This window comes from Metabacillus mangrovi (genome assembly GCF_009711125.1).
Lineage (GTDB): Bacteria > Bacillota > Bacilli > Bacillales > Bacillaceae > Metabacillus_B > Metabacillus_B mangrovi.
This window is the reverse complement of record NZ_WMIB01000014.1, coordinates 57,475-105,472: the sequence shown is the minus strand read 5'-3', so window position 1 is coordinate 105,472 and position 47,998 is coordinate 57,475. Positions and strand designations below refer to the sequence as shown.

At 47.5% G+C, this 47,998-nt stretch carries 51 protein-coding genes, 1 riboswitch and 1 other annotated feature (1 of these 53 cut by a window edge); of the genes, 17 read left to right on the top strand and 34 right to left on the bottom strand.

Features of this window, described 5'->3' with window-relative positions:
• The coding region (locus GKZ89_RS13920; protein WP_155111715.1) for a helix-turn-helix domain-containing protein at positions 1 to 105 on the bottom strand (105 nt) is incomplete at its 3' end.
• A gap of 210 nt (positions 106 to 315) precedes the next feature.
• On the opposite strand from GKZ89_RS13920, the gene GKZ89_RS21500 reads away from it, so the two are divergent.
• Positions 316 to 438, top strand: a complete 123-nt coding sequence (locus GKZ89_RS21500) for an ABC transporter ATP-binding protein (protein WP_338324933.1) — start codon at positions 316 to 318, stop codon at positions 436 to 438.
• Between the two features lie 38 nt (positions 439 to 476).
• On the opposite strand, the gene GKZ89_RS13910 is transcribed toward GKZ89_RS21500, so the two are convergent.
• From GKZ89_RS13910 to GKZ89_RS13860, 11 genes are all read right to left on the bottom strand, one after another.
• Positions 477 to 686, bottom strand: a complete 210-nt coding sequence (locus GKZ89_RS13910) for a hypothetical protein (RefSeq protein WP_155113003.1) — start codon at positions 684 to 686, stop codon at positions 477 to 479.
• 135 nt (positions 687 to 821) lie between these two features.
• Positions 822 to 3,236 carry a leucine--tRNA ligase gene (leuS, locus tag GKZ89_RS13905; protein ID WP_155113002.1) on the bottom strand — a complete coding sequence of 805 codons (2,415 nt, stop codon included), beginning with the start codon at positions 3,234 to 3,236 and terminating at the stop codon, positions 822 to 824.
• Positions 3,237 to 3,314: 78 nt separating this feature from the next.
• Positions 3,315 to 3,528, bottom strand: a binding site (T-box leader).
• 111 nt (positions 3,529 to 3,639) lie between these two features.
• Positions 3,640 to 3,945 (bottom strand): DUF4257 domain-containing protein, encoded by a 306-nt coding sequence (locus GKZ89_RS13900; protein WP_430697336.1) that lies wholly within the window; start codon positions 3,943 to 3,945, stop codon positions 3,640 to 3,642.
• A 1,029-nt stretch (positions 3,946 to 4,974) separates the two neighbouring features.
• The gene (locus GKZ89_RS13895; protein ID WP_155113000.1) at positions 4,975 to 6,165 is read right to left on the bottom strand and encodes an MDR family MFS transporter; all 1,191 of its coding nucleotides are present in this window, start codon (positions 6,163 to 6,165) and stop codon (positions 4,975 to 4,977) included.
• A 238-nt stretch (positions 6,166 to 6,403) separates the two neighbouring features.
• Positions 6,404 to 7,711, bottom strand: a complete 1,308-nt coding sequence (locus tag GKZ89_RS13890; protein ID WP_155112999.1) for an ABC transporter permease — start codon at positions 7,709 to 7,711, stop codon at positions 6,404 to 6,406.
• The gene (locus GKZ89_RS13885) at positions 7,701 to 8,399 is read right to left on the bottom strand and encodes an ABC transporter ATP-binding protein (protein WP_155112998.1); all 699 of its coding nucleotides are present in this window, start codon (positions 8,397 to 8,399) and stop codon (positions 7,701 to 7,703) included. Before GKZ89_RS13885 ends, GKZ89_RS13890 begins: the two co-directional genes overlap by 11 nt.
• Positions 8,400 to 8,410: 11 nt before the next feature.
• Positions 8,411 to 9,355, bottom strand: coding sequence for an ABC transporter permease subunit (locus GKZ89_RS13880; RefSeq protein WP_155112997.1), 945 nt, complete (start codon positions 9,353 to 9,355; stop codon positions 8,411 to 8,413).
• Entirely contained in the window at positions 9,349 to 10,227 is an 879-nt protein-coding gene (locus tag GKZ89_RS13875) for an ATP-binding cassette domain-containing protein (RefSeq protein ID WP_155112996.1), read from the bottom strand. The genes GKZ89_RS13880 and GKZ89_RS13875 overlap by 7 nt, the downstream gene beginning before the upstream one ends.
• Positions 10,220 to 10,609, bottom strand: coding sequence for a GntR family transcriptional regulator (locus GKZ89_RS13870; protein WP_155112995.1), 390 nt, complete (start codon positions 10,607 to 10,609; stop codon positions 10,220 to 10,222). The genes GKZ89_RS13875 and GKZ89_RS13870 overlap by 8 nt, the downstream gene beginning before the upstream one ends.
• A 379-nt stretch (positions 10,610 to 10,988) precedes the next feature.
• Positions 10,989 to 11,129 (bottom strand): glycogen biosynthesis protein GlgD, encoded by a 141-nt coding sequence (locus tag GKZ89_RS13865; RefSeq protein WP_155112994.1) that lies wholly within the window; start codon positions 11,127 to 11,129, stop codon positions 10,989 to 10,991.
• Between the two features lie 14 nt (positions 11,130 to 11,143).
• A complete protein-coding gene (locus GKZ89_RS13860) occupies positions 11,144 to 11,407 on the bottom strand; it encodes a YtzC family protein (protein WP_155112993.1) in 264 nt (87 codons plus the stop codon).
• A 139-nt stretch (positions 11,408 to 11,546) separates the two neighbouring features.
• Here GKZ89_RS13860 and mnmL point away from each other — a divergent pair, with 139 nt between their 5' ends.
• The 6 genes from mnmL (at position 11,547) to GKZ89_RS13830 (ending at position 16,581) form a co-directional block, all read left to right on the top strand.
• On the top strand, positions 11,547 to 12,512 hold the full coding sequence (gene mnmL, locus GKZ89_RS13855; protein WP_155112992.1) for a tRNA modification radical SAM protein MnmL/YtqA: 966 nt from the start codon (positions 11,547 to 11,549) through the stop codon (positions 12,510 to 12,512).
• Entirely contained in the window at positions 12,509 to 13,081 is a 573-nt protein-coding gene (gene mnmM, locus GKZ89_RS13850) for a tRNA 5-(aminomethyl)-2-thiouridylate-methyltransferase MnmM (protein WP_155112991.1), read from the top strand. The genes mnmL and mnmM overlap by 4 nt, the downstream gene beginning before the upstream one ends.
• Positions 13,082 to 13,292: 211 nt before the next feature.
• Positions 13,293 to 14,201 carry a hypothetical protein gene (locus tag GKZ89_RS13845; RefSeq protein ID WP_155112990.1) on the top strand — a complete coding sequence of 303 codons (909 nt, stop codon included), beginning with the start codon at positions 13,293 to 13,295 and terminating at the stop codon, positions 14,199 to 14,201.
• A 126-nt stretch (positions 14,202 to 14,327) separates the two neighbouring features.
• Positions 14,328 to 15,119, top strand: a complete 792-nt coding sequence (locus GKZ89_RS13840; RefSeq protein WP_155112989.1) for an amino acid ABC transporter substrate-binding protein — start codon at positions 14,328 to 14,330, stop codon at positions 15,117 to 15,119.
• Positions 15,120 to 15,134: 15 nt separating this feature from the next.
• Positions 15,135 to 15,818 carry an amino acid ABC transporter permease gene (locus GKZ89_RS13835; protein WP_155112988.1) on the top strand — a complete coding sequence of 228 codons (684 nt, stop codon included), beginning with the start codon at positions 15,135 to 15,137 and terminating at the stop codon, positions 15,816 to 15,818.
• Between the two features lie 13 nt (positions 15,819 to 15,831).
• On the top strand, positions 15,832 to 16,581 hold the full coding sequence (locus GKZ89_RS13830; RefSeq protein WP_155112987.1) for an amino acid ABC transporter ATP-binding protein: 750 nt from the start codon (positions 15,832 to 15,834) through the stop codon (positions 16,579 to 16,581).
• A 38-nt stretch (positions 16,582 to 16,619) separates the two neighbouring features.
• Here GKZ89_RS13830 and GKZ89_RS13825 read toward each other — a convergent pair whose 3' ends face one another.
• Positions 16,620 to 17,690 (bottom strand): tetraprenyl-beta-curcumene synthase family protein, encoded by a 1,071-nt coding sequence (locus GKZ89_RS13825; RefSeq protein ID WP_155112986.1) that lies wholly within the window; start codon positions 17,688 to 17,690, stop codon positions 16,620 to 16,622.
• Positions 17,687 to 18,499: an alpha/beta hydrolase gene (locus tag GKZ89_RS13820; protein WP_155112985.1), complete on the bottom strand. Its 813-nt coding sequence runs from the start codon at positions 18,497 to 18,499 to the stop codon at positions 17,687 to 17,689. The genes GKZ89_RS13825 and GKZ89_RS13820 overlap by 4 nt, the downstream gene beginning before the upstream one ends.
• Before the next feature lie 104 nt (positions 18,500 to 18,603).
• Between GKZ89_RS13820 and GKZ89_RS13815 the strand changes: the two genes are divergently transcribed.
• The 3 genes from GKZ89_RS13815 (at position 18,604) to GKZ89_RS13805 (ending at position 21,039) form a co-directional block, all read left to right on the top strand.
• Positions 18,604 to 19,119 carry a gamma carbonic anhydrase gene (locus GKZ89_RS13815; RefSeq protein WP_155112984.1) on the top strand — a complete coding sequence of 172 codons (516 nt, stop codon included), beginning with the start codon at positions 18,604 to 18,606 and terminating at the stop codon, positions 19,117 to 19,119.
• Positions 19,120 to 19,300: 181 nt separating this feature from the next.
• Positions 19,301 to 19,861, top strand: coding sequence for a phosphatase PAP2 family protein (locus tag GKZ89_RS13810; protein WP_155112983.1), 561 nt, complete (start codon positions 19,301 to 19,303; stop codon positions 19,859 to 19,861).
• Between the two features lie 35 nt (positions 19,862 to 19,896).
• Complete coding sequence (locus tag GKZ89_RS13805) at positions 19,897 to 21,039, top strand: glycosyltransferase family 4 protein (protein ID WP_155112982.1); 1,143 nt, start codon at positions 19,897 to 19,899, stop codon at positions 21,037 to 21,039.
• A gap of 128 nt (positions 21,040 to 21,167) precedes the next feature.
• On the opposite strand, the gene GKZ89_RS13800 is transcribed toward GKZ89_RS13805, so the two are convergent.
• The 9 genes from GKZ89_RS13800 to metK all read right to left on the bottom strand — a co-directional run bounded on the left by GKZ89_RS13800 (position 21,168) and on the right by metK (position 32,197).
• Positions 21,168 to 22,580, bottom strand: a complete 1,413-nt coding sequence (locus GKZ89_RS13800) for a dihydrolipoyl dehydrogenase family protein (protein WP_155112981.1) — start codon at positions 22,578 to 22,580, stop codon at positions 21,168 to 21,170.
• 15 nt (positions 22,581 to 22,595) lie between these two features.
• Positions 22,596 to 23,177, bottom strand: a complete 582-nt coding sequence (locus GKZ89_RS13795) for a CDP-alcohol phosphatidyltransferase family protein (RefSeq protein ID WP_155112980.1) — start codon at positions 23,175 to 23,177, stop codon at positions 22,596 to 22,598.
• The gene (locus GKZ89_RS13790) at positions 23,170 to 23,829 is read right to left on the bottom strand and encodes a VTT domain-containing protein (RefSeq protein ID WP_162356876.1); all 660 of its coding nucleotides are present in this window, start codon (positions 23,827 to 23,829) and stop codon (positions 23,170 to 23,172) included. Before GKZ89_RS13790 ends, GKZ89_RS13795 begins: the two co-directional genes overlap by 8 nt.
• Positions 23,826 to 24,749, bottom strand: a complete 924-nt coding sequence (locus GKZ89_RS13785; RefSeq protein ID WP_155112979.1) for an ABC transporter ATP-binding protein — start codon at positions 24,747 to 24,749, stop codon at positions 23,826 to 23,828. Before GKZ89_RS13785 ends, GKZ89_RS13790 begins: the two co-directional genes overlap by 4 nt.
• 5 nt (positions 24,750 to 24,754) lie before the next feature.
• A complete protein-coding gene (locus GKZ89_RS21265) occupies positions 24,755 to 26,404 on the bottom strand; it encodes an ABC transporter permease subunit (RefSeq protein ID WP_241680254.1) in 1,650 nt (549 codons plus the stop codon).
• Complete coding sequence (locus GKZ89_RS13775; RefSeq protein WP_155112978.1) at positions 26,385 to 27,617, bottom strand: ABC transporter substrate-binding protein; 1,233 nt, start codon at positions 27,615 to 27,617, stop codon at positions 26,385 to 26,387. Before GKZ89_RS13775 ends, GKZ89_RS21265 begins: the two co-directional genes overlap by 20 nt.
• A 63-nt stretch (positions 27,618 to 27,680) precedes the next feature.
• Positions 27,681 to 28,823 (bottom strand): peptide-methionine (R)-S-oxide reductase MsrB, encoded by a 1,143-nt coding sequence (msrB, locus tag GKZ89_RS13770; protein WP_155112977.1) that lies wholly within the window; start codon positions 28,821 to 28,823, stop codon positions 27,681 to 27,683.
• Between the two features lie 181 nt (positions 28,824 to 29,004).
• Positions 29,005 to 30,891, bottom strand: coding sequence for a Xaa-Pro dipeptidyl-peptidase (locus tag GKZ89_RS13765; protein WP_430697334.1), 1,887 nt, complete (start codon positions 30,889 to 30,891; stop codon positions 29,005 to 29,007).
• A 112-nt stretch (positions 30,892 to 31,003) separates the two neighbouring features.
• Positions 31,004 to 32,197 carry a methionine adenosyltransferase gene (metK, locus tag GKZ89_RS13760; RefSeq protein WP_155112976.1) on the bottom strand — a complete coding sequence of 398 codons (1,194 nt, stop codon included), beginning with the start codon at positions 32,195 to 32,197 and terminating at the stop codon, positions 31,004 to 31,006.
• Positions 32,198 to 32,400: 203 nt separating this feature from the next.
• A riboswitch (SAM riboswitch) is annotated at positions 32,401 to 32,529 on the bottom strand.
• 168 nt (positions 32,530 to 32,697) lie between these two features.
• On the opposite strand from metK, the gene GKZ89_RS20945 reads away from it, so the two are divergent.
• From GKZ89_RS20945 to GKZ89_RS13745, 3 genes are all read left to right on the top strand, one after another.
• Positions 32,698 to 33,453, top strand: coding sequence for a hypothetical protein (locus tag GKZ89_RS20945; RefSeq protein WP_155112975.1), 756 nt, complete (start codon positions 32,698 to 32,700; stop codon positions 33,451 to 33,453).
• Between the two features lie 64 nt (positions 33,454 to 33,517).
• Positions 33,518 to 35,104, top strand: coding sequence for a phosphoenolpyruvate carboxykinase (ATP) (gene pckA / locus GKZ89_RS13750; RefSeq protein ID WP_155112974.1), 1,587 nt, complete (start codon positions 33,518 to 33,520; stop codon positions 35,102 to 35,104).
• A 163-nt stretch (positions 35,105 to 35,267) separates the two neighbouring features.
• On the top strand, positions 35,268 to 36,461 hold the full coding sequence (locus tag GKZ89_RS13745) for a dicarboxylate/amino acid:cation symporter (RefSeq protein ID WP_155112973.1): 1,194 nt from the start codon (positions 35,268 to 35,270) through the stop codon (positions 36,459 to 36,461).
• A 37-nt stretch (positions 36,462 to 36,498) separates the two neighbouring features.
• On the opposite strand, the gene GKZ89_RS13740 is transcribed toward GKZ89_RS13745, so the two are convergent.
• The 3 genes from GKZ89_RS13740 to GKZ89_RS13730 all read right to left on the bottom strand — a co-directional run bounded on the left by GKZ89_RS13740 (position 36,499) and on the right by GKZ89_RS13730 (position 40,253).
• Entirely contained in the window at positions 36,499 to 38,721 is a 2,223-nt protein-coding gene (locus GKZ89_RS13740; protein ID WP_155112972.1) for a heparinase II/III domain-containing protein, read from the bottom strand.
• 457 nt (positions 38,722 to 39,178) lie between these two features.
• On the bottom strand, positions 39,179 to 39,421 hold the full coding sequence (locus GKZ89_RS13735) for a DUF2584 domain-containing protein (RefSeq protein WP_155112971.1): 243 nt from the start codon (positions 39,419 to 39,421) through the stop codon (positions 39,179 to 39,181).
• 40 nt (positions 39,422 to 39,461) lie between these two features.
• Positions 39,462 to 40,253, bottom strand: coding sequence for an alpha/beta hydrolase family protein (locus GKZ89_RS13730; RefSeq protein ID WP_155112970.1), 792 nt, complete (start codon positions 40,251 to 40,253; stop codon positions 39,462 to 39,464).
• Between the two features lie 86 nt (positions 40,254 to 40,339).
• Between GKZ89_RS13730 and GKZ89_RS13725 the strand changes: the two genes are divergently transcribed.
• The 3 genes from GKZ89_RS13725 to GKZ89_RS13715 are packed head-to-tail and all read left to right on the top strand — an operon-like array spanning position 40,340 to position 42,911.
• Positions 40,340 to 41,329 carry an ABC transporter substrate-binding protein gene (locus GKZ89_RS13725; protein ID WP_155112969.1) on the top strand — a complete coding sequence of 330 codons (990 nt, stop codon included), beginning with the start codon at positions 40,340 to 40,342 and terminating at the stop codon, positions 41,327 to 41,329.
• A 12-nt stretch (positions 41,330 to 41,341) separates the two neighbouring features.
• On the top strand, positions 41,342 to 42,112 hold the full coding sequence (locus tag GKZ89_RS13720; protein WP_155112968.1) for an ABC transporter ATP-binding protein: 771 nt from the start codon (positions 41,342 to 41,344) through the stop codon (positions 42,110 to 42,112).
• Between the two features lies 1 nt (position 42,113).
• A complete protein-coding gene (locus tag GKZ89_RS13715; RefSeq protein ID WP_155113008.1) occupies positions 42,114 to 42,911 on the top strand; it encodes an ABC transporter permease in 798 nt (265 codons plus the stop codon).
• Positions 42,912 to 42,943: 32 nt separating this feature from the next.
• Here the strand turns inward: GKZ89_RS13715 and ytkD are convergent, their stop codons facing one another.
• From ytkD to GKZ89_RS13700, 3 genes are all read right to left on the bottom strand, one after another.
• The gene (gene ytkD / locus GKZ89_RS13710; protein WP_155112967.1) at positions 42,944 to 43,417 is read right to left on the bottom strand and encodes an RNA deprotection pyrophosphohydrolase; all 474 of its coding nucleotides are present in this window, start codon (positions 43,415 to 43,417) and stop codon (positions 42,944 to 42,946) included.
• Positions 43,418 to 43,485: 68 nt separating this feature from the next.
• Positions 43,486 to 43,815: a hydrolase gene (locus tag GKZ89_RS13705; RefSeq protein WP_162356874.1), complete on the bottom strand. Its 330-nt coding sequence runs from the start codon at positions 43,813 to 43,815 to the stop codon at positions 43,486 to 43,488.
• Between the two features lie 62 nt (positions 43,816 to 43,877).
• The gene (locus GKZ89_RS13700; protein ID WP_155112965.1) at positions 43,878 to 44,276 is read right to left on the bottom strand and encodes a phage holin family protein; all 399 of its coding nucleotides are present in this window, start codon (positions 44,274 to 44,276) and stop codon (positions 43,878 to 43,880) included.
• Between the two features lie 119 nt (positions 44,277 to 44,395).
• On the opposite strand from GKZ89_RS13700, the gene GKZ89_RS13695 reads away from it, so the two are divergent.
• Positions 44,396 to 44,599, top strand: a complete 204-nt coding sequence (locus tag GKZ89_RS13695) for a hypothetical protein (protein WP_155112964.1) — start codon at positions 44,396 to 44,398, stop codon at positions 44,597 to 44,599.
• Positions 44,600 to 44,693: 94 nt separating this feature from the next.
• Here GKZ89_RS13695 and GKZ89_RS13690 read toward each other — a convergent pair whose 3' ends face one another.
• The 5 genes in view from GKZ89_RS13690 to GKZ89_RS13670 are tightly spaced (at most 38 nt apart) and all read right to left on the bottom strand, a layout consistent with a single transcriptional unit that may run on beyond the window.
• Entirely contained in the window at positions 44,694 to 45,128 is a 435-nt protein-coding gene (locus GKZ89_RS13690) for a MarR family winged helix-turn-helix transcriptional regulator (RefSeq protein WP_155112963.1), read from the bottom strand.
• Between the two features lie 28 nt (positions 45,129 to 45,156).
• Positions 45,157 to 45,465 (bottom strand): hypothetical protein, encoded by a 309-nt coding sequence (locus GKZ89_RS13685; protein WP_155112962.1) that lies wholly within the window; start codon positions 45,463 to 45,465, stop codon positions 45,157 to 45,159.
• A 7-nt stretch (positions 45,466 to 45,472) separates the two neighbouring features.
• Complete coding sequence (locus GKZ89_RS13680; protein ID WP_155112961.1) at positions 45,473 to 46,006, bottom strand: NAD(P)H-dependent oxidoreductase; 534 nt, start codon at positions 46,004 to 46,006, stop codon at positions 45,473 to 45,475.
• An 18-nt stretch (positions 46,007 to 46,024) separates the two neighbouring features.
• Positions 46,025 to 47,641, bottom strand: coding sequence for a DHA2 family efflux MFS transporter permease subunit (locus GKZ89_RS13675; protein ID WP_155112960.1), 1,617 nt, complete (start codon positions 47,639 to 47,641; stop codon positions 46,025 to 46,027).
• A gap of 38 nt (positions 47,642 to 47,679) precedes the next feature.
• Positions 47,680 to 47,998, bottom strand: partial view of a biotin/lipoyl-containing protein gene (locus GKZ89_RS13670; RefSeq protein WP_155112959.1) — the 3' portion only. It continues 320 nt past the right edge of the window; 319 of the gene's 639 nt are visible here — the last part of the coding sequence; the start codon falls outside the window, past its right edge; it ends in the stop codon at positions 47,680 to 47,682.

Genomic DNA, 47,998 nt, shown 5'->3' with positions numbered 1-47,998 from the left:
GAAATGATTGAACACAAACCGCGAGCAGCCGATTGTTTTGTTGATGAGAATTTCCTGTTCTTTGTTTGGGTAGATTCGGAATTTGTAGGCTTTGTGTGTTTTCAAACGTTTTCACCTCCTATATCTATTATAGGGAACTGATGTTCTTTTATTCAAGTGAAAAGCGATTCATCCCCCACTTTACACTTCGCAAGAAGTGGGGGTCTTCTCGCCGGAGATGATAAAAGAAACCGGCTGGACGAACAGCCCTTCAGTTTTCAAATCGCAAAAAACCAATCTGTTTTTCTCTTCTTTAAAGGGAAGCAGATTAAAATTATGAAAGGCAAAGAAGCGGAAAAACTTGTGTCCCGCCTTCATGCAGCAAAGGATGAAAAAGAAATACAGCTGCTTCTCGCAAAGGCGACCGGGAACTTTAAGCACGGAAACGAACGCAAATAATAAAAAATGCCAGTTCCACTTAAGGAATTGGCATTTGGTTATCGTGACGTTTTCGGCGGCTGGCATGCATCACATTTTCGCTGGTGGTTATTCTTAAATTTCGTAAACGTCTTCTCGAAACGGCTGCCGCACGCACACTGGAATTCCAGTTTTTGCGAAAAACCGTGATATTCCGTTGAAAGAAGCTTGCTTTCGGAGTTCTTTTCAACGAAGTCATTAATTTTATGAATGGTCCATCTTTTGTTCATTTCATACACCTCCATACGCTATCAGATTGCAGATTTCGGACAATCTTCCAAGCGATTTATTATAACATGGGCTGTGCATCAATTGAACCGGGAATAAAAAGAAAGCTTGCAGAGAAATCCTCTGCAAGCTTCTTATCAGTTCGCCACAATATTAATCAATTTACCAGGTACCGCAATTACCTTGCGGATTGTTTTGCCTTCGAGCTGTTCTTTCACTTTCTCATCTTCGAGCGCGATTTTTTCCATTTCTTCACGGGTTGCTTCTGCTGGAACGAGCAGTTTTGCTTTTACTTTTCCGTTCAGCTGAACAACGACTTCCACTTCGTCCTCTACAAGCTTCGCTTCATCGTATTCAGGCCATGCAGTATACGCGATCGTATCTGTGTGGCCAAGCTTTTCCCACAGCTCTTCCGCAAGATGCGGCGCGATCGGAGAAAGAAGCTTTACGAAGCCTTCCATGTATTCTTTCGGAAGCTCAGTTGCTTTGTAGGCGTCGTTTGTAAACACCATCAGCTGGGAAATCGCCGTGTTAAAGCGGAGCCCTTCGATGTTTTCGGTTACCTTTTTCACGGTTTCGTGATAAACCTTTTCCAGTGACGCATTGCCGCTGTCCGCGATTTTCGGCGTAAGGCTTCCGTTGTCTTCCACCATGAGTCTCCATACACGATCCAGGAAGCGCCTCGCTCCGTCCAGTCCTTTTTCAGACCAGGCAATTGAAGCTTCCAGCGGCCCCATGAACATTTCGTAAAGACGGAGTGTGTCGGCACCGTGGCTTTCGACCACTTCATCCGGGTTGACGACATTCCCCTTTGATTTACTCATTTTCTCGTTGTTCTCCCCAAGGATCATCCCCTGGTTGAACAGCTTCTGGAATGGCTCCTTCGTCGGAACAACTCCGATGTCATAAAGGAACTTATGCCAGAAACGTGCATACAGAAGGTGAAGAACCGCGTGTTCTGCACCGCCGATATACGTATCAACCGGCAGCCACTGCTTGATTTTTTCCGGATCCGCAAGCGCCTCGCTGTTGTTCGGGTCGATATAGCGCAGGTAATACCAGCAGCTTCCCGCCCACTGAGGCATTGTGTTCGTTTCGCGGCGCCCTTTTTTGCCGGTTTCCGGATCGGTGACGTTCACCCACTCTGCGATGTTGGCAAGCGGAGATTCACCAGTACCGGATGGCTTGATCTCCTTCGTTTTTGGCAGGGTCAGCGGCAGCTGGTCCTCTGGAACGGCCGACATTGTGCCGTCCTCCCAATGAATGATTGGAATCGGCTCACCCCAGTAGCGCTGGCGGCTGAACAGCCAGTCACGGAGACGGTACGTGACTTTCTTTTCACCCTTGCTGTTCTCTTCAAGCCAGGTGATCATTTTTTCAATCGCCTCTTCTTTTCCAAGACCGTTCAAGAATTCGGAATTGACGTGCTCTCCGTCTCCTGTGTAGGCTTCTTTGGAAAGATCTCCGCCTGCTACAACTTCCTTGATTGGCAGATCAAATTTCTTAGCAAACTCATAGTCGCGCTCGTCATGCCCAGGTACAGCCATGATCGCGCCCGTTCCATAACTGATCAGGACATAGTCCGCGATCCAGATCGGCATTTTGCCGCCGCTTACCGGATTGATGGCGTAAGCACCTGTAAAGACACCGGTTTTATCTTTTGCCAGATCGGTTCTTTCAAGATCCGATTTGGATTTGACCTGATCGATGTAGGATTCAACAGCCTGCCTTTGATCCTCGGTAACCATTTTTGAAACAAGGGCATGCTCTGGAGCAAGGACCGCATACGTCGCTCCGAAAAGCGTATCCGGACGTGTTGTGAAAGTCGTGAAGCTCTCGTTATGTCCATCAATGGCAAATTGAACATGAGCGCCTTCCGAACGCCCGATCCAGTTGCGCTGCATATCTTTGATGCTTTCCGGCCAGTCGACTTCTTCAAGATCTTCGATAAGGCGGTCCGCATACGCCGTGATTTTCAGCATCCACTGCTTCATCGGCCGGCGCTCAACCGGATGACCGCCGCGCTCGCTTTTCCCGTCGATGACTTCTTCGTTGGCAAGCACCGTTCCAAGTGCCGGGCACCAGTTCACTGCGACTTCATCAATATAAGCAAGGCCTTTTTCATAAAGCTTCAGGAAAATCCACTGTGTCCATTTATAGTACTCCGGATCCGTCGTATTCACTTCACGGTCCCAGTCATAGGAGAACCCGAGTGCCTGGATCTGGCGTCTGAAGTTATTGATGTTTTGTTCCGTGAACTCTGCAGGATCATTTCCCGTATCAAGAGCAAACTGCTCTGCCGGAAGACCGAAAGCATCCCAGCCCATCGGGTGAAGGACGTTGTAGCCCTGCATTCTTTTCATTCTGGATAGGATATCGGTTGCCGTGAATCCTTCCGGATGTCCAACATGCAGTCCGGCGCCTGATGGATACGGGAACATATCCAGCGCGTAAAATTTCGGGTTCTCCGGATTTTCCCCGGTTTTAAACGTTTTGTTCTGCACCCAGTGATCCTGCCACTTTTTTTCAATCTGCTTATGATTAAAGCTCATCCTGCTTCCTCCTCGGGTTTATCTGAACGGCTGCTCTGAGCGGCGGGACCGCGAAAATAAAAAAAGCTCCGTCCCTGCAAAAGGGACGAGAGCTTTCTCCCGCGGTACCACCCAAATTAGTGTAAAAAATACACTCGCTTGACATTCGTAACGTGAATGGACGGCAGACACTACTTGTTTTCGCATCTGCAAACTCAAAGGCGAGTTCATGGACATTTGCTGCTGGCTTGCACCATCCGCCAGCTCTCTATTGTGCTTCCTGTCCACTACTGCTCCTTGTCACCGTTCAAACTATTGCAATGTAAGGCTATTTTATAAAAAATTTGAGGAAGATGCAAGCTGCTTTGGCGAACTAAGGGAAATTAGGCTGAGAGAAGAGCTCGATATGGAAATACGGCTCCGGTTAATTTTTGGAAGAGGGAAGATCCGGCTTTTCTGGGTCACTGGAGATTTCAAAGCTTCGCAGGACCGCTTCCCCGCTGTAACCAGCGATAATGGAAAGCAAAACGAGCTGAAAAGAGGTTTGCGGTTCTGAGGAGAGGACGAGCATGATGGCTGCGATCGTGCCGACAGCAAAATCTTCATAGAAGCCGAGGTAAATAAACCGTTTTGTCATTCTAGGCTTTTCCAAACGCCCCCTTTTTTTCATATGGCTCACAATCCCCATTATTCCTCCAATGATACTGGCAATCAAAATTTGAACTGTCAACTGCACCACCATTCCTTCTTTTTTATTCTGGCAAAACGGAAGAATAAAAAATACAGACCGGCAGTCCCACGGGGAAGGGAAAGACTTTTCTTTTCATTGTACAACATATGTTCCCCCCTGGCTTGATTATTTAGAATTATTTTCCATACCTGTCTAAGGTACTGGTTTCATGCAGTTTCCGGGCGGAGAGAGCTGTTTTTAAGGGACTTACCGGGTGGAGCGGTCTCAGAAGACGTTATTTCGACGAAAACTGGCCGTTTTTCGCTGTTTCGGTCTGAGGGGACACTATTTACCGGGAATTCGCGGGTTTGGGGCGGAATCACCGCAAATAGCTGCCGCTGAGACCGTTATTCGGGAAAACAGGCTTTTTTTGGGCAAATAGCGGCCCTGGAGACCGGTAACTCCTGTTTCGGTCTCAGAAGACGTTATTTCGACAAAAACCGGCCTTTTATTGCTGTTTCGGTCTGAGGGGACACTATTTACCGGGAATTCGCGGGTTTGGGCCGTAATCACCGCAAATAGCTGCCGCTGAGACCGTTATTCCGAAAATCAGGCTTTTTTGGTGCAAATAGCGGCTCTGGAGACCGGTATTTCCTGTTTCGGTCTCAGAAGACGTTATTTCGACGAAAACCGGCCTTTTTTTGCTGATTCGGTCTGAGGGGACACTATTTACCGGGAATTGGCGGGTTTGGGCCGGAATCACCGCAAATAGCTGCCGCTGAGACCGTTATTCCGAAAATCAGGGTTTTTTGGTGCAAATAGCGGCTCTGGAGACCGGTATTTCCTGTTTCGGTCTCAGGAGACGTTATTTCGTGGAAAACCGGCCTTTTTTGCTGTTTCGGTCTGAGGGGACACTATTTGCCGGGAATTCGCGGGTTTGGGCCGGAATCACCGCAAATAGCTGCCGCTGAGACCGTTATTCCGAATATCAGGCTTTTTTTGGGCAAATAGCGGCTCTGGAGACCGGTCGTTCCTGAAGCGATCCCAGGGATCAGCGCCCAGCCTATAAAAAAAGCCCGAGTCTCTGACTCAGGCTACGTGTTCTGCGGTTTCTTTGTCTGTACCATATTTCAGGCCTCTGTCATAAACCATCGTGATGAAGAAGCTGACGACGAGCAATCCGAGGAGGACTGCGAACATGACTGGCATATTGAATACATCGACCAGGATTCCGCCAAGCAGCGGTCCAACCATTCTTCCGGCTGTAGCGGTGCTGTTGACAAATCCCTGGTAGAAGCCTTCTCTGCCTTTCGGCGCCAGGTCGTTGGCGATGGTCGGCACTGCCGGCCAGACAAGCATTTCTCCAACTGTCAGGATGATCATGGCAGCAAGGAAGCCTGTAAACTCACCGGCTGATGCGGCAATTCCGTAGGAGACCATAAAAATCCCCATTCCGATCAGCATTTGTGTTTTCAGTGTTTTTGCAAACCGCTTCACAAATGCAGACAGCAGCGGCTGTCCCAGTACAATCATCAGTCCGTTAATGGTCCATAGCAGACTGTACTGCTTTAAATCGATGTTCAGCGTCTGGGTGTGTGCAGCAATCGTTGACTGCCACTGTACGTAAGCTGCCCAGCATAGAAAGTAGGCAACGCTCAGTACGGCCAGGGCCGTGAACTTCGTCCGGTCTTTTACCGCCGGCTTTTGGGTGACCAAAGCAACGGAGTGAACGGTTGCCTGGATATTTCGGTAGCCGAAAAATGCTACCAAAAAAAAGATGGCATACAAAAGGCCGTTGGCCAGAAAAATCCACTGAAAGGATATGGATGCGACAAGTCCGCCCAGGGCAGAACCGATTGCCACCCCTGCATTTTGCGCTACATAAATGGCATTGAAGGACCTTCTTCCGCCTTCTGGCCAGACACTTCCCGCCATTGCATACGTTGCAGGAAAAACAATACCTGAACCGAACCCGACAATCGCCAGCAAAATGACATAATACGGCCATCCGTGGAAAAAGACCATCAGTGACAATGCAGTCAATGTGATGATAATTCCGAGCAGAATGGAGCGGTATCCGCCGATTTTATCAAACAGCACTCCTCCGGCCAGGTTTCCGATCACACTCGCACCTGCGTTGAGCATGAGGACAATCCCAGCCACTGTCAGCGATTTGCCCAGTTCGTCATGAATATATATGGTATTCAGAGGCCATAAAAAAGAAGCCCCGGTAACATTTATGATCATCCCGATTACGAGAAGCCACAGGGAACGCGGCATAAAGCTCCCCTCCCTTTTGAATTAAATTCCATAGAGTATTGTATGGCGTTTCCCCCACTTTTTCAATGAAAGAATGCTGGATTTACAAAGAAAAAATATTGCAAAAAATCCCCCTGCCAGAGACGGGGGGATTGAATACTTGGAGATCACTCCAAGAACAGCAGCATGCTTGAAGTTTTTTCTGTAAAACCTCTTCTGATGCCGTTTTTTAAAAAGCTGATTGGTAGACTCGGTTACACTACATTTCCCTTCTCAAAGCCGAAAGTACATTAATATTCGTCGCTTTAACAGCCGGACGCAGCCCGGACAGGATGGCTACCCCAATGCTAATCGCAGAAGCGATTAGTACGAGCGATACCGGGATATAGGAAATCTGCATATCGATTGATTCGCCCCCGGCAGCGGACTCAAGAATCATCGGGATGATTTGGTTTGCTGCAAAGCTTATCCCGTATGAAAGGAGGACACCGATTGCTGCACCCGCCACTCCGATCCATGCGCACTCCATCAGGAACAGTCTGCGGATCATCTTGGGCTGTGCGCCGATCGCCTTCATGATGCCAATCTGCTGGGTGCGTTCCGTTACAGCCATCGTCATTGTATTGAAGATTCCAATAGAGGCGATCAGAACTGCCACTGTCCCTACAAAAATCAGCCCGGCTTTAAATGCATTAAAGAACAGATTCATGCTTTCCAGCTCTTCTGTGATGGAGTAAACCAGGTAGCCTTTCTCTTTGAGTGCTTTCGTAAGACCGTCCACTTGGCCGATGGATTCAGCATAAGCATTCACAGTTGAATAGGTGATCTGATCCGGATTGAATTCCGGATCAATCAGGGGAGCAAGCTCTTTAAGCATCCGGTCATCAATCATGACGTTGGTGTCTTGGAGATAATCACGTGCGGGCTTTTTTGCCACGCCTGCAATCGTAAACGTATAGGTCTTATCTTTGCCGTCTGCGTCCGTATAAATGAAGACTACTTCTTTATTCAAAAGCTCGTCCGTATAGCCTGCCGGCTGCTTTGCTTCCCCCTCCGGATTGTTCTCAAAGGCCTGAAGCTGCTTCCGTTCCTCGTCAGTTAACAGCATGTTGCCGAAATGATAGCCGACAACGATCTCGTCCGCCTTCTCAGGCATTCTGCCGCGGTCCAGTGTCAGGTTTGCTTTTTTCTCCTGATCCATGTCGGTAATAATAGATGAAAAGTTTTCTCCCGACCGTTCTTTGAGTTTTGCCGTTACAGGCAAGTCAATCTGGTTGCGTTTTACAACCGCCTTAATTCCTTCTGTTTTCTCAATATCTTCAATCATCCCGCTTGATACGGGCAGGGCCCCTTTTTCTTTATCCTCTTTTCCTTCTACTTTGACTTCCGTAAGGAGCTGCTGCTTTTGGATTTCATCTGTGGCCGTTTTTTGAAAGCCGAATCCAATAGATGCCAGCACGATGAGAAACGCACATCCCATTGTGGTGGCCAGAATCGTCATAAAGACCCGAAGCCGGTTTTTTTTCATATTCTGCCTAACAAATGCAACCTGATCTTTAAACTTCAATTGAGACACCCCCGTTCACTAATGCACCGTCATGCAGATAAAATCGTTTATCACTGATTTCTGCCACTTCTTCGTCATGGGTGATGATAAAAAAGGTGATGCCCTGCTGGCGGTTCAGCTCCCGGATTAAATTCAAAATCTCTTTCTCGGTCTCAGAATCGAGACTGCCAGTCGGTTCATCCGCTAAAATAATCTGCGGATTCAAGATAAGCGCTCTTGCAATGCTGACCCGCTGCTGCTGGCCGCCTGACAGTTCATTCGGAAAATGATTCGCCTGTTCCAAAAGACCGACACGCTGGAGAATTTCCTGCACCCTGAGCTTCCGCTGTGAAGCATGGACTCCTTCAAGCACAAGCGGCAAAGCTACATTATCAAACGTGGAGAGGCTCGGGATTAGCTGAAAATTTTGAAAAATAAACCCGAAATTTTGCAGTCTGAAGGCTGCCCACTGCTTCTCGCTGAAAGAAGTGACATCTTCTCCGTTTATTAAAATTCTCCCTGAGCCTGGTTTCATAAACCCTGATATTAAATTCAGCAAAGTCGATTTTCCAGAACCGCTCTTGCCGAAAATCGAAGCAATTTCCCCTTGGCTGATTTCGAGGGAAATCCCGTTCAAAACCGGGATCTCCCTTTCCTTCCCTTTTTTCCCGACATAAAAGGAATGGGAAAGGTTTTTTATTTCAATCATAAATGCTCCTCCTAGCTTACCTTTGTTTTTTTATAAATAAGGATATAGCCAAGGGTTCCCCCTATTGCTGCTCCAATGAGTAAACCGGTAAAATACCCTGTAAGGGTTCCGGTCATCCCATGGATTGCACCGCCAAAACCAAACGTCCCTAGAATGATGACGTATACGAAAACCGGAAGTTCGAGCTGCTTCCACAGAAAGAAAGAGCCGTTGCGTTCAGCAGGGTGTTTCAGAAAAGCAGCATATCCGATTACAAGGAAAAGCACCGTAAGGAAAACAGGAATGAGAAGCTGCTGATAGGTCATGTTTACATCGTAAATAAGGTAGGCTGGCGCTGAAAAATAAGCGATCGTCTCGACTGTTTCCATCGGAATTTGTGTAGAAATCAAGTAAAATGGCTCAAGATTCATGGCTGCTGCACCTATAGTCAGCACCGGCAAAAGCGCCGTACTAACCGCAACAATCGCCTGAGCAAATGGGGTCCCAGTAAGACACCCTGCCGAAAATACAAGTGTGAAGATCATGATTAGCGCCGCACCGGCAAAGCAGTAATAGTGCAGCAAATCCACATCAGTCCCCAACGCCGCAAGCTCGATTGAAGAAATCACGAAGGACAACAGGAGGGAGACCACAATCGCCGCGAGTCCCAGCAGCCATTTTGTCCAGAATATCGTACTGCGTGAATAAGGAAGGGACAGGGTGAATTCCATGCTTCCCCGCTGCCGTTCACTTCCGATAAACCCTATAGCAAGGAATGCTGTGAGCATCATTAAAAAGCCTAAAAACACTTGCTGGGAAAGGTCATACGTATAAGGCCCGGGAAAATTGCTGTCCAGGTAACCTGAATAATCCTCCATTATGCTGAGCGGAACGTAGGCCGTCAGGATGAGCATCGTGACCCCCAGCATGAGGCCGGACTGTCTGAGTTCTTTTAGTAAAAGACCTTTCCTTACCATCTGCGTTTCCCTCCATACTTTGCAATAAAGACTTCTTCAAGGCTGACAGGCAGCTCGTTCCAAATCCTCGGGTTCTGCGCCTTCAGCCAGCTTCTGTGTTCTTCATTCTGTTTTTCAAGCAGGATGGTATAAAACACCCCGGTATGATCCAGGATCGGCAAGCCCTTTTCCCTGATCCGAAGCTGTATATCCTCTTCAAAAGCAAGCTGCACTTTGTGATAATTCTCCTTAACCTCTTCCATGTCCGTTAAACCGGTTAACGTATGATCCTCTAAAAAGGCAATTCGGCTGCAAATCCTCTCCACATCTTCAAGACGGTGAGAGGTGATGATAATCGATGTTTGCCGGTCCGCCACCTCATCAATCATCAGCTCCAGTACGTCATGACGGGTAACCGCATCAATTCCGTCCGTCGGTTCATCCAGTAAAATTACTTCGGGCCTCATCGCAAAAGCAACAATTAGGGAAAACTGCTTTTTCAGGCCGGTTGATAAATCCCTGAACTTTTTCGTTTCTGATAAGCCATACCGGTTCATCAGCTCATTGGCATAGGTCACATCAAAATCTGGATAAATCGGCTTCAAAATCCGGATCAGCTGTTTGTACGTATACCGGTCATAAAAACTCTGCCGAATTGGGACGTACACAACCTTTCGCTTCAGATCAGGGTTTTTATCAAGCGGCACATTTCCGTAAAAAATCCCGCCCTGATCCGGCAGGAGAATCTGCTGAATCAGCCGGAGAAGCGTCGTTTTGCCGGAGCCATTCCGCCCGAGCAGCCCAAAAATTTCACCGGGCTCAAGCGAAAACGATACATCCTTTAAAACCTGCTCACCGTCCATCGTTTTGGACACATTCCGAACTTCAAGCATCCTTCTTTCCCCCAACCTCTTTCTTGATCTCATCAATCCAGTCATGCAGTTCATTAATATCAACTCCGGCATAAGCCGCATCTATAATCAGCGTTTTCAGCTGCTCCTTCAGCATCGCCATCTTCCCCTCATCCAGTTTAAATTTTGCATTTTCCGAAACAAAGGTCCCTCTGCCTCTCAGCGTCTCAATAATCCCTTCACGTTCCAGCTCTTTATAAGCCTTACTCACTGTATTTGGATTCGCGATAATAATCGTAGCCAATTCCCGAACAGAAGGAAGCTTATCCCCAGGCTTCATCGCGCCCTTCAAACACAGCTCCTTCATGCTCTGCACAATCTGTTCATAAATCGGCGTCGAGCTGCGAGGATCAATTTGAATCATGATCTCCCTACTTTCTGAATTTAAACTGTATTAGGTGTACTATGTTTATTAATACAGTTACTACATTATTCACTTTTCATGAATTTGTCAACGGCATTTCTGTTTTTTTATGAGAATTATTGTTTCGGTTGCGCGTCTGGCACCGGGCTCACATTAATTAAAGCAGTTCATCGGATTCGAAAGTGCACGATTGGGTAGGCGGGACTGTCCCCACTTTTGCTAAAGCACTAAAGCTCCGGCACCTGCTTCCTGATTCCCTGTTGCACAAGGCCTCGCACCCCCAGGTCTCCTTCCTCCTCTGCGTTAAAGCACTGCGGGACTGGCACCGCCCGAAATACCCATAACAAAAAAAGACACCGCGCAGGGTGTCTTTTCCTATTTATTTCGACTTGTCCGGCTGGCTGCGCTTGGCATTTTTCTTTTTCACCTGTGCGACAGGATCCATTTCATTTGCAAACTCCGGGTGGCCGGCATTATGTGTCTTTTGTTCAGGATTGTTTTGATCAGATTTTGTTGCCATCTTTGGTCTCCTCCTTAGTGTCTTTGCAGGATCATTTCGTTTTGCAGCTGCTGCAGCTGCAGGCGCATCCGGTACAGCTGCTCTTTTTGCTGGTCGTTGCAGCTGAGGGTGAGCTTGTTCAGGTCGTTGACCGCGTCCTCAAGCATGGACTGGGCTTTTGTGTATTCCTCATCGTGGTAGTGTTCCTGCTTGGCTCCGCTCTCAAATTGTTCTTTTGCATAATTGTAGGTGTCGGTGCAGGTTTGCATATACTCTTCAACGGATTCTCTCGTTGCCATTTAAAACATCTCCTTCACAGATTTTCGCTTTTTTATGGTTTGCATTTAACGGATCAATCAATCCGAGAATATTTGGCATTCCAAAATGGACCGTGATAAAATGGCTTGATAACATAAAGAATCAGGAGGCTTTTCGGATTTGAAACAGTCCAACCCCTTTCCATATGCGAGCGATACAAAGCGGTATCATTCATGGAATTATCATTTAAAAAACCATTTTGGACATAAAGTGTTTAAGGTTGCGCTGGACGGAGGCTTTGATTGCCCGAACAGAGACGGCACCGTTGCTTACGGCGGCTGTACGTTTTGCAGTGCGGCCGGATCCGGGGATTTTGCGGGAAACCGGGCCGATGATTTAACCGTTCAATTTCATGAGATCAAGGATAAAATGCACCATAAATGGAAGGAAGGAAAATACCTTGCCTATTTTCAGGCCTTCACCAATACACATGCACCCGTCGAAGTGCTGAGGGAAAAATTTGAAACCGTACTCGGGTTTGAGAATGTAGTGGGGCTTTCCATCGGGACCCGTCCTGACTGCCTGCCGGATGATGTAGTTGAGTATTTGGCTGATTTAAATAAACGCACGTACCTTTGGGTGGAGCTTGGCTTGCAGACTGTACATGAACGGACAGCCCTGCTCATTAACCGGGCTCACGATTATGAACTCTATAAAGAAGGCGTTCAAAAGCTGCGGAAACATGGGATCCGCGTATGCACCCATATCATCGACGGCCTTCCGCTTGAAGACCGGGACATGATGATGGAAACGGCGCGCGAGGTCGCCAAACTTGATGTACAGGGAATTAAAATACACCTTCTTCATCTTCTAAAGGGTACCCCAATGGTCAAGCAGTATGAAAAAGGGCTTTTGGAATTCCTGTCCTTTGAAGAATATATTCAGCTTGTATGCGATCAGCTTGAAATCATTCCCCCGGAAATGATAGTCCATCGGATTACAGGGGACGGACCCATTGATTTGATGGTCGGACCGATGTGGAGCGTCAATAAGTGGGCGGTTTTAAATGCCATTGATGCAGAGCTTGAAAAGCGCGGCAGCTATCAGGGGAAGTTTTTCAATGCGGAAGGAGCAGCTCACCGATGAAATTAACCAGAATCCTGCCCTTCTGCCGAGAGCTTCTTTCCTCAGCAATCGGTCCTGGCGACATAGCGATTGATGCGACTGCAGGAAACGGCCATGACACCGCATATCTCGCTGCACTTACAGGTGAAGAGGGCCGCGTATATGCTTTTGACATTCAAGAAGCAGCCATTCAGTCCACGGCAAGCCGGCTTGGGGAAAAAAAATTCAGCGACCGTGTCACACTTTTCCAAAGCAGCCACGAAAACGCAGAAGCATTGATTCCAGAAGAGGTCCATGGCCGGATTGCAGGCGCGGTATTTAACCTCGGCTACCTGCCGGGAGGCGATAAAGACGTCGTCACAAAAGCGGAAGGAACCATCGCAGGAATCCGCCAAATCTTCAGGATGCTGAAGCCTGAAGGAATCATTGTACTCGTCATTTACCACGGCCACCCGGAAGGCAAGCTAGAAAAAGACGCCGTAATGGCATTCGCGGAAGCTATACCTCAGGAAGAAGCGCACGTCATCCGGTACGAATTCATCAATCAAAAAAATGATCCCCCGTTTATATGTGCTATTGAGAAAAGATGAGCGGGGAAAGAAAGTTAAATGATGGCCACGGCCCTAGAATGCTTTAGCATTTTGGGGTCTTTGCTTTTTAGCATGGTCCCTTCCTTACTTATTTGGCTGACGCGATTTTTTTGGCCGATCAACCTCTTTATTTGTCCGTTACACACCTAAATTGGCCGTACTCCCCACTTATTTGTCCGACCCCATGTATTTGGCCGTTGTGCCAGCTAATTTGGCCGTTGAACCTCTTTATTTGTCCATCACATGCGTTAATTTGGCCGTTCTCCTCGTTTATTTGTCCGATCCCATTTATTTGTCCGTTCCACCCCATAATTTGTCCGTCACACACGCTAATCTGTCCGTACTCCTCACTTATTTGTCCGTCCCCATCTATTTGGCCGTTGTGGCAGCTAATTTGTCCGTTGCACCCCTTAATCTGTCCGTCACACACGCTAATCTGTCCGTACTCCTCACTTATTTGTCCGACCCCATCTATTTAGCCGTTGTGGCAGCTAATTTGTCCGTTGCACCCCTTAATTTGTCCGTACTCCTCACTTATTTGTCCGACCCCATTTATTTAGCCGTTGTGCCATCTAATTTGTCCGTTCCACCCCTTAATCTGTCCGTCACACACCCTAATCTGTCCGTAACCCCGACTTTTTTGTCCGTCCCCATCTATTTGTCCGTTGTGGCAGCTAATTTGTCCGTTGCACCCCTTAATTTGTCCGTTACACACCCTAATCTGTCCGTAACCCCGACTTTTTTGTCCGTCCCCATCTATTTGGCCGTTGTGCCAGGTAATTTAGCCATTGCACCCCTTAATTTGTCCGTACTCCCCACTTATTTGTCCGTCCCCATCTATTTAGCCGTTGTGCCATCTAATTTGTCCGTTCCACCCCATAATCTGTCCGTCACAAACCCTAATCTGTCCGTAACCCCCACTTATTTGTCCGTCCCCATCTATTTAGCCGTTGTACCATCTAATTTGTCCGTTCCACCCTATAATTTGTCCGTCACAAACCCCAATCTGCCCCTACTCCCCACTTATTTGCCCATCGCCGGTTATTCACCCGTCCCCCCATATAACCTGGCCGTCACGCGGCCTGCTTCCGATTCATGCAAAGCAATATTTTCTGAATAAAGCCCCCTCTAAAATAAAATACTATGTTCGAGATTTCTTCGTTGACTTTCGACAAATTCTGCCGTACTCTTATAAAGTATTTTTTATACAAATTAAACCTATCAACTAACTGGGGGATTACAGAGAATGAAAAGATTCTTTTCAATTTTATTGGTTGCAGCAGCGCTTCTTGCTATGGCTGCTTGCGGGGCGAAAAAGGAAGAAAGCTCCGGCGGTGATCTGTATGATCAGATCAAGGAGAAGGGTGTCGTAACGATTGGAACGGAAGGCACTTATGCTCCCTTTACTTTCCATGATAAGTCCGGCAAGCTGACTGGTTTTGATGTGGAGGTTGCGGAGGAAGTTTTTAAGCGCCTTGATATTAAGACGAAGTTTGTTGAGACGAAGTGGGATGGAATGATTGCGGGTCTGGATGCGAAACGCTATGACATGGTTGCGAACCAGGTAGCGATCCGTCCGGAGCGGCTTGAGAAATATGATATGTCAGAGCCTTATATTGTTTCTAAAGCTGTGCTGATTGTTAGAGAAGACAATAATGAGATCCAGTCACTGGCTGATTTGAAAGGCAAGAAAGTCGGGCAATCTCTTGATAGCAACTACCGGAAGATTGCAGAAGAAAACGGAGCTTCAAACACAGTGGTTGAAGGTTTTAATCAATCCATTGATCTGATTGCTGCGGGAAGAGTGGACGCTACCATCAATGACAGTCTTTCTTTCCTTGATTTGAAAAAGCAGCGTCCGGAGCTGCCGATTAAGAGTGTGTATGAAGAAAAAGATGCAACAGAAAATGCTTTTCTGTTCCGTAAAGACAGCGGGAAGCTGAAAACGGAAGTTGACAAGGCTCTTGCTGATATGAAAAAGGATGGGACGTACCTGAAGATTTCTGAGAAATGGTTCGGTACGGATGTATCCAAGTAAAGGAATTGAGTGAATATGTTTGCTGATGAACGTGCTCAGCGGATTATAGGGATTCTGACAGAATCCTTTTTTCCGCTTTTAAAAGCAGGGATTGCTTTTACGATCCCTTTGACCCTAATTTCGTTTGTTTTGGGATTGGTCCTTGCATTTTTCGTTGCACTCGCGAGGATTTCGAACATTAAACCCCTTGTCTGGATTTCGGGCATCTATGTCTGGATTTTCAGGGGAACTCCTCTTTTGGTACAGCTGTTTATCCTGTTTTACGGTTTGCCAAGCGTCGGTTTGACCCTTGATCCGTTTACGGCGGCGGTCATCGGTTTTACGCTGAACAAAGGGGCTTACAGCTCTGAGATCATCAGGGCCGCGATTCTATCCATCCCGAAAGGTCAGTGGGAAGCCGCTTATTCGATTAATATGACGCGGTCCCAGGCGATCAGGAGGATCATCCTTCCGCAGGCTGTCCGCGTTTCACTGCCGCCGCTTGGCAACTCCTTTATCAGTCTTGTGAAGGATACGTCGCTCGCCGCCACGATCACAGTGACGGAAATGTTTCAAAAAGGACAGCAGATTGCTTCTGTGTACTATGAGCCGTTATGGCTTTACATCGAAGTAGCGGTTATTTATCTTCTTTTCAGTACCGTGCTGACATGGCTGCAATCCAAACTGGAGCGCCGCTATGAACGCGGAATTGCGAAGTAAGGAGGCGCTCACTATGATAAAACTGGAACAAATCCATAAATCGTTCGGCACACTTCACGTATTAAAGGGAATCGATTTGACCATTGAACGCGGTAAGACAGCGGTCATCATCGGTCCTTCAGGCTCGGGTAAAACGACACTGCTGAGATGTCTGAACCTCCTTGAAGTGCCGGACACAGGAACCATTACCCTTGGGAGTGAAACAATTGAATTTTCAGCGGATAAGCAGCTGAAGACCAGTGCTGTTGCCGGTTTCAGGCAGCAGACCGGCATGGTTTTCCAAAATTACAACCTGTTTCCCCATTTGACGGCGATTCAGAATGTAATGGAAGGACAGCTTACTGTAAAAGGCATTGCCAAAGCGGAAGCCAGAAAATACGCAGCTGCCCAGCTTGAAAAAGTCGGACTCGCTGATAAAGCGGATATGTATCCGCATCAGTTGTCGGGAGGACAGCAGCAGCGGGTGGGCATTGCAAGAGCGATGGCGATGGACCCTGATGTACTGCTATTTGATGAGCCCACTTCTGCACTCGATCCCGAGCTTGTGGGAGAAGTGCTGAAGGTGATGAAAAACCTGGCAAACGAAGGAATGACGATGGTCATTGTCACGCATGAAATGCAATTTGCCCGGGATGCAGCCGATCTTGTCATCTTCATGGACGAGGGAGCGGTGATTGAAGCAGGAACTCCTGAAGAGGTGTTCGACCGGACGAAAAACGCCCGCACCCTTCAATTCTTAAATAAAGTACAGGCTAACAGGTGAAAAAGACCGGAAGCAGACGCTTCCGGTCTTTTTTTTATTTATTGGGCAGTCAGCCTCTGGTACGTCCGATATGCCCGGCCGTTCAAATAGAAGAACAGGGACGTCCCTCCTCCTCTTTTCAGAAGAGCACGGGCGAGGCGGTTCAGTTCTTTTCTGGATGTCACCTTTTGATCTGAAAGATAGACTCCGAGCAGGCCGCGGTTGATAAGTCTGTGAAAGCCTTCATGCGGAATGCCCTTCAGGCTGCTGTCTGCTTTTTCGATAAAATGCTTCAGCCTCTGCATCATGCTTTCCTCTGTCGGATAATAGCTGCAAAAGTTCAAATCTCCGCCGGCCTGGTCCTCCTCCTGGTCGATCAAGTAATCAAGGAGAATATGAAGCCCTTGAACATACGGGAAGTAGCTGTCACGGATTTGCTGCGCGAGCTTTTTGTCAAAAGAACTTTGGAAGCCGTAGGCAGCAAGACAGAAGATTCCGAGAGTCGATCCGCTGCAGGCGGAAAATTCGTACCACTCCATTTCAGGCAGCGTGCTGCGGTGACGCTCAAACCATGTTTCAAGCCTTGGAACGCGTTCGTCCTTTTTAACGTGCTTATGTACCTGCAGATCGCAGTAGTAGCCGGACAGTTCAAGCATCGATTCTTTGATGTCCGGATACTCTTTAATTTGAAAGAGAAGCCTCTGGCATGTCTGCACCAGATCATGAAGGTATCCTTCATCATCCTGGTCTTCTCTGAAAGCATAATAGTTCTTCAGCTCTGCTCCGCATGTAAGTGCATCAGGCATGGACTGATGCAGCATCCTGAAATCTGCCGGGTCCAGTGATGTGCTCCGGTCGCACAGATTGTCCAGATAGTCGCTGATGGTCTGATAGGCTACGATGAATTCAATGCATTCCTTCATTTTTGGACCTGCAAGAATTGCGAGGATGCTTCCTCCCTCACAGTGAAACGCTTTGCTTTCGATGCTTGCGAGCGCCTGGGATCTCAGTTCTTCATTCGGGATGGCTTCTGCTTTCTTTTTCCACTCTGCTAAATGTTCATGGACAATGGGGAATACCTGCTTGTATACCTTTTTCATTAATGAAAAAGGAGATGTGGGTATATTCATGTCGATTCACTCCAATTTTCCTGCGGCAATTCCGGAAGATGGTAATCGGCAAAGTTGAGTGCGAGCTTAAACACTTGATCACGCTCCGGTTCATTGAAAATTTCATGGTAAAACCCCGCCCATTCCTTATAGGTCTTTTCGGTGGAATCAAGACGGTTAAACCAGGACTTCACAGCATTCTTATCCACAATTTTATCATCGCCTCCCTGCATGACAAGAAGCGGTACATCCGGGAACACGTGCTGCTTGTCATTTGCCTGGTCAACGGCATGCACGAGTTCCCTGTACCAGCGGATGGATACTTTCGTCACATAAAGGGAATCATTTTCATCTATTTCAATGACAGACTTATTCCTTGTCGCCATTTCAATGGAGAGGCCCGATTTCAGCATCAGGGCTGGCGACACGACATTGAGACCCCTTGACACAATATCTAATGCCCGGTTTGGCCTGTGCACTAAACCAAGGCAGGGTGAGGATAGAATGACTCCCGCCAGATCATGTTCTTTCTCCTGGAGAGCCCGGATGGCGATCAGTCCGCCCATGCTGTGGCCAAGCAGGAACAACGGGAGATCATATTTTTCTGCTTCTGTGAGCCAGGTGCTTAGTTCAGTTATGTATTCTTCAAATGATTTAATATGTCCTCTTCTTCTCGTAGAAGTCCCCTGTCCGGGAAGGTCGCCCATAATGACATGATATCCGGCGCATCTCCACATTTCAATCAGCCATTTATAGCGGCGGTGATGCTCTGCTGCACCGTGAATCATCACGATTACCCCTTTAGGCCGTTCCGCTTCCCATTTCCACATGAAAATCCCTCCGGTACTTTCTGGAATCTGTTCTTTCAAGCATCCTGCATTTGTTTATAATGGAGTTAGAATTCCCTATTTTACTGAAAGGATGTTTAAATACGATGATTTATCCTTACAAAGAGTTTATTCCTGAAATTTCTGAATCTGCCTTTATTGCGGATTATACGACCATCTCCGGAGATGTAGTCATCGGAGATGAATCCAGTATCTGGTTCAACACCGTCATCAGAGGCGATGTGGCTCCCACCATTATCGGCAGCAGGGTTAACATTCAGGATCAGTGCTGTCTTCATCAAAGCCCTGGTAACCCGCTTATTATTGAAGATGGGGTAACGGTCGGCCATCAAGTCATCCTCCACAGTTCCATCATCCGTAAAAATGCCCTGATCGGGATGGGCTCGCTTGTATTAGATGGCGCAGAGATCGGGGAGGGAGCCTTTATCGGTGCAGGCAGCCTTGTTCCCCCTGGCAAAACGATTCCTGCCGGGATGCTTGCATTCGGAAGGCCGGCGAAAGTGATCCGCCCCCTTACAAAAGAGGATCTGGAAGACATGGATAGAATCCGCAGAGAATATGCAGAAAAGGCACAGATTTATAAAAAGGCAGCGCAGAAATAAAGTACATTCATTTTATCACGGGAATGCTGGATGGCAAAAGAATGATGCATACGGTGCGGACAAGGTTCTCTTAAAGGAATTGAAAAAAAAAGATTGAATATCTTTACAATTTCTTATTATTAACTAAATATTTCTAAATTAGAATAGTATAAAAGGGTTTTGCAAAGGAGCATTCATCTAAATGAAAACCAAACTGATTGCCAACATGTATGATTTTGAGTGCCGTCTTTTCCGAAGCTTGAACAGACATTTTGACAGAAGGTTTCTCAATCTGTACTTCCGGAACATCACGCATGCAGGCGGAGCGACCCTGACCATCATGATGTGCCTTGCACTGATCGTTTTCACTCAGGGGCCGGTCCGGTGGGTTGCCGCAGCGAGTGCCGTTTCCCTTGCCATCAGCCACATCCCTGTGGCGTTTGTAAAAAAAATGTACCCAAGGAAGCGTCCTTATCTCGCTTTGCTTGAAACAAAATGTCCCGCCAACCCTTTGGAGGATCACTCGTTTCCATCCGGCCATACAACTGCCATTTTTTCTGTTATCATTCCATTTCTTCTTTTCATGCCGGGCCTTGCAGTGCTGCTGATTCCGCTTGGAGTGAGTGTCGGCCTTTCACGGATTTATCTTGGGCTTCATTATCCTTCTGACGTGCTGGCGGGCTGCCTTCTCGGAACATCGACAAGCATCCTAATCTTTTCTATCATAAGCCGTCTGGTTCCGAATCTGTTATCTGTTTCCTGATTATCCGGTTCGACTTTCATGTCTGGAGGGGTTCGATGAAAATCGCATTGTTTACTGATACGTATGCTCCGGATGTAAACGGAGTTGCCCGTACATTGAAACGGTTCACAGACTACCTTGAAGCAAATGGCCATGAATATCGTGTATTTGCACCGGAAAGTACAAAAGAAAGCTTGTTTTCCAGCCACATTCACCGGTTTGCAAGCTTCCCTTTCTTTTTATATCCTGAATGCCGGGTCGCCTGGCCGAACATGATTCAGGTTAAAGGGGAACTGCAAAAGTTCAAGCCCGATCTCGTACACATTGCCACCCCTTTCAACATCGGCCTGTGCGGGATGCATTACGCAAAAAAGCTGAACATTCCGATCGTCGGTTCTTATCACACTGATTTTGACCAGTATCTTGACTATTACGATCTGCAGTTTTTTTCCAAGCTGCTATGGAAGTACATGCACTGGTTTCACAAACCGTTCAAGAAACTGTTCGTTCCTTCCCCCTCCACTCTTGAGCAGCTCGATAAGCAAGGATTCCAGAACCTGAAAATCTGGGGAAGAGGTGTAGACTGCTCCATGTTCACACCCAACCTCGAAGGCTTTGACGCCCACAAAACCTATAACATTAAAGAACCGTTTATTCTTTCTTATGCCGGCAGGCTTGCCCCTGAAAAAGATATCGAAACGCTTATTAAAACCGCAGAATCCCTTCCTGCCCGCCTGAAGGAGAAAGTCCATTTTCTGATTGTCGGCGACGGTCCTTCAAAGGCAGACATGATGAAGCAGGCTCCGGATAACATGACCTTTGCCGGTTACCTCAGCGGGAGGGACTTGGCAAAAATTTATGCTTCCTCTGATCTGTTTGTCTTTCCTTCTCCAACTGAAACGTTCGGCAACGTCGTGCTCGAAGCGCTGGCGTGCGGAACTCCGGTTGTTGGTGCCAACTCCGGCGGTGTTAAGAATATTGTAGCAGAAGGAAAAAACGGCTTGCTGTGCGAGCCGCGGAATCCTGACGCGTTTGTTGCCGCCATTGACTCGCTTCTTGAAAACCACAGCCTCCGGGAGCACATGTCCAGACAGGCACGTGCTTACGCCCTCACACAGACGTGGGACCAGATCTTCAGCGGCCTCGTACAGGATTATAAAGAAGTTCTTATTCCCGCTGAAGAAGTCCGCTATGCTTAAAGGTGAAGGAATCGAGCCAAAACAAACCCCTGATCGAATTCAGGGGTTTTGCTTTTACCGGTTCCCCTCCACTGCATGTATAAACGGTACAGGCCACGTTCTGTTCAGATGCAGGCAGACCGGATTGATTACCGGAACCATTTTATATAGTTAGAGGCCACTTTCTTTAACCCGCTGTCAAACAGCTTTTCCCGCCAGTACAGATCGGCTGCCGCCTGAATCGCTGCGGCTTTGTTTGGATAAGGGTAGACCATCCCGGAAAGACTGCGCAGCTTCTGGCCGTTTGTTTTGGCGTAAACGACCGTCTGCATCCAGTCCCCTGCTCCCTCTCCGGCAGCATGAGCACCAAGAATCTTCCCTTTCTTATCCATGATCAGTTTGATTACGCCTGTTTCCTCTTCTGTAATGAACCGATCTACCTCATCGAGCTTTTTCCTGTAAACGGTCACGGTCTCATGTTTCTCCCTTGCTTCTTCCTCTGTCATGCCAAGATGAAATACTTCGGGCTTTGTGTACACATTCCAAGGCATGTTCTCGTAAGAAATCGCACTTTTCACGCCAAAGATGGCATTTTGCACAACCGTCTTTCCTTCCTGGCCGGCAGAATGGGTAAAGAGGAATTTCCCCGTTACGTCTCCGATCGCAAAAATGTGCTTCTGGCTTGTCTGCAAATAGCCATTTACAAGGATATGGCCCTTTTCATCAAGCTCCACACCGGCTTTATCCGTATTCAGGCCTTCTGTATTCGGCACCCTTCCCATCGCCAGAAGAATTTCATCTGCTTCAAGTTCTTCCTCTTTTCCGTTCCGCTTTACATACAGGATTTTTTTCCCGTTATTCAGGACTACTTTTGAGACTTCCGTGTTTGAACGGATCTCGAGTTCCTTTGACAGAGTGTCCGTCATGAAATCTCTGATTTCATCGTCTTCTCTGGAGAGAATTTTTTCCGACCGGTCAATGATGGTTACGCTGGAGCCCATTCTGGCAAAAGCCTGTCCCATCTCCACACCGATCGGCCCCCCTCCTATCACGGCAAGGCGTTTCGGAAATCTTGGCATCGTAAAAATGGTTTCGTTTGTCTGGAAACCGGCTTCCTTCAACCCTTCGATATCCGGCTGAAGAGCACGGGACCCTGTAGCGATCACAATCCGTTTCCCCTTTAATACCTGACCGTTCACTTTCACCTTCCGCCGGCCTGTAAATTCAGCCGCTCCGTGGAATACATCGACGCCGAGCGTTTGGAATCTCTCGTCCGAGTCATGGTGCTGAATCGTTTCAATAGCGGTTTGAACCGCTTCTTTTATTCTTTCAAATGGGACAGTCAAGGCCACGCCCTGCCTTGAAGCTTCCTGATTTGCCGTATAATAGCGGTTTGCCTGGTGAATCAGCGCCTTTGACGGCACACATCCATAATGAAGGCAGTCCCCTCCAAATGTCTCTTTCCGGTCAATCAGCGCTACCTTCGCCCCAAAGGAAGCAGCACCGGCTGCAGCTGTTAAGCCGCCCGATCCTCCACCTATGACAATCAAATCATATTTCATTTCTCTTTCTCCCCCTTATTTGAGAATGCGTTTTGCTTCGAATAATCTCTGAAAAGCTGTAAACAGTTCTACTGCAAAGAAGAGCAGCGTCAGCCAGATCAACTGCCCGCTGAACAGGATCATGAGAGAAAAGAGGATAAATCCTTCTGTACGCTCAGCAACTCCTGCCTGATAATAAAAGGATTTAACTCCCTGCTTTTCACTCAGGGCACCCACTGTTAAAAAGATGGTCATCGAAACAATGATGGAACAGCTGAGCAGGAGAAGAACCCATTGTGCTTCCGGGAAGGCAAAGGCAAGGCCGAGAATGACGCTGATTTCAACTACGCGGTCGAAGGTAATGTCCATTACTGTGCCCCATGGTGACGGCTTTGTTTTTCTGGCCATTGTGCCATCGACTGCATCCAGGAAACCGGAAAGCCAGAGAACAATGACGGCAAGGACAGGCTGATTTAAAAAGATGAGCAATCCGGATGATACCCCGATTACAAATGCGATCGCGGTCACCTGATTGGCGGACAGCTTCCACTTCAGCAGGACTGCTGCCGTGCTTTCAATAACAGGCTGTACATATTTCCGTCCATGTGTATCAAGCATCTTTCTTCACCTCATTTTTCCCCTCTTGAAACAGTCTTTGCTTCAATTTTTCTTTAAAGAGGACCGGGATAATGGCAATAACTGCAAAAACCATTACTGCGATAATTAACACTGTTTTATCTTCTGTAATGCTTGAACCAAGAAAATTATAAGCAAACGTACCCGGGATGATTCCGAGAATTGTCGCAGCCAGGAATGAATACCAGCGGATGGATGCGATGCCGGCTGTGTAGCTGATCAAATCAAAATTAACAATCGGAAGGAGTCTTAAAATGAGTACGTAGGTAAAGCCGTTCTTCTCCATCAATTTTTTTACCGTCTCGATCCGGTCTGAGGAGGGAATAAAGCTTTTGCCGAATTTTTTTGCCAGCATATAGGCAAGCATGGCTCCTCCGGAAGCTCCCGTAACTGTATAAATCAGACCCTGTACCGGACCAAAGGCCAAGCCGCCTGCCAGCGAAAGGAGGGAGGCGGGAAAAAGAACGAGCGGCCTTACTGTGTAAAGAAGGATATATACAATAGGGCCGGCAGCTCCAAGGGAGAGAATCCAATCCTTTATCGTTTGGGGACTCCATTTCAGGAAGCTTTGGTTCACCCAGAGGAGCAAAACCGCCGCTGCGGCGATGATCACCAGCCGGATCCATTTCTTCACTTTACAGCCTCCTCTTCGTTTCTTCTGCGGATAAAGACGGTCTGGCCTTTATTGAGAGGGCTGCCGCTGCTTAATGTGATGATTTGGGATTCAACCGCTATCCGGTAAAAGACGTGTCCATATTTATAGGTTTCCCCTAAAACGGTCCCCTCCCATCCCTGATCAGAGAGTTCAAGGCTGCGTGAAGCAAAAAAATCCCCGCTCACTGTCAGGCCGTCCCCATAAAACCTGGCCACTGTTTCATTTGCCGGATGCATATAGATTTCGCGGGCAGGCCCTTTCTGCAGGATTTTCCCATCATGCAGAATGGCCAGCTCATCGCCAACGAGCGAAGCCTCCTCCATATCATGGGTAACAAAAATCGAGGTGATGTTCTGATCTTTCAATAACCCTTTCACCCAAATTCGGAGCTTATCTCTCAAAAGAGGATCGATGCTTGCAAAGGGTTCATCCAGAAGAAGGAGCTTCGGTTCCATGACGAGGGATCTCGCCAGTGCCGCCCGCTGCTGCTCTCCGCCGGACAATTGATGGGGATAACGGCTCGAAGCATGCTGCATCTCTGTCTTCTCAAGCATCTCCTCCACCTTTCGCCTGCGAAGTTCTCTGGACGTTTTTTTCAGCTTCAGGCCGTATTCAGCATTTTGAAATACAGTCATATGAGGGAATAGCAAAGCCTGCTGGAATACGAGGAGCACGCCTCTTTTTCTTGCACTGACATCCGTCACATCCATGCCATCCAAGGATATCCGCCCTGAATCCAGCTGTTCAAGACCTGCGAGGCATTTAAGCAGTGTGGATTTGCCTGTTCCGGAAGGGCCGATCAGTGAAAGGATCTCCCCTTTTTTCATGGTGAACTCTGCACCATCAAGGACAGAGCGGGATTGATAGGTTTTCGAGCCGGTGAATGCTAAATAAGACATAGTTATTACCTTCCTTTATAGACTGCGGTCAGACGGAATAAGAGTTCAAACAAAAGCCAGGCCCCAAGCGGAATAAGAGCGAACAAAAAGGAAAACGCAGCCATTACGGCAGTGTCTGCCTGTTCAAAATAAGGAAAATACACAAGCGCCAGGGTCAGCACAGTACCGCCCCCTATTAAACTCGTCAAAGCATACTGGCCGAGTGAAATGACAAAAACCAGGAACGCAGAAGCTCTCAGAGAGGAAAGAAGGAGCGGAACATGAATGCTTCGGAAAATATGCCATCCGGACGCCCCTAGGGTTTCAGCCTGCAGTTCAAAGCTTTGCCCCATCCGCTCATATCCGCTTCTCAGCATCTTGATCGTGTAGGGGAGTGTCGGCAAAAGCTGGATTAAGATGACCCCGCTCCACTCATTCGCCAGGCCGAGCCGGATCAGCGTAATATGCAGACCCATTGCGATCAGCAGGGACGGGATGAGGATTGGAGCGAGCAGCACCGTTTCAATTAGAACTTTTCCTTTAAAACTCTTAAATGCAAGCTGCCTTGCTGCCGGAATTCCAATGAAAAAGTTAAGCAGGACTACACTTATCCCGATGCCGGCAGATGTCTGGATGGACTGGACAAGCAGAGGATCTTCAAAGAGCACCTGCCATGCTCTCCATGTCCATTCCGCCTGCAGCAGACTGCTTCCACCCTGCTTCAGGACGCTTGCAGCTGCCAGAGCAGCGATTGGAAGAAAGACGAGGCCCAGGTAAAGAATCAGAATAGGCATAGATCCTTTTTTCCGATATGGAACACCTTCCAAGAAACTGCCGCTGCCCCGATTTCTCCTCAGTAAATAGAAAATCACAGTTAAGAGCAGGATCAGCACTGAGACACTCAGCATCGCAGCATAGGCGAGCGGCCGCTGTGACCAGTCGCCATTGTAAAACCATTCAAAGGAAAGAACGGAAACCATCTTCGGAAATGTAATGCCAAGCAGGGCAGGCACCTCATAAGCCGTTAAAGTGAACGCAAACAGGATCAGAAACGTCTCTGACAGCACAGGAAAGACTGCAGGCCATTCTGCCGTCTTAAATACGTCCCATCTGGAACCGCCGAGGGTCGTGATAATGTCCTTTCTCCTCCCGTCGAGCTGAAGATAAACCGGGAGCAGCATAAGCAGCACAAATGGAATTTCTTTCGTTATGTATGTAAGGATGATTCCCGTTCCCCATTCATCCCGGATCAGCTGCGGAAACTGATCGGCGTCCGTGATGATGCCAGCCTCGCTGAGCAGCTGCGGGATCCACCCCGGCTGGTCAAACAGCAGCAGGAGCATGTAGCCCCATACAAAATGAGGAAACAGCAGCGGAGCCCAAGCCAGCAGCTTGTAAACGGGACGCTGCAAAAAGGGAGCGATTTTTCTGATGATCACTAAACCAATCAGCACAGCAAATAAAGAAGAAAGAAAGGCAATGATCAGACTGTAGACAAGGGATGAACGAAAGCTTTTTCCCAGCCATAACTCGGTATAGGCCTGGAGAGTATAGCCGGTCTCACCCATTGTACTCTCATAGAGGGAAAAAAGAATGCCGGCAGTAAGCAGGGTGCCTCCCAGTAAAAAGGCAGGCAGAACGCTTCCCGGCCATTCTCTATTTTTGAACCACTTCATTCGTCCAGTTCTCCTTTAGCCAGTTCACATATTGCGCATCAATCTCAGGGAGGAAGGCATCATTGAGCTCTTCAGGAGGGATGACGCTCGCTCCCCGCTCAATCCTGTCATAGTCTTTCTTCTGCTTTTCAGATAGCTTCGTATAATCCAGCGCCGGGCTTTCTCCCCAATATTCAGGGGACAGCTTCTTGATTTGCGCTTCAGGTGAAAGCATAAAATTGATGGAAACCATCGCGGCCTGTTTGTTCGGACTATTATCCGGGATTGCCAGAAAATGCGTGTTTCCTATGGAACCTGAATCCAGTACAAAGGATTTCGTGGTTTCAGGAAAGACCCCTTTTTCAATCAGACTCTCTGCCCGCGCTTCATTGTATCCCATCGTCATGGACACTTCCCCGTTCGAATAAAGTTTATCCAGCTCAGTCAGGTCATTCGGATAGATTTTTCCTTTTTTCCATAAGTATGGCTCCATCTCATTTAGACGGGTCCATAGTTCCTTGCTTTTCCCGCTGGCGAATTCCTCATCATAGCCTTTATCCAGTAAAGGCTGCACCCCTCCGGCCGATTCATAGAACAGGTGGCGGATAAAGGCATTCCCCGTAAAGTCCTTCGGATCGGGATACGCAAATTTCCCCGGGTTTTCCTTAGCCCAGGACAGCAGCTCCCCAAAAGTCTGCGGCGGTTCCTTTATGGCTGCTGAATCATAATGGAAAACAAACTGCACCTTCCCCCACGGAGCCTCGTACCCCCCTGTTTCCAATCCAAAGTCATACCGGTTTTCCAGAGATTCAGTATCATAGTAGGCCTGGTAATTCGGCAGTTTCGAAACCATCGGACCGAATAAAAGCTTATTCTGTTTGGCATTTTTAAAGTTTTCACCATTCAGCCAGATGAGATCAATGGTTCCCTCGTTCACACCTGCGCGCTTTTCCGTTTCAAGCTTTTGCAGAATCTCAGGAGTGTCCATCGGGACTCTTTCAAGCAGGATCTGATGCTTTTCTTTTAAAGCAGGCTTCACGTATTGATCAATATAGCCATTGATCCCCGGGTCTCCGCCCCACATGAAGAGCCTTACTTTCTTTCCATCCGCTTCTTTTTCAATCTCGCTCCAGCCTGACTTCAGGATTTGTTCCGTATCCTGTCCGCCCCCTGCCTGCGATGAGCAGGCGGACAGCAGCAGAATGGAAACGATAAGCATCAATAAAGGCTTCATACATTATCCCCTTCACAAATAATCACAGCATATACATATACCCCAAAAGTCCCACCCCGAATCCTACTGGAATTCGGAGATAAACTCTGCGTATCCCTGCTCCTCAAGCTCTTCCTTTGGGATAAATTTCATCGCCGCTGAATTCATGCAGTAGCGAAGTCCTGTCGGTTCCGGCCCATCATCAAATACATGTCCGAGATGGGAATCCGCATATTTACTGCGCACCTCCGTCCGGGTCATAAAAAGGGTGCGGTCTTCTTTCTCTACAATATTCTCCGGTACAAGGGGCTTCGTAAAGCTCGGCCAGCCGGTTCCGGAATCATATTTATCTTTTGAGCTGAACAGCGGCTCGCCGGAAACAAGATCTACATAGATTCCTTCGTCTTTTAGATCGTGATAGGCATTGCTGTACGCACGTTCCGTCCCGTCTTTCTGGGAAACCTTATACTGCTCTGCTGAGAGGGTCTTCTTCAATTCAGAATCCGAAGGCTTTTTAAAATCAGCATACTTGGAAGCAGCTTTTGTTTTCTTCGTTACCTCTACTTCCCGCTCTTTTCCCCACGCTTCATCCAGGAAAGCATCCCGGCCTGAATTGCTGCGGTAAAATTTGTACTGCACTGCGCTCTTTTTATAATAATCCTGATGATAATCCTCTGCCTGATAAAAGGCGGAAGCTTCTCTGATCTCCGTTACCAGTTCATCTTCAAACCGGCCGGACTTCTCCAGCTCTTCCTTCGATTTCTCTGCCGCAGCTTTTTGCTTATCATTGTGATAGAAAACTGCAGAAGCATAATGTGCGCCTCTGTCCACAAACTGGCCACCCGCATCGGTCGGATCGATCTGCCGCCAGAATACTTGAAGGAGTTCCTCATACGTAATTCTGGAAGGATCATAGACGACCTGGACAGCCTCCACATGCCCGGTAGAACCGGAAGACACCTCTTTATAGGACGGATTTTCCTCTTTTCCGCCGGTATAGCCGGAAATCACTTCGCTCACCCCATCCAGCTTCTCAAATGGCGGCTCCATACACCAAAAGCAGCCTCCGGCAAATGTAGCAACCGCTTGATTCGAATTCTCTTCAACCGCCTGAACGGGCTGTGTGCCGTACGACCGTTTTGTAAAATATTCACCAATGTTGGGAGCAACAAGATAGATTATAAGAGCAGCCCCCGCAGTTAAAAGGACCGGCAGCCATAATTTCATAGTAATTCTCCTTTCACAAATTTCTGAATTGGTCTTTCTTTAACTATAAAACAGCCGGCTGAAAATTTATAGAAATCATGCTCCGGCTATCCTTCTTTTCTTAATAAGAAAACGGAAAAACCGCGGGATTGGATCATTAAAAAACCCGGAGCCGCTGATTATCCGCGGTTCCGGGTTCTTTTTAAAATCCCTTGGCTCCATTTTTTACAGGAAGAGTGACATGGCTCTTCGCCAAATCCACGTTAATTTCCGTGCCTGCCTCCGGTCTGATGGTGTAGTCATAATCACTTGATATGAGAACGACTCCGAGCTTATGCCCTTTTTCAAACACATAATCATCCGGCTGCATATCCCATTTAAATGTATAGGACTTGCCTGGCATCAGCGCCTTGGACTTGCCGGGTGAATGGATGTTTTGAGGATCCATCCATCCTCTTGTCACAATTTTCCCGCTGCTGTCCTCACTGTAATCAACCAGCAAAGCAGTGAGGTTTGCTGCTGGTTTATTGATTGACGCCTTGATGCTGATCTCGGGAGTTCCACTGATCCGCAGCGGCTTCTTTAACTCGGTCGTGGTGAATACGAGCCTGTTCGGATTGTGCTCAGAAGGTTCTTTCACTAAATTCTCCGCATGGATCGCAGCATTGTCGGTAAAGGACTGGTTCCTTCTTTCCTTGCTTCCTGCCTGCAAACCAAGTCTGCCGGTACCCGCTGCTTCACCTGATGAAAGATACATCTTCACATCCGAAGTCTTTTTAGCCGGCCAGTCTTTTTCTTTATGCCAGCTTTTATCCTCGCGCTGAATATCAACCATTGGACCTTTCATCACATCGTTTTTAATGTCATAAAGATGATAGTCGAACCACTTATTCAATGTGAGAAGCCATTCATCCCTTCTAAACGAATACGGACTCGAATGGCCTCCCTGATGAAGCCATAGCTTTCTCGGAACATGGTATGTACCAAGCTTTTCCCACAGCTGTGAAAATTGCTTCGTTTTGACGTTCCAGTCATTCAGCCCGTGAACCATTAACACGCTCGCCCTGAAATTATGTGCTTTGCGGGCATAGTCCCTTCCTTCCCAGAATTTATTGTAATCCCCGGAGGCGCGGTCCTGCCCTTCCGTCAGCTCTTCAATCACAGGACGGCACACCTCGGGATTCTCTCTTGTCAAAATCGCATCCGCCATATTATCTGCATCTTCCCCCGGATAGCCGCCAGGTGCGGTAACCGCTCCATTTCCGCGGTAGTAGTCATACCAGCTGGAAATCGCAGCAATCGGAACAATCGTCTTTAACCCCTTCACCCCGGTTGCTGCCACAGCATTCGGCAGCGTCCCATTGTAGGAGACCCCTGTCATCCCCACATTTCCGGTCGTCCAGTCGGCCGTGATCTTTTTGCCGCTTTCGTCAAAGGCAGAAGCTGTCCCGTTCAGCCAGTCAATCACCGCTTTCGTGCCCAGGATCTCACGGTAATCCCCAGTAGTGGGACAACCCGTTGACTTCCCTGTCCCAATGCTTTCCGCCAGGACCACGGCATAGCCCCTCGGAACAAAATAATTATCATAATATCCAGGGAGATCAGCAGCGTTCGGTGCCTGCAGCGCTGACTTTCCTTCTCCCTTTTTCACTGCATTCAATTCATGGTCGACATTATATACCGGTACATTCCGGATCCCCGCCCGGTACGGACTCATCTCATAGATGACCGGTACCTTTAAGCCTGCTGCTGTCTCTTTTGGCCGGATGATATCTGCATGCACCCGATCCTTTTTCCCGTCCCCATCACTATCCAGAGGCACCTCTACGAATACGGTCTCCGTAATCGCTTCGTCCAGCTTAAAAACGGGCTGTGTCATCCCATCCTTCACTTGGATCGACTGGACCTGCTGATTAGCACCCAAAGCTGCCGCACCCGGCTGATTCTTCACTTCTGCAGACCGGATCTTCTGATCAGCAGCCGGAGCCGCCCCCATCAGCATGGAAACGGACAGCACAGAACATCCCAGCACACTAACGACCTTTTTCAATCCCTCATCTCCCCTATCTGAATTGGTAAGCGCCTCCATTTTACTAAACGGAAGATGCAAAAGATGTTGGATTTTGGTGGAGGAGGATGAATCGCGACTATGTGCTTACGATAAAAAAACAGGCGGAGAAAGTTCTCCGCCTGCTAATGAATTACAGGATGGAAGCAAGTGCTTCCGCTTTATCTGTCTGCTCCCAAGGAAGCTCGATATCTGTACGGCCGAAATGTCCGTAAGCAGCTGTCTGCTTGTAGATCGGACGGCGAAGGTTCAGCATTCTGATGATGCCTGCAGGGCGAAGATCGAAGTTTTTGCGAACCGCTTCAACCAGTGCTTCTTCGCTCGCTTTGCCTGTTCCGAATGTATCAATGGAAATGGATACTGGCTGGGCTACCCCAATTGCATAAGCCAGCTGCACTTCACATTTATCCGCAAGACCGGCTGCCACAATGTTTTTTGCTACATAACGCGCTGCATAAGCTGCAGAGCGGTCAACCTTCGTAGCATCCTTACCGGAGAACGCGCCGCCGCCGTGGCGTGCATAACCGCCATACGTATCAACGATGATCTTACGTCCTGTCAAACCGGCATCCCCTTGAGGTCCGCCAATAACAAAACGGCCAGTCGGGTTAATGAAGTATTTTGTATTCTCATCAAGCAGCTCAGCAGGAACAACCGGCTTAATTACGTGCTCCTTCAGATTGCGCTGAATTTGCTCAAGAGAAATCTCAGGGTGATGCTGAGTAGAAATAACAATCGTATCCACACGGACCGGCTTATCATTTTCATCATACTCAACCGTTACCTGAGTTTTGCCATCCGGACGAAGGTAAGGAAGAATCTCCTCTTTACGCACCTCAGTCAGGCGGCGGGAAAGCTTATGAGCAAGTGAAATCGGCAGAGGCATAAGCTCCTTCGTTTCATTGCAGGCAAACCCGAACATCAAGCCTTGGTCCCCTGCACCGATCGCATCAATTTCAGCATCTGACATCAGGCCTTCACGAGCCTCAAGCGCCTGGTCAACTCCCATCGCAATATCCGCAGACTGCTCATCAATCGAAGTCAACACAGCACACGTTTCCGCATCAAAGCCATATTTCGCACGCGTATACCCGATTTCCTTCACTGTCTCGCGGACAATTTTCGGAATATCTACATAAGTAGAAGTCGTAATTTCTCCGGCAACCAGAACAAGTCCAGTCGTCACAGACGTCTCGCAGGCCACACGGGCATTCGGATCATTCGCAAGAATCGCATCCAAAATGGAATCAGAAATCTGATCACAAATCTTATCCGGATGTCCCTCTGTTACAGATTCTGATGTAAAAAGATGGCGTTTAATCGACAATGTAATTCCTCCTCTAATTTACAGGTGTTCTATTTGCAAGGTTCAGTTATGTACTTCCCCTCTTTGTTTGAAACGGAACTCGTTCCCAGTTCTTATCTTTCGCATAATGGTAAAAATCTTCCGCTCAAAAAAGAAGATTTCCGACTGCATAAAAAAACCCTTTCCACTTTTATAGAGGAAAGGAGTTATTGTTCAGCCTTTCACTCTTATCGCTCAAGGACTACAGCCTTGCCTCAGGTTAGCACCTTTGCATGAGAGAAAACCTAAGTTTTCAAATCTTGCAGGTTGCTGGGCTTCACAGGGCCTGTCCCTCCACCAGCTCGGGATAAGAGAATCCGTTCAAGGACATATGATACCTCAGCCCTTGCGCAAATGTCAACAAAAACTGACACCGTTTTTATGAAGAACAGCGGACACAAACTAAATGAATTAACTTGCCAGGAACTGATGCTGAAGAATGTGGCGGAAGCGCTCGTTTTCTGGCCGGTGGGGGGGACTTTTTGGCCGTTGTGGTCGTTATTCTGTCCGATCGGATTTATTTGGCCGTGGCGGGGCTTAATTTGGCCGTCTGTGCTCGTTTTTTGGCCGATTGGGGGGACTTTTTGGCCGTCTGCGCTCGTTTTTTGGCCGATGCGGAGAACTTTTTGGCCGTCTGCGCTCGTTTTTTGGCCGATGCGGGGAACTTTTTGGCCGTAGTCCTCGTTTTTTTGGCCGATCGGATTTATTTGGCCATGGCGGGACTTAATTTGGCCGTCTGTGCTCGTTTTTTGGCCGATACAGGGGACTTTTTGGCCGTTGTGGTCGTTATTCTGTCCGATCCGATTTATTTGGCCGTGGCGGGACTTAATTTGGCCGTCTGTGCTCGTTTTTTGGCCAATTGGGGGGACTTTTTGGCCGTTGTAGGCGTTATTCTGTCCGATCAGATTTATTTGGCCGTGGCAGGACTTATTTACGTGCCAATCCACTCCATTTTCGTGCCATTCCCACTCATCTTCGTGCCAAACTCTTTTTACGTGCCGCTCCACCCTATTTACGTGCCAAACAAAGCGTTCCACGTGCCGATCCACTCCATTTTCGTGCCTTTTACGTGCTGCTCCACCCTATTTACGTGCCAAACAAAGTGTTCCACGTGCCGATCCACTCACACAACGTGCTCTTGCCATCCTCTATACTCAACCTGCCATTCCGAGGCAGCTGTCCATTTTCGTGTTGAACCGTTGCACTTCAAAAGTTTGAGCGTAAAATACAGCAATTAGTATAGACTATTCATCTAAATGTGTTATACTAATCATGAAAATATTAGCAAAGGAAGGTATGGGCATGAATTCACTTGCAGCAAAAAACGGGCTTTCGCTTCTATTAGAGGGAGAAAATGTTTATCAAAACTTGTCTGTTCCACAGCTGGTGGAGAAGATTTTATCCAGAAACGAAGCCGTTCTTACATCGACCGGTGCCATCCGCGCAACGACAGGTGCCTATACGGGACGTTCTCCTAAAGATAAATTTATTGTACAGGAAGAAAGCGTTAACAGCAAAATTGAATGGGGTCCGATTAACCAGCCGATCTCGAGTGAAATTTTTGACAGGCTTTATCATAAAGTTCTTTCTTACTTAAAGCTTCAGGATGAGCTGTTTGTGTTTGACGGCTTTGCAGGAGCGGATTCGCGCTACCGGCTGCCGATTCGGGTAGTAAATGAATTTGCGTGGCATAATCTGTTTGCGAATCAGCTGTTTATCCGTCCTGAAGAGGATGAAAAAGATTCCGGACAGGAGCCGTTTACGATTGTGTCTGCTCCAAATTTCAAGGCAGATCCTGCAGAGGATGGGACGAATTCCGAGACGTTCATTATCGTTTCTTTTGAAAAAAGAGTGATTTTGATTGGCGGAACTGAGTATGCCGGAGAGATGAAGAAGTCCATTTTTTCCATCATGAACTATTTGCTTCCTGAAGCAGGAATTTTTCCGATGCACTGCTCAGCCAATGTTGGCCAGGAGGGCGATGTTGCCTTATTTTTCGGCTTGTCCGGTACAGGGAAAACGACTCTTTCCGCTGATCCTAAGCGGAAGCTGATCGGTGATGATGAACATGGCTGGTCCTCTAGCGGTGTCTTTAATATTGAGGGCGGCTGCTATGCGAAATGCATCAGCCTATCCGAGGAGAAGGAGCCGCAGATTTTTAATGCGATCCGTTTCGGTTCGGTTCTTGAAAATGTGGCGATTAACGAGGATACGAGAGAGGCAGACTATGATTCTGCTTTTTATACAGAAAATACGAGAGCGGCCTATTCTCTTGATTCACTTGATAACATTGTGCTTCCGAGCATTGCCGGGCATCCGAATACAATTGTATTCCTGACTGCGGATGCGTTTGGGGTTTTGCCTCCGATCAGCAAGCTTACGAAGGAACAGGCGATGTATCACTTCCTTAGCGGATACACGAGCAAGCTTGCCGGTACGGAAAGAGGGATTACGTCTCCTGAAGCTACCTTCTCCACTTGCTTCGGATCACCATTTTTGCCGCTGCCGGCACAGGTATATGCAGAGATGCTCGGCAAGAAAATCCAGGAGCATAATTCAGAGGTATATCTCGTCAACACCGGATGGACTGGCGGGGAGTACGGCACTGGAAAACGGATGAAGCTTGAGTACACAAGAGCGATGGTTCAGGCAGCTCTTGAAGGAGAGCTTGCTTCTGCAGAATTGAAAACAGACTCGATCTTCGGCCTGCAGATCCCGGTTCATGTGCCTGGAGTTCCGGATGGTGTCCTTGTTCCTTCTGAAACGTGGGCTGATTATGGTGCCTATGAAGCGAAAGCGAAGCAGCTTGCTGAAAAATTCAAACATAACTTCACTAAATTTACATCAGTCAAACAGGAAATTGCCGATCTCGGCGGTCCGCTCGTTTGATCATCAGACTCTCTCTTTTTCGGAAGAGGGAGTTTTTATTTTTTTGTTGTCTTCAATCGTAAAATAATAAAATTAAAAATACTTCTTACTTCTTCTCTCCTTTTATGTTATTTTATTAATATCTTTCCGAAACGAACAAATGTATTTTACAGGAGGACACGCAATGAAATTAAAACTTGGATTGCTTCCGAAGATTGCATTGGCTATTATTCTTGGTATACTCGCAGGAAAAGTCCTTCCCGAAGGATTTATCCGGCTGTTTTCAACGTTTAACGGGATTTTCGGCAACTTCATTAACTTTGTGATCCCGCTGATCATTATAGGCTTCATTGCTCCTGGAATCGGCCAGGTAGGCAAAGGTGCCGGAAGGCTGTTGGGGCTTTCTACTGCAGTTGCTTATCTCTCAACCATTGCTGCCGGACTGCTCGCTTATTTTGCCGGTACGGTGTTCCTTCCCGGTTTCGTAGAGGGACACGCGTTAAGCAATATGGGAAATCCAGAGGAATTTTTGCAAAAACCGTTTTTTGAAGTGAACATGCCTCCATTTATGGATGTAGTGGGAGCCCTACTGCTCGCGTTTATACTTGGAATCGGCATGGCGTCCATAAAAGGAACAGCACTTGTATCGGCGATGGAAGATTTCAGGAAAATAGTAGAAAAACTGATTGCCGTTGTCATCATTCCGCTTCTTCCTTTTCACATTTTCGGGATTTTTTCCAATATGACGTTCGGTGGACAGGTTGAGTCCATTCTATCTGTTTTCGCTAAAGTATTTGCCCTGATCATCGGTCTGCATATTATTATGCTGGTATTGCAATATACTGCAGCTGGTGCTGCGGTGAAAGGAAATCCAATTAAGCTTTTAAAAACGATGCTGCCTGCCTATTTTACAGCTTTGGGAACGCAGTCCTCAGCTGCAACCATTCCGGTCACACTTGATCATGTGAAAAAGACAAAAAAAGCAGATGACCAGGTTGCAGACTTTACTATACCGCTGTTTGCGACGATTCACTTGTCCGGAAGCACGATTACATTGGTGAGCTGCGCGATGGGTGTTATGCTGCTGAGCGGAGTGGAGCCCACCTTCCAGATGCTTCTGCCTTTCATCCTGATGCTTGGCGTCACAATGATTGCAGCACCGGGTGTCCCGGGTGGAGCTGTGATGGCGGCACTTGGACCGCTTAAAACGATGCTCGGCTTCGATGCGACGATGGTCGCGCTGATGATTGCCCTTTATTTGGCTCAAGACAGCTTCGGAACAGCCACAAATGTAACAGGCGACGGAGCGCTTGCCATCCTGCTGAGCAAAATCGGCATAAAGAAAAAGCCTGCGCTTTCTGCGAAAGCTGTTTCATAATAAGAGAAAGCATCCGGGATTTGCCGGATGCTTTTTTTCATTGAAACGCAAGAATATAAGAACCTTGAACAGCTGTCCGCCACTTCTTCCCATTGACTGTCACCGTGCTGAAGGCCCCTTTGTTGAAGATGAGGACCGTTTCGGATAGGTGATCTGCCTGGCTAAGGGTGACCTCTAATACTCCGTTTTCAGGATGGCCGGCGATAACTGAGTTCTCAAGCTTAAAGTCTTTAAGACTGCTGCCTGATTTGGATTTTGCTGCTGCCAGTTTGCCCGCTCCGGTTTCCTTATAGTTCTGAAAATAGCGATAGGAACCGGATGGCGTTTCGATCCTGACGCTGTGATCACCAGTCCTTGAGCCTGTAACAGCTGGTGCATTTTTGTTTGTGTACGGCTGCAGGATCGTTACAAAATCTGCTTTGTTTCCTGTTGCCCGCTGAATGGTGACCGGAGTAAGCTCGGATGGCTTATTGGAAGGTCCGGGACCTGCAGCTGTGAAGACATCGGAGGTCTGGAAAGGTATGGAGTAAGTTCTGAATCCTTTTCCTTCCTGATCCCATGAGCTTTTCCACGGGGTTTGGACCTTCAAGGCTGATTTCACTTGCTGAAGGTGTTCATAGCCGTTCCCTTTTCCGGCTGTATCCTCCCTCAGCTGCAAATCGGTTTCAAACGTGCCAAGACCATGCAGCGCCAGATCGTACTGATGGGTTTTGGATGGGTCCTGAACAGAGAACCAGTCGAGCATAAATTCATCCTCCATCCAAAGGCTGCGCTCGTAGTGAACACCCTCATAGGCACCATCTGCTCTTGCAGTCATGTATTTAAATGTTGGATCACTGGAGAACAGCGGCATGTCCCCGCGGGTCTCTTTCTGTGATTTCCCATCAACAGTTACCGTATTATGGCTGATGGTGTGTTTATACCACCCTCTGTAAAGCGGATGGGTATAGCCCGGAGTTCCAAAATCTGGAGCGAGCAGTGTGCCCGCGCCGTAGATATCCAGGTTGAGCTTATCATAATGACCATGGGAGCCCCCGTGTTCCCCGTAATCCAGCAGGACAAACGATTGCTGGTCCCTGGAATCAGGATGTCTTAAAATGGCCTGTCCCATGCTTGTGAGCTGAAGGCTTTTTGTCGGGACCTCGGCTGCCTCTTCAATGTTATCGCTGCCGAAAAAGAGAGCGAAATCCCCTGTCCTGCTCAGCTTCTTGTATTTTGTATGAAGGAACCAGGCAAAACCGGTGTCTTTATATTTCGAATAAGCGAGCTCGTAATCATTGTAGCCGCGTGAAGATGTGTAATTCGTGATGGTGCTGCCGTATTTCCCGCCATCGTTGTTCGCAGGCTGTACAAAGTTCGGATAGCTGTACAAAAGCGGAATTTCAAACATCTTTTTGAACTTTTCGATGCTGTACAGATCATATCCCCAATGGGAGGCGGTTTGGGCAAGGATGCTCATCGGGGCCAGTGCATACGTGTGATAGGCCATCGAGCCCTCCCACCAGAATCCATCATCAAGTACCGCTTCATCCATCAAATAGTGGAACCCGCGCGGTCCATTGACGGCCAGGTCGAGCAGCTCTTTTTTCCGGGCTGCAGCACCGATCATTCCGGTTGCGGCATTATGCCAGGCCTGCCAATTTGATTTGCTGTATGGATTTTGCTTCAGTGTTTCTGCGACAGGCAAAAATAAATCTTCTTCAATATGCTTTTTTTCTTCAGCTGTAAAGGAAGGGCTGCTGTAGAGCAGGTCATAGCTCGAAGCCAGGTCGACAGCGCTGACTGCTTCATCAAGCGACTGGTAATACAGCCTGCCTCCTTTTTCCTGTCTTGAAAAACTTCCATACATGTCAGCATACTGAAGCAGCAGGTTCCGTGCTGCCTGTGCATAGGCTTCCTGCCCGTTAAGCGCGTATGCTGTAGACAGGATTCTGATCTGGCGCACCCTTTCATTATGCTCATAGAAAAGCCATCCGGCTTCTATTTTCTCCCCTGTGTAAAATTGTCCGTCACTCGGGCAGAAATGCTGTCCATCTTTTGTCTGCAAAGGCGTGCCGTCCTTGCATACATACCATGATCCGTAGCCTGCGGGTTTCTTAGGAATGGTCTGGTCTAACTTTAAAAAAGATTCGGATTCAGATACCAGCCTTTTCAGGTAGTTTTTTGCCCATGGTTCTTTAACAACTCTTGCTCTTGCCGTTTGAAGTTCTGTTGCACCGATAAATGATTGTGGTCTGGAATGAGTTGGTTGAGTAGTCATATCTGGAGTATACCCTGGGGCGTCTGTTTGTGAACGGGCAGGTGGAACTGAATGAACGGTCCGGTTTAATTTTGTTCCTGATCCTTTTGTCCTGAGCGAGACTAGTAACTTGTATGTTTTGGAATTCAGAACGATTGTTTCCGGAACTTTTGGAGCAGATGCTGAAGCTTCTGAAAACCCCAGTGTTAGAGAGGGAATTAAGAGAAAACCAGCGATCACTATCTTGATAATACAATTGCTCACTTTTTACACCTCTAATTTTAAGTCTTTTACACTATTACTTATCGACTATAAAACGGAAGTGTTTAATCGTTTCCCCCTAAAGTTTCGCAAAACAATTTACGTCGCATGCATTCGCTCTTCACAGTGAGTCTTCGTCCCGCTTTACGGCTCTGGCCCGCTGCTACCGAGACAGTCTCCAATCATCAGGCAAAAAAAAGAGCCCTGATCAAGGCCCTTAATTTGTAGAATTCAGCTTAATCAGCTGGTATGTAAGAACGGTACTGCTGCCTTCCCATTCCACTTTCGTAATGATGGCTCTTCCGCTTAAATCCCCATCTTTTGTTTTACGGACCTCAACAGGAAGGTCGAGAGGATAAAGGCGGTATCCCTCTTTTCGAAGAACGAAAATATTCTCCTCCAGCCGTTTTTCCTTTCCCTTCGTGACGATCATTGTGTTCAGTTCAAGGGGCATTCCCATAGTGATCTCTCCTTATCCATTCATCCTTCAACTTATTTTATCAGACTGAAGGCTGTTTTTTCATCCACTCTGTCAGTCTTTTAACCGTATTTCGATTCACACTTGGCGGGAAATAATGTGTGTATTCTTCAAAATACCATGTTTCGGCTCTCTTGCCGAGCTCGTCGGCCCGTTCCTTCAGCAGCCTGGAATGAGTTAAGGAGACATTTTCATCTTTTGCTCCGTGGATGATCAGCATTGGGGCCTTCATTTTTTCGAGATCATGAAGCGGTGTTCTCCATTCATAGGCTTCCGGCTTTTTATTCGGACTGCCGCCGATGACCCGCTTCATCATTCTCCGTAAATCTTCCCGTTCCTCATAGGTGAGGACCATATCAGAAACGCCGCCCCAGGTGACAACCGAGCAAAGGTCCTCCCGTTCATTTCCGGCAATCAGTGCCATGACGCCCCCTCTTGAGAAGCCGAACGCATGAATCCTTCCCGGGTGAACCTTTGGATGGCCGGCAAGCAGATCCAACGCTGACAGCGCATCCTCTCTGTCTTCTCCCGCAAAGTCTTCATTCCCTTCTCCTCCCTGATTTCCGCGGTAAAAGGGGGCCATTACAACGAACCCTTCCGAAGCGAACTGCACAATCCGCCCTGGCCGGACCATCCCGACTCCTTTAATGCCGCCTCTCAAATAGAGAAAACCATCGTATAGGCCTTCTTCAGCCGGCTCGGCAAGCAAGCCCTTTACCTTTAAGCCTCCTGACAGATACGTGACAAGAAATAAATGCACATCCGGACTTGGGGAAGGGTATTTTTGATAATCCAATATTTCTCCGTTTCTCATGTTATCCCTCTTTCATTTTCTAGGCATTCACACATTTTTTTGTTTTTCATAATTTATTTTTAGAATCACATTGGGAGGAATGCTGGATGAAAAAATGGCTGATCGGTTTAATGGCGCTTATTTTAACAGCTTTACCACTATCGGCATGTACTCAAAACAACGTTCAGAAAATCCGTGTAGCGGAAGTCACCCGCTCCATCTTTTATGCACCGCTTTATGTAGCCATATCCAAGGGCTTTTTTAAGGAAGAAGGACTGGACCTTGAGCTTACAACTGCATTCGGCGGCGATAAAACAATGACCGCCCTGCTGTCAGGGGGAGCTGATATTGCGCTGGTAGGATCGGAAACGTCCATCTATGTGGAAGCTCAAGGATCAAAGGATCCGGTCATTAACTTTGCCCAGCTGACTCAAACCGACGGCACCTTTCTCGTAGCACGGACCAAGCCGGATGAGTTCAAATGGGAGGACTTGAAAGGAAGCACCTTCCTCGGACAGCGTAAAGGCGGTATGCCGCAAATGGCTGGAGAATTTGTGCTGAAAAAGAACGGCATCGATCCTCAAAAGGATTTAAATCTGATCCAGAATATTGATTTTGCCAATGTGGCAAATGCCTTTGCTTCCGGAACCGGAGATTATGTCCAATTATTCGAGCCGACTGCAAGCCTCTTTGAAAAGGAAGGAAAAGGCCATATTGTCGCATCCTTCGGCACCGAATCAGGGTTGGTCCCATATACTACTTTCATGACGAAGAAAAGCTTTATTGATGAAAAAGGAGATGCTGTTCAGAAGTTTACGAATGCACTCCAGAAAGCACAAACCTGGGTAGAAGACCATTCTGCAAAAGAGACCGCTGCCGCCATTGAAGAATTTTTTGAAGATACAGACCCAGAGCTGATTGAAACGGTAGTGAACCGCTACAAGGAACAGGGTTCATTTGCCCAAAACGGGATACTGGATGAAGCAGAATGGGAAAATCTCCAAACAATCATGGAGGAAGCAGGCGAACTTCCGAAACACATTGATCATCGCACTCTAGTCAATACATCCTTTGCGGAAAAAGCTGCAAAACAGTAAGGAGGACCAAGGATGGCATTCCTGTCGATCCAGCACGTTTCCCATTCTTACTTTACGAAAGACACGATAGCGACGGCCCTTGAAGGAATCAGCCTCACGGTGGAGGAAGGGGAGTTCATCTCCTTTCTCGGGCCGAGCGGCTGCGGCAAGACCACATTGCTGACCATTGTAGCCGGTCTGCTCAAGCCGACTGAAGGGACTGTCACCATTAAAGATGAGCCCATTAGTGAAATGAGAAAAAAAATCGGCTATATGCTGCAGCAGGATTTTCTTTTCCCTTGGAAGACCATTAAGGGAAATGTCCTGACCGGATTGAAAACACAAGATAAATTGAATCCCCATTCTGAAAAAAGCACGCTCAGCCTCCTTGAAGAGATGGGTCTTGCAGGAGTTGAAAATAAGTATCCCCGGCAATTATCCGGCGGAATGCGCCAGCGGGCTGCACTCGTCCGCACCCTCTCCACTGATCCGGAGCTCATGCTCCTTGACGAACCATTTTCAGCTCTTGACTATCAGACTAAGCTGAAGCTCGAAGACCTTGTGCACAAAATACTTCAAGACTATAACAAGACGGCACTCCTCGTCACTCATGATATCGGCGAAGCGATTGCGATGAGTGACCGGATCTTTTTATTATCGCCCAATCCGGGAAAAATCGCCAAAATGTTCCTTATTCCCCGGGAAATCCGTGAGCTGAGTCCCTTCAATGCAAGGCAGCATGCACTTTACACAGAGCTGTTCCAGGCGATATGGAAGGAGCTTGACCAACTTGAACAAGAATAGTATGCACCTGGAAAAACTTCATGAAAACTACCTTGCCGGACTGAAGCGTGAAAAAATGACAGTCCGCATTTATCAGGCACTCATATTCGCAGTCTTTTTTACTTTATGGGAGACCTCCAGCCGGTTCAGCTGGATCGATCCCCTGATATTCAGTGCACCCTCTAAAATTTGGGCGCTGTTTTTGGATAAATGGCAGGATGGAACGCTGCTTTCCAATGCAAGTGTGACCATTTTCGAGACCGTACTTGGCTTTATTCTGGGAACGCTGGCAGGGACGCTGCTTGCCGCTATGCTTTGGTGGTCACCAAGGCTTTCAAAGATTTTGGACCCCTACCTTGTGATTCTCAATGCGATGCCGAAGGTTGCTCTTGGTCCCATCTTAATCGTGGCAATCGGTCCCGGATTCTTTTCGATCGTTGCCATGGGAGCGATCATCTCTGTCATCATTACCACGATTGTTGTATACACGGCCTTTAAGGGCATGGACCCCGGATATTTAAAGGTTCTTCAGAGCTTTGGAGCTACACGCTTTCAGCTATTTAGAGAAGCTGTTCTCCCTTCTTCCTTCCCGGTTATCATCTCGACTTTGAAAGTAAATGTGGGATTATCGTGGGTCGGTGTAATCGTCGGTGAATTTCTCGTTTCCTCAAAAGGGTTCGGCTATATGATTATTTACGGTTTTCAAGTCTTTAATTTTACCCTCGTCTTCCTAAGCCTGATCCTGATCGCTATTTTTGCGACCATTATGTATCAGCTCGTGGACTGGCTTGAAAAAAAGCTGATCAAACAGACGGACTAAAAAGGCCTGCCAGTTCCGGCAAGCCTTTCCGTTTACTCCTGTAAAAATCCTTCTGCACGCCTCATGGACTGCTGCAGCACTTCATCTTTCATGATAAAACTGAAACGCCTGTCCGTCTGAATGTTTTCAGGCAGGGCATCGAGCAATACCGGCCCTTTCGTCTCCATATAATCATCCAGATGGACCAGTTCAGACACTTTAGCAAAGTAAATATTTTTAATAATGGTTTTTTCTTTTCCTGTGACACGGTATTGACCCATGTATTGAATATAGGAAACAATCCCGCCTGTTTCTTCTTTTACTTCCCGAATGGCGGCTTCATCTGCCGTCTCATTCTCTTCCACTTTTCCTCCGGGAAATTCGTAGCCCCTGTCCCCGTGATTCGTCAAAAGCCATTTGCCCTGGTAGCGGCATACGACCCACACATGCTTTGGGAGATCAGAAAATGGATTTTTTTCAAAAGACAGCTGAACCTGGTTATGATAATAATCTCTAAAACGATACATGCGATCCCTCAATTTTCGACTTATCCGCTTTTATTTTATCATAATGGGATAACATTGTATAAGGACATCTAAGTCTGATCCGATATATCATTCAGAATTTTCTGTTCAGCAATGTGCTGTTTCGCCTCTGAATCACCAAGTTCATAAATCATCCGGTATATATTTAGGTTGGCGGAATCCACTTCATCATTCGGTCTGTCGAAATGATACTGCACATAAGGAACATGTGTCCTAAAGAACCCTTTCCAATCTGATGCATATTGCTGATCAAAGTATTCCCTGAGCTGGATAATCTCATCATCCGTTGCTTCAATGCGGTAATTCCACGCTGATGAATCTGAAAGCTGGGAAATCTCTCCGCTTCCGACTGTTACGTAATACGTTCTTTTTTCGCTCACTGCTCTACCCACCCTCAGGCTTTTCTTCTATTTTGCAGCAAGAGGCTGGATTTATGCGAAGCTTACTTCTTTGTCATATTCCGGAATCCTTCAATGAAATCCTTTACAAATTGAGGAATCGGCAGACCGGCACTCGATACGTGCGTAATAATATGGAGCATTTCGTAAAAAATATAAAAGGTCACCGTCATATCCTTCAAGGAAAAATCCATCGGCACAACCTTGTCCAGTAAATTTGCGAGCGAGACCATAATCAATATCATCGCAAGCTTTCCAAGCTGGGCCATAATATCCTTGAAAGCGGCGTTTCCTTTAATGACCCTTGAAATCGTAAAGCTTAGAAACTCTATGGCCATCAGAGCGAATAAAACATACATCATCTGTTCGATCTCACCAAGAAAAAAAGTCAGGATCATCATACCAAGAGAATAAAGTGTCATCACCTCAGCATCCTTTCCCATTCTCCCCCTCCTTTCTCTAATGGGATAATGTATGCTATGCACAGAAGAGGGAGCCGCATGGGACAAACATGCGGATTACAGGAAAAAGGCAAGCGTGGCGGTAAGAAAGGAAAAGAAAAATGGACTGGAAAGCACATTTTACCAACGACATCGCAGAAAACTTCAGGCTCGACACAGAAGATCTTGAAGCCGCAATTGAGAACTATGTACACCAGCTAACGGATCAGGAGCTTTTGCAGCTCACCAGAAAAATGGATGGAGAGGAACTCAGGGATCTTCTTGCACATGCGATTATGGAGAAAGCAGAGAAAAACACCCTTTAGCGTACTGCTTTCACGGATACTCCGCTTCGTTTTGGCTGCACGTTCTTCGCAAAAAAAACCGGCCGTCAATAACGGACCGGTTTTTTGTACAGGCTTATATCGCTGAAGTATGTTCTTCCAGCTTATCGAGCAATTGAATCAGCATGTCCTTTTCATGATCTGAAAAACAGGCGAAGATTTGGGAGGCTAATTGATTGTACAGACCAGCAGCTTCTTTTAGCAGGGCTTCTCCCTCAGATGTAATACGAAGTCGGATCTGCCTTCTGTCTGTTTTTGAGTGAACCCGCGTCAAGAGCCCGGAATGATGCAGCTGATTAGCGCCCATGGTAACCGCACTTGGCTTGACGCTAAGTTTATCCGCGAGCATGGTTGTTCCCATATCTTCCTGTTTGCTTATGAACCAGAGCATTTGAAGCTGAAACAGTGTGACCCCTACAGGATCCAGGTTTTCCCGGACGAGCATGGAGTACTTTCTCTTGAATAACACTGTTTTCTCGCGCATCCTCCAATCGGCCAGAACCACATCCATTAAATCCCCCTCCTTCCTTCTGAATCTGTTAGTTCTTCTTCCGGTGGAGATTCCTTAAAGCATTTCTGTATCCTTCATCGTTCATGTCTTTTTTTTCTCCGTCCCGGCTTCCCTCTTCATCATTGAACTTTGACAAAGCTTTGCGGTAGGCATTGTCATCCATATTGGACCTCGGCCGGGGTTCCGCATTTTCTTTCTGCTCCGTTTTTTCCACCTGTTCTTTTTCACGGTGAATCTCCGGTGTCCGTTTTTTTCCGTCTGATAAAGCTTTTGCATTTGCTGCGATGATCGCAATCAGCAAGATAGCCGCTGCAGAGATAAAGACGATTCCAATCATGATGCTATCACCTGCCGCTATTTGTTAGGTGCTGCGTGACTTCTGCTACCCGTTTTCCGAGGGCCGCGCCAAGAGCACGATCCTGTTCGGAAATCATTTCACTGCTTTCCACCGGGCAGGTAATGCCTGCTCCGTAATAAGATCCGTACAAAGCATTCTCAGGTGAGTTTCCTGGAAGGCCTGCAATAATCATTCCCTGATGCAGCATAGGAGTGATCAAGTTCAGCAAGGTAGCCTCAAGCCCGCCGTGAGCAGTCGCAGTTGTGCAAAAGACCGCTCCCACTTTGTCGATGAGCTTTCCTTCAGCCCATAGATAGCCGAGTTTATCAATCCAGGTTTTTAAGCCGGCACTGATTGTTCCAAAATGGCCGGGACAGCCCCAGATGATGGCATCCATCTCAGGCAAATCGTGTACATCCGCTTCTTTCACACTTCGCAAATAAACCGTGGCATCACCAGTACTCCCTGCCCCGGCAGCAATCGCCTGGGCCAAGGCTTCCGTATGGCCGCCTTCGCTGTCATAGACAATACAGATGTTCATTCTGACTTCCTCCGCTCTCTAGGATGAATGTACTTTTTCAGGTGCAGGAAGCATCTTCAGTTCTTCCTGCCTGTTTGGAACCGCAGCGGGCTGCGTTTTCTTATCTTTTCTGACATCCCTCAAGAAAAAGGCAAGAACGAGACCGGCTGCTGCAAAAGCTGTGGCCCAGATGAAGGCATCGTTAATTCCGCTGATCGTTGATTCCACAGACAATCTGGAATACAGCAGCTGGACAGCCTGCTGCTGGGCCTCTTCCATGGACAGGCTCAGTTTTTCCGCTACTTTCTGCGTAAAGCTGCTGAATACTTCCATAAAGAACGGGTCAGAGGTGGTCATCCTGCTGCTTTGCTCTTCAATATGGAACGTTGTTCTGTTTGTGTAGATGGTTGTGACAAAACTGATTCCTACCGAACCGGCAACCTGCCTCAGCGTGTTGGCCATTGTGGATCCATGGCTGCTAAGCTTTGCAGGGAGCTGGTTCAGTCCTGCAGTCATGATGGGCATCATTAAAAAGGACATGCCGAACGAGCGGATCATATAAAGAATCAGCAACGTGCTGTAAGACGTATCAAGTGTCAATTTCGTAAATTCATACGTCGTTACAGTTGTGATCAGCATTCCGATGATCCCAAGCGGCCGCGGACCGAATTTATCAAAAAGAATTCCGGAGACCGGAGACATGATCAGCATGATCACCGCTCCAGGAAGAAGCAGCAATCCTGAATCAAGCGGCGAGTATCCACGGATGTTCTGCAGATAGATCGGCAGTAAAAACATGCCCGAGAACAGACAAATTGTAATCGCAATGTTAATGATGCTGGACAGGGTGAAAATGGAGTACTTGAACACTTTCACATCCAGCAGCGGATCTTCTGACCGAAGCTGTTTTACGGTAAACAGGATGAGCAGAACCACCCCGGCACCCATGCATGAAAGAACGAGAGGGTCTGTCCAGCCAGCATTTCCGGCCTCACTGAAGCCGTACAGCAAAAGGCCCATTCCCGCTAGCGAGGTAAAGATAGACAAAAGATCGGCTTTAATTTTTTCAGGCGGGGTGATATCCTTCAGTCTGAAAAAGGCAATAATCAGTACGATGGCACCAAGCGGCACCATCCCGTTGAATAAAAGATGCCAGTCATAATTCTGAACAACAAAACCGGAAAGAGTAGGACCGATCGCCGGCGCAAACATCATAGCAAGGCCGAAAATCCCCATTCCCTTCCCTCTCATTTCCGGAGGGAAAATAAAAACAATGATGGTCATAACGAGCGGCGCAAGAACTCCGCCGCCTATCGCCTGAATCAGTCTTCCGGTCATCATCACCGGAAAGCTGCCTGCCAAACCGCAGATAAGCGAGCCGATTGTAAAGCAAAACATTGCAAACAGGAAGAGACGGCGGACAGCGAACCGTTTAATCAAATACGCCGATAACGGGATCAGTGCTCCATTTACAAGCATATAACCGGTAAGAAGCCACTGGGCTGTATTGGCTGTCACTCCAAACTCAGTAATAAGCTGGGGAATCGCTACATTCAGCAGTGTCTGATTTAAAATGGCAAGAAATAACCCGAGCATCAGCACGATTAGAAGGGGAATGTGCTGCCGCACCCCTTTTTCTGAAGCATGAACGGACATTGTTCATTCCCTCCTTTCCTCTTTTTTTAGGAAACTCACTAGTTTTTGGAAATTTTCACTTCAGCGTTCATACCGGGAAGCACCTGTTCTGAATAATTTTCAATCGAGATTTTTACAGGAATGGTCTGAGTGACTTTCGTATAATTTCCGTCATCATTTGATTTAGGCATAAGAGAGAAAATGGAGTTTGCTGCCAAACCAATTTTTTCGACCTTGCCTTCAATTACAGTGCCGCTGTCACCATCCACTGTTACATCCACGTCATCGCCCTCTTCAATATCCTGAATCTTATCTTCCTTCAGGTTTGCGGTTATGTACAAATCTTTTAAATTGATTTCACTCGCAATGGTCTGGCCG

What these genes read in the sequence shown, in the direction of transcription:
- GKZ89_RS21500 (WP_338324933.1), top strand. Translation starts at nt 316, where the DNA reads ATGAAAGGCAAAGAAGCGGAAAAACTTGTGTCCCGCCTTCATGCAGCA.
- GKZ89_RS13910 (WP_155113003.1), bottom strand. Translation starts at nt 686, where the DNA reads ATGAACAAAAGATGGACCATTCATAAAATTAATGACTTCGTTGAAAAG.
- leuS (WP_155113002.1), bottom strand. Translation starts at nt 3,236, where the DNA reads ATGAGCTTTAATCATAAGCAGATTGAAAAAAAGTGGCAGGATCACTGG.
- GKZ89_RS13895 (WP_155113000.1), bottom strand. Translation starts at nt 6,165, where the DNA reads ATGCCGCGTTCCCTGTGGCTTCTCGTAATCGGGATGATCATAAATGTT.
- GKZ89_RS13885 (WP_155112998.1), bottom strand. Translation starts at nt 8,399, where the DNA reads ATGATTGAAATAAAAAACCTTTCCCATTCCTTTTATGTCGGGAAAAAA.
- GKZ89_RS13880 (WP_155112997.1), bottom strand. Translation starts at nt 9,355, where the DNA reads ATGGTAAGGAAAGGTCTTTTACTAAAAGAACTCAGACAGTCCGGCCTC.
- GKZ89_RS13875 (WP_155112996.1), bottom strand. Translation starts at nt 10,227, where the DNA reads ATGCTTGAAGTTCGGAATGTGTCCAAAACGATGGACGGTGAGCAGGTT.
- GKZ89_RS13870 (WP_155112995.1), bottom strand. Translation starts at nt 10,609, where the DNA reads ATGATTCAAATTGATCCTCGCAGCTCGACGCCGATTTATGAACAGATT.
- GKZ89_RS13865 (WP_155112994.1), bottom strand. Translation starts at nt 11,129, where the DNA reads ATGGCAACAAAATCTGATCAAAACAATCCTGAACAAAAGACACATAAT.
- GKZ89_RS13860 (WP_155112993.1), bottom strand. Translation starts at nt 11,407, where the DNA reads ATGGCAACGAGAGAATCCGTTGAAGAGTATATGCAAACCTGCACCGAC.
- mnmM (WP_155112991.1), top strand. Translation starts at nt 12,509, where the DNA reads ATGAAATTAACCAGAATCCTGCCCTTCTGCCGAGAGCTTCTTTCCTCA.
- GKZ89_RS13840 (WP_155112989.1), top strand. Translation starts at nt 14,328, where the DNA reads ATGAAAAGATTCTTTTCAATTTTATTGGTTGCAGCAGCGCTTCTTGCT.
- GKZ89_RS13835 (WP_155112988.1), top strand. Translation starts at nt 15,135, where the DNA reads ATGTTTGCTGATGAACGTGCTCAGCGGATTATAGGGATTCTGACAGAA.
- GKZ89_RS13830 (WP_155112987.1), top strand. Translation starts at nt 15,832, where the DNA reads ATGATAAAACTGGAACAAATCCATAAATCGTTCGGCACACTTCACGTA.
- GKZ89_RS13825 (WP_155112986.1), bottom strand. Translation starts at nt 17,690, where the DNA reads ATGAATATACCCACATCTCCTTTTTCATTAATGAAAAAGGTATACAAG.
- GKZ89_RS13820 (WP_155112985.1), bottom strand. Translation starts at nt 18,499, where the DNA reads ATGTGGAAATGGGAAGCGGAACGGCCTAAAGGGGTAATCGTGATGATT.
- GKZ89_RS13815 (WP_155112984.1), top strand. Translation starts at nt 18,604, where the DNA reads ATGATTTATCCTTACAAAGAGTTTATTCCTGAAATTTCTGAATCTGCC.
- GKZ89_RS13810 (WP_155112983.1), top strand. Translation starts at nt 19,301, where the DNA reads ATGAAAACCAAACTGATTGCCAACATGTATGATTTTGAGTGCCGTCTT.
- GKZ89_RS13805 (WP_155112982.1), top strand. Translation starts at nt 19,897, where the DNA reads ATGAAAATCGCATTGTTTACTGATACGTATGCTCCGGATGTAAACGGA.
- GKZ89_RS13800 (WP_155112981.1), bottom strand. Translation starts at nt 22,580, where the DNA reads ATGAAATATGATTTGATTGTCATAGGTGGAGGATCGGGCGGCTTAACA.
- GKZ89_RS13795 (WP_155112980.1), bottom strand. Translation starts at nt 23,177, where the DNA reads ATGCTTGATACACATGGACGGAAATATGTACAGCCTGTTATTGAAAGC.
- GKZ89_RS13785 (WP_155112979.1), bottom strand. Translation starts at nt 24,749, where the DNA reads ATGTCTTATTTAGCATTCACCGGCTCGAAAACCTATCAATCCCGCTCT.
- GKZ89_RS21265 (WP_241680254.1), bottom strand. Translation starts at nt 26,404, where the DNA reads ATGAAGTGGTTCAAAAATAGAGAATGGCCGGGAAGCGTTCTGCCTGCC.
- GKZ89_RS13775 (WP_155112978.1), bottom strand. Translation starts at nt 27,617, where the DNA reads ATGAAGCCTTTATTGATGCTTATCGTTTCCATTCTGCTGCTGTCCGCC.
- msrB (WP_155112977.1), bottom strand. Translation starts at nt 28,823, where the DNA reads ATGAAATTATGGCTGCCGGTCCTTTTAACTGCGGGGGCTGCTCTTATA.
- GKZ89_RS13765 (WP_430697334.1), bottom strand. Translation starts at nt 30,891, where the DNA reads ATGGAGGCGCTTACCAATTCAGATAGGGGAGATGAGGGATTGAAAAAG.
- pckA (WP_155112974.1), top strand. Translation starts at nt 33,518, where the DNA reads ATGAATTCACTTGCAGCAAAAAACGGGCTTTCGCTTCTATTAGAGGGA.
- GKZ89_RS13745 (WP_155112973.1), top strand. Translation starts at nt 35,268, where the DNA reads ATGAAATTAAAACTTGGATTGCTTCCGAAGATTGCATTGGCTATTATT.
- GKZ89_RS13740 (WP_155112972.1), bottom strand. Translation starts at nt 38,721, where the DNA reads ATGACTACTCAACCAACTCATTCCAGACCACAATCATTTATCGGTGCA.
- GKZ89_RS13735 (WP_155112971.1), bottom strand. Translation starts at nt 39,421, where the DNA reads ATGGGAATGCCCCTTGAACTGAACACAATGATCGTCACGAAGGGAAAG.
- GKZ89_RS13730 (WP_155112970.1), bottom strand. Translation starts at nt 40,253, where the DNA reads ATGAGAAACGGAGAAATATTGGATTATCAAAAATACCCTTCCCCAAGT.
- GKZ89_RS13725 (WP_155112969.1), top strand. Translation starts at nt 40,340, where the DNA reads ATGAAAAAATGGCTGATCGGTTTAATGGCGCTTATTTTAACAGCTTTA.
- GKZ89_RS13720 (WP_155112968.1), top strand. Translation starts at nt 41,342, where the DNA reads ATGGCATTCCTGTCGATCCAGCACGTTTCCCATTCTTACTTTACGAAA.
- GKZ89_RS13715 (WP_155113008.1), top strand. Translation starts at nt 42,114, where the DNA reads ATGCACCTGGAAAAACTTCATGAAAACTACCTTGCCGGACTGAAGCGT.
- ytkD (WP_155112967.1), bottom strand. Translation starts at nt 43,417, where the DNA reads ATGTATCGTTTTAGAGATTATTATCATAACCAGGTTCAGCTGTCTTTT.
- GKZ89_RS13700 (WP_155112965.1), bottom strand. Translation starts at nt 44,276, where the DNA reads ATGGGAAAGGATGCTGAGGTGATGACACTTTATTCTCTTGGTATGATG.
- GKZ89_RS13695 (WP_155112964.1), top strand. Translation starts at nt 44,396, where the DNA reads ATGGACTGGAAAGCACATTTTACCAACGACATCGCAGAAAACTTCAGG.
- GKZ89_RS13690 (WP_155112963.1), bottom strand. Translation starts at nt 45,128, where the DNA reads ATGGATGTGGTTCTGGCCGATTGGAGGATGCGCGAGAAAACAGTGTTA.
- GKZ89_RS13685 (WP_155112962.1), bottom strand. Translation starts at nt 45,465, where the DNA reads ATGATTGGAATCGTCTTTATCTCTGCAGCGGCTATCTTGCTGATTGCG.
- GKZ89_RS13680 (WP_155112961.1), bottom strand. Translation starts at nt 46,006, where the DNA reads ATGAACATCTGTATTGTCTATGACAGCGAAGGCGGCCATACGGAAGCC.
- GKZ89_RS13675 (WP_155112960.1), bottom strand. Translation starts at nt 47,641, where the DNA reads ATGTCCGTTCATGCTTCAGAAAAAGGGGTGCGGCAGCACATTCCCCTT.